The 55,172-nt window shown below is 65.1% G+C and carries 59 protein-coding genes (1 of these 59 running past the window's edge); 19 read left to right on the top strand and 40 right to left on the bottom strand.

What is annotated here, in order from left to right:
• The 4 genes in view from CWO91_RS12940 to CWO91_RS12925 are tightly spaced (at most 9 nt apart) and all read right to left on the bottom strand, a layout consistent with a single transcriptional unit that may run on beyond the window.
• On the bottom strand, nt 1-400 hold the start of the coding sequence (locus CWO91_RS12940) for a xanthine dehydrogenase family Fe-S subunit (protein WP_130213795.1). Its footprint begins 797 nt before the window's first position; only the first 400 of its 1,197 coding nucleotides appear in the window; it begins with the start codon at nt 398-400; its stop codon lies off the left edge, out of view.
• Nucleotides 397-1,233, bottom strand: a complete 837-nt coding sequence (locus CWO91_RS12935; protein ID WP_130213794.1) for an FAD binding domain-containing protein — start codon at nt 1,231-1,233, stop codon at nt 397-399. The genes CWO91_RS12940 and CWO91_RS12935 overlap by 4 nt, the downstream gene beginning before the upstream one ends.
• Complete coding sequence (locus CWO91_RS12930; protein WP_130213793.1) at nt 1,230-3,623, bottom strand: xanthine dehydrogenase family protein molybdopterin-binding subunit; 2,394 nt, start codon at nt 3,621-3,623, stop codon at nt 1,230-1,232. Before CWO91_RS12930 ends, CWO91_RS12935 begins: the two co-directional genes overlap by 4 nt.
• Before the next feature lie 9 nt (nt 3,624-3,632).
• A complete protein-coding gene (locus CWO91_RS12925; RefSeq protein ID WP_130213792.1) occupies nt 3,633-4,910 on the bottom strand; it encodes an amidohydrolase/deacetylase family metallohydrolase in 1,278 nt (425 codons plus the stop codon).
• Between the two features lie 159 nt (nt 4,911-5,069).
• Between CWO91_RS12925 and CWO91_RS12920 the strand changes: the two genes are divergently transcribed.
• From CWO91_RS12920 to CWO91_RS12910, 3 genes are all read left to right on the top strand, one after another.
• On the top strand, nt 5,070-5,564 hold the full coding sequence (locus CWO91_RS12920; RefSeq protein WP_245471231.1) for a MarR family winged helix-turn-helix transcriptional regulator: 495 nt from the start codon (nt 5,070-5,072) through the stop codon (nt 5,562-5,564).
• A 290-nt stretch (nt 5,565-5,854) separates the two neighbouring features.
• A complete protein-coding gene (locus CWO91_RS12915) occupies nt 5,855-7,273 on the top strand; it encodes a cytosine permease (RefSeq protein ID WP_165405401.1) in 1,419 nt (472 codons plus the stop codon).
• Nucleotides 7,274-7,277: 4 nt separating this feature from the next.
• Nucleotides 7,278-8,216 carry an acetamidase/formamidase family protein gene (locus CWO91_RS12910; protein ID WP_130213791.1) on the top strand — a complete coding sequence of 313 codons (939 nt, stop codon included), beginning with the start codon at nt 7,278-7,280 and terminating at the stop codon, nt 8,214-8,216.
• A gap of 41 nt (nt 8,217-8,257) precedes the next feature.
• Here the strand turns inward: CWO91_RS12910 and hydA are convergent, their stop codons facing one another.
• The 5 genes from hydA to CWO91_RS12885 are packed head-to-tail and all read right to left on the bottom strand — an operon-like array spanning nt 8,258 to nt 13,036.
• Nucleotides 8,258-9,718: a dihydropyrimidinase gene (gene hydA, locus CWO91_RS12905; protein WP_130213790.1), complete on the bottom strand. Its 1,461-nt coding sequence runs from the start codon at nt 9,716-9,718 to the stop codon at nt 8,258-8,260.
• Nucleotides 9,679-10,410: a maleate cis-trans isomerase family protein gene (locus CWO91_RS12900; RefSeq protein ID WP_130213789.1), complete on the bottom strand. Its 732-nt coding sequence runs from the start codon at nt 10,408-10,410 to the stop codon at nt 9,679-9,681. The genes hydA and CWO91_RS12900 overlap by 40 nt, the downstream gene beginning before the upstream one ends.
• 10 nt (nt 10,411-10,420) lie before the next feature.
• Nucleotides 10,421-11,197 (bottom strand): ABC transporter ATP-binding protein, encoded by a 777-nt coding sequence (locus CWO91_RS12895; RefSeq protein ID WP_130213788.1) that lies wholly within the window; start codon nt 11,195-11,197, stop codon nt 10,421-10,423.
• Nucleotides 11,197-12,048, bottom strand: coding sequence for an ABC transporter permease (locus CWO91_RS12890; RefSeq protein WP_130213787.1), 852 nt, complete (start codon nt 12,046-12,048; stop codon nt 11,197-11,199). Before CWO91_RS12890 ends, CWO91_RS12895 begins: the two co-directional genes overlap by 1 nt.
• Nucleotides 12,032-13,036, bottom strand: coding sequence for an ABC transporter substrate-binding protein (locus CWO91_RS12885; protein ID WP_130213786.1), 1,005 nt, complete (start codon nt 13,034-13,036; stop codon nt 12,032-12,034). Before CWO91_RS12885 ends, CWO91_RS12890 begins: the two co-directional genes overlap by 17 nt.
• Nucleotides 13,037-13,234: 198 nt before the next feature.
• Here CWO91_RS12885 and CWO91_RS12880 point away from each other — a divergent pair, with 198 nt between their 5' ends.
• Together CWO91_RS12880 and CWO91_RS12875 are read left to right on the top strand one after the other, a co-directional pair.
• Complete coding sequence (locus CWO91_RS12880; protein ID WP_165405399.1) at nt 13,235-13,942, top strand: GntR family transcriptional regulator; 708 nt, start codon at nt 13,235-13,237, stop codon at nt 13,940-13,942.
• 2 nt (nt 13,943-13,944) lie between these two features.
• A complete protein-coding gene (locus CWO91_RS12875) occupies nt 13,945-14,694 on the top strand; it encodes an aspartate/glutamate racemase family protein (RefSeq protein WP_165405411.1) in 750 nt (249 codons plus the stop codon).
• Here the strand turns inward: CWO91_RS12875 and CWO91_RS12870 are convergent, their stop codons facing one another.
• Nucleotides 14,695-16,083: an amidase gene (locus CWO91_RS12870; protein WP_130213784.1), complete on the bottom strand. Its 1,389-nt coding sequence runs from the start codon at nt 16,081-16,083 to the stop codon at nt 14,695-14,697.
• An 88-nt stretch (nt 16,084-16,171) separates the two neighbouring features.
• Here CWO91_RS12870 and CWO91_RS12865 point away from each other — a divergent pair, with 88 nt between their 5' ends.
• Genes CWO91_RS12865 through CWO91_RS12850 form a run of 4 tightly spaced genes read left to right on the top strand, consistent with a single transcriptional unit; the run spans nt 16,172 to nt 20,037 of the window.
• Nucleotides 16,172-17,263 carry an ABC transporter ATP-binding protein gene (locus CWO91_RS12865; protein WP_130213783.1) on the top strand — a complete coding sequence of 364 codons (1,092 nt, stop codon included), beginning with the start codon at nt 16,172-16,174 and terminating at the stop codon, nt 17,261-17,263.
• Nucleotides 17,264-17,292: 29 nt separating this feature from the next.
• Complete coding sequence (locus CWO91_RS12860; protein WP_130213782.1) at nt 17,293-18,339, top strand: ABC transporter substrate-binding protein; 1,047 nt, start codon at nt 17,293-17,295, stop codon at nt 18,337-18,339.
• A 19-nt stretch (nt 18,340-18,358) separates the two neighbouring features.
• Nucleotides 18,359-19,222 (top strand): ABC transporter permease, encoded by an 864-nt coding sequence (locus CWO91_RS12855; protein WP_130213781.1) that lies wholly within the window; start codon nt 18,359-18,361, stop codon nt 19,220-19,222.
• Entirely contained in the window at nt 19,222-20,037 is an 816-nt protein-coding gene (locus CWO91_RS12850) for an ABC transporter permease (protein ID WP_130213780.1), read from the top strand. Before CWO91_RS12855 ends, CWO91_RS12850 begins: the two co-directional genes overlap by 1 nt.
• Here the strand turns inward: CWO91_RS12850 and CWO91_RS12845 are convergent, their stop codons facing one another.
• Complete coding sequence (locus tag CWO91_RS12845; protein WP_165405410.1) at nt 20,038-20,373, bottom strand: hydroxyisourate hydrolase; 336 nt, start codon at nt 20,371-20,373, stop codon at nt 20,038-20,040.
• A 26-nt stretch (nt 20,374-20,399) separates the two neighbouring features.
• On the opposite strand from CWO91_RS12845, the gene CWO91_RS12840 reads away from it, so the two are divergent.
• A complete protein-coding gene (locus CWO91_RS12840; RefSeq protein WP_130213778.1) occupies nt 20,400-21,596 on the top strand; it encodes an MFS transporter in 1,197 nt (398 codons plus the stop codon).
• The gene (locus CWO91_RS12835) at nt 21,577-22,944 is read left to right on the top strand and encodes an amidase (protein WP_130213777.1); all 1,368 of its coding nucleotides are present in this window, start codon (nt 21,577-21,579) and stop codon (nt 22,942-22,944) included. The genes CWO91_RS12840 and CWO91_RS12835 overlap by 20 nt, the downstream gene beginning before the upstream one ends.
• Nucleotides 22,945-23,014: 70 nt before the next feature.
• Here CWO91_RS12835 and dhaK read toward each other — a convergent pair whose 3' ends face one another.
• The 18 genes from dhaK to CWO91_RS12745 all read right to left on the bottom strand — a co-directional run bounded on the left by dhaK (nt 23,015) and on the right by CWO91_RS12745 (nt 38,886).
• On the bottom strand, nt 23,015-24,004 hold the full coding sequence (gene dhaK, locus CWO91_RS12830) for a dihydroxyacetone kinase subunit DhaK (protein WP_130213776.1): 990 nt from the start codon (nt 24,002-24,004) through the stop codon (nt 23,015-23,017).
• A gap of 39 nt (nt 24,005-24,043) precedes the next feature.
• The gene (locus tag CWO91_RS12825; RefSeq protein ID WP_130213775.1) at nt 24,044-24,475 is read right to left on the bottom strand and encodes a hypothetical protein; all 432 of its coding nucleotides are present in this window, start codon (nt 24,473-24,475) and stop codon (nt 24,044-24,046) included.
• Nucleotides 24,472-26,097 (bottom strand): phosphoenolpyruvate--protein phosphotransferase, encoded by a 1,626-nt coding sequence (ptsP, locus tag CWO91_RS12820; protein ID WP_165405398.1) that lies wholly within the window; start codon nt 26,095-26,097, stop codon nt 24,472-24,474. The genes CWO91_RS12825 and ptsP overlap by 4 nt, the downstream gene beginning before the upstream one ends.
• Complete coding sequence (locus CWO91_RS12815; RefSeq protein ID WP_130213774.1) at nt 26,075-26,389, bottom strand: HPr family phosphocarrier protein; 315 nt, start codon at nt 26,387-26,389, stop codon at nt 26,075-26,077. The genes ptsP and CWO91_RS12815 overlap by 23 nt, the downstream gene beginning before the upstream one ends.
• Nucleotides 26,382-26,768, bottom strand: a complete 387-nt coding sequence (dhaM, locus tag CWO91_RS12810) for a dihydroxyacetone kinase phosphoryl donor subunit DhaM (RefSeq protein WP_027557143.1) — start codon at nt 26,766-26,768, stop codon at nt 26,382-26,384. Before dhaM ends, CWO91_RS12815 begins: the two co-directional genes overlap by 8 nt.
• Entirely contained in the window at nt 26,765-27,379 is a 615-nt protein-coding gene (dhaL, locus tag CWO91_RS12805; protein WP_130213773.1) for a dihydroxyacetone kinase subunit DhaL, read from the bottom strand. The genes dhaM and dhaL overlap by 4 nt, the downstream gene beginning before the upstream one ends.
• Nucleotides 27,376-28,383: an ABC transporter ATP-binding protein gene (locus tag CWO91_RS12800; protein ID WP_130213811.1), complete on the bottom strand. Its 1,008-nt coding sequence runs from the start codon at nt 28,381-28,383 to the stop codon at nt 27,376-27,378. The genes dhaL and CWO91_RS12800 overlap by 4 nt, the downstream gene beginning before the upstream one ends.
• Nucleotides 28,376-29,473, bottom strand: a complete 1,098-nt coding sequence (locus tag CWO91_RS12795) for an ABC transporter ATP-binding protein (RefSeq protein WP_130213772.1) — start codon at nt 29,471-29,473, stop codon at nt 28,376-28,378. Before CWO91_RS12795 ends, CWO91_RS12800 begins: the two co-directional genes overlap by 8 nt.
• A gap of 5 nt (nt 29,474-29,478) precedes the next feature.
• Nucleotides 29,479-29,691, bottom strand: a complete 213-nt coding sequence (locus CWO91_RS12790) for a hypothetical protein (RefSeq protein WP_130213771.1) — start codon at nt 29,689-29,691, stop codon at nt 29,479-29,481.
• On the bottom strand, nt 29,688-30,641 hold the full coding sequence (locus CWO91_RS12785; RefSeq protein ID WP_130213770.1) for a carbohydrate ABC transporter permease: 954 nt from the start codon (nt 30,639-30,641) through the stop codon (nt 29,688-29,690). Before CWO91_RS12785 ends, CWO91_RS12790 begins: the two co-directional genes overlap by 4 nt.
• Nucleotides 30,638-31,597: a carbohydrate ABC transporter permease gene (locus CWO91_RS12780; protein ID WP_130213769.1), complete on the bottom strand. Its 960-nt coding sequence runs from the start codon at nt 31,595-31,597 to the stop codon at nt 30,638-30,640. The genes CWO91_RS12785 and CWO91_RS12780 overlap by 4 nt, the downstream gene beginning before the upstream one ends.
• Nucleotides 31,598-31,699: 102 nt before the next feature.
• Nucleotides 31,700-33,046, bottom strand: a complete 1,347-nt coding sequence (locus CWO91_RS12775) for an ABC transporter substrate-binding protein (RefSeq protein ID WP_130213768.1) — start codon at nt 33,044-33,046, stop codon at nt 31,700-31,702.
• Nucleotides 33,047-33,519: 473 nt separating this feature from the next.
• On the bottom strand, nt 33,520-34,050 hold the full coding sequence (locus tag CWO91_RS12770) for a flavin reductase (protein WP_165405397.1): 531 nt from the start codon (nt 34,048-34,050) through the stop codon (nt 33,520-33,522).
• An 8-nt stretch (nt 34,051-34,058) separates the two neighbouring features.
• Nucleotides 34,059-35,312: a Zn-dependent hydrolase gene (locus CWO91_RS12765; RefSeq protein WP_130213766.1), complete on the bottom strand. Its 1,254-nt coding sequence runs from the start codon at nt 35,310-35,312 to the stop codon at nt 34,059-34,061.
• Nucleotides 35,313-35,315: 3 nt separating this feature from the next.
• Nucleotides 35,316-36,197, bottom strand: coding sequence for an alpha/beta fold hydrolase (locus CWO91_RS12760; protein WP_165405396.1), 882 nt, complete (start codon nt 36,195-36,197; stop codon nt 35,316-35,318).
• 11 nt (nt 36,198-36,208) lie between these two features.
• Nucleotides 36,209-37,354 carry a pyridoxal phosphate-dependent aminotransferase gene (locus CWO91_RS12755; RefSeq protein WP_130213765.1) on the bottom strand — a complete coding sequence of 382 codons (1,146 nt, stop codon included), beginning with the start codon at nt 37,352-37,354 and terminating at the stop codon, nt 36,209-36,211.
• A gap of 7 nt (nt 37,355-37,361) precedes the next feature.
• Nucleotides 37,362-38,141, bottom strand: coding sequence for an SDR family oxidoreductase (locus CWO91_RS12750; protein WP_130213764.1), 780 nt, complete (start codon nt 38,139-38,141; stop codon nt 37,362-37,364).
• A gap of 67 nt (nt 38,142-38,208) precedes the next feature.
• On the bottom strand, nt 38,209-38,886 hold the full coding sequence (locus CWO91_RS12745; RefSeq protein WP_208753017.1) for a GntR family transcriptional regulator: 678 nt from the start codon (nt 38,884-38,886) through the stop codon (nt 38,209-38,211).
• Nucleotides 38,887-39,150: 264 nt separating this feature from the next.
• On the opposite strand from CWO91_RS12745, the gene CWO91_RS12740 reads away from it, so the two are divergent.
• The 6 genes from CWO91_RS12740 to CWO91_RS12715 are packed head-to-tail and all read left to right on the top strand — an operon-like array spanning nt 39,151 to nt 44,718.
• Nucleotides 39,151-40,014, top strand: coding sequence for an ABC transporter ATP-binding protein (locus tag CWO91_RS12740; protein ID WP_130213763.1), 864 nt, complete (start codon nt 39,151-39,153; stop codon nt 40,012-40,014).
• Nucleotides 40,011-40,802, top strand: coding sequence for a class II aldolase/adducin family protein (locus CWO91_RS12735; RefSeq protein ID WP_130213762.1), 792 nt, complete (start codon nt 40,011-40,013; stop codon nt 40,800-40,802). The genes CWO91_RS12740 and CWO91_RS12735 overlap by 4 nt, the downstream gene beginning before the upstream one ends.
• Nucleotides 40,803-40,825: 23 nt before the next feature.
• Entirely contained in the window at nt 40,826-41,842 is a 1,017-nt protein-coding gene (locus tag CWO91_RS12730) for an ABC transporter substrate-binding protein (protein WP_130213761.1), read from the top strand.
• A gap of 50 nt (nt 41,843-41,892) precedes the next feature.
• Nucleotides 41,893-42,654 carry an ABC transporter permease gene (locus CWO91_RS12725; RefSeq protein ID WP_245471230.1) on the top strand — a complete coding sequence of 254 codons (762 nt, stop codon included), beginning with the start codon at nt 41,893-41,895 and terminating at the stop codon, nt 42,652-42,654.
• Nucleotides 42,651-43,409 (top strand): ABC transporter permease, encoded by a 759-nt coding sequence (locus CWO91_RS12720; RefSeq protein WP_130213759.1) that lies wholly within the window; start codon nt 42,651-42,653, stop codon nt 43,407-43,409. The genes CWO91_RS12725 and CWO91_RS12720 overlap by 4 nt, the downstream gene beginning before the upstream one ends.
• A 4-nt stretch (nt 43,410-43,413) precedes the next feature.
• Nucleotides 43,414-44,718, top strand: coding sequence for an LLM class flavin-dependent oxidoreductase (locus tag CWO91_RS12715; protein WP_130213758.1), 1,305 nt, complete (start codon nt 43,414-43,416; stop codon nt 44,716-44,718).
• A gap of 98 nt (nt 44,719-44,816) precedes the next feature.
• On the opposite strand, the gene CWO91_RS12710 is transcribed toward CWO91_RS12715, so the two are convergent.
• From CWO91_RS12710 to dapA, 11 genes are all read right to left on the bottom strand, one after another.
• Complete coding sequence (locus CWO91_RS12710; protein ID WP_245471229.1) at nt 44,817-45,746, bottom strand: dihydrodipicolinate synthase family protein; 930 nt, start codon at nt 45,744-45,746, stop codon at nt 44,817-44,819.
• Nucleotides 45,747-45,764: 18 nt separating this feature from the next.
• The gene (locus tag CWO91_RS12705; protein ID WP_130213757.1) at nt 45,765-46,556 is read right to left on the bottom strand and encodes an amino acid ABC transporter ATP-binding protein; all 792 of its coding nucleotides are present in this window, start codon (nt 46,554-46,556) and stop codon (nt 45,765-45,767) included.
• Complete coding sequence (locus tag CWO91_RS12700) at nt 46,553-47,284, bottom strand: amino acid ABC transporter permease (protein ID WP_130213756.1); 732 nt, start codon at nt 47,282-47,284, stop codon at nt 46,553-46,555. The genes CWO91_RS12705 and CWO91_RS12700 overlap by 4 nt, the downstream gene beginning before the upstream one ends.
• A 19-nt stretch (nt 47,285-47,303) precedes the next feature.
• On the bottom strand, nt 47,304-48,140 hold the full coding sequence (locus CWO91_RS12695; RefSeq protein ID WP_091883617.1) for an ABC transporter substrate-binding protein: 837 nt from the start codon (nt 48,138-48,140) through the stop codon (nt 47,304-47,306).
• Nucleotides 48,141-48,262: 122 nt separating this feature from the next.
• Complete coding sequence (locus CWO91_RS12690) at nt 48,263-48,565, bottom strand: DUF4286 family protein (RefSeq protein WP_245471228.1); 303 nt, start codon at nt 48,563-48,565, stop codon at nt 48,263-48,265.
• 11 nt (nt 48,566-48,576) lie between these two features.
• Nucleotides 48,577-49,530 carry a dihydrodipicolinate synthase family protein gene (locus tag CWO91_RS12685; protein ID WP_130213754.1) on the bottom strand — a complete coding sequence of 318 codons (954 nt, stop codon included), beginning with the start codon at nt 49,528-49,530 and terminating at the stop codon, nt 48,577-48,579.
• Nucleotides 49,527-49,958 carry a MaoC family dehydratase gene (locus CWO91_RS12680; protein ID WP_130213753.1) on the bottom strand — a complete coding sequence of 144 codons (432 nt, stop codon included), beginning with the start codon at nt 49,956-49,958 and terminating at the stop codon, nt 49,527-49,529. The genes CWO91_RS12685 and CWO91_RS12680 overlap by 4 nt, the downstream gene beginning before the upstream one ends.
• A 3-nt stretch (nt 49,959-49,961) precedes the next feature.
• Nucleotides 49,962-50,369: a MaoC/PaaZ C-terminal domain-containing protein gene (locus CWO91_RS12675; protein WP_130213752.1), complete on the bottom strand. Its 408-nt coding sequence runs from the start codon at nt 50,367-50,369 to the stop codon at nt 49,962-49,964.
• 11 nt (nt 50,370-50,380) lie between these two features.
• Entirely contained in the window at nt 50,381-51,544 is a 1,164-nt protein-coding gene (locus CWO91_RS12670) for an acyl-CoA dehydrogenase family protein (protein WP_130213751.1), read from the bottom strand.
• On the bottom strand, nt 51,541-52,731 hold the full coding sequence (locus tag CWO91_RS12665) for a CaiB/BaiF CoA transferase family protein (protein WP_130213750.1): 1,191 nt from the start codon (nt 52,729-52,731) through the stop codon (nt 51,541-51,543). The genes CWO91_RS12670 and CWO91_RS12665 overlap by 4 nt, the downstream gene beginning before the upstream one ends.
• Before the next feature lie 16 nt (nt 52,732-52,747).
• The gene (gene dapA / locus CWO91_RS12660; protein ID WP_130213749.1) at nt 52,748-53,653 is read right to left on the bottom strand and encodes a 4-hydroxy-tetrahydrodipicolinate synthase; all 906 of its coding nucleotides are present in this window, start codon (nt 53,651-53,653) and stop codon (nt 52,748-52,750) included.
• Nucleotides 53,654-53,840: 187 nt separating this feature from the next.
• On the opposite strand from dapA, the gene CWO91_RS12655 reads away from it, so the two are divergent.
• A complete protein-coding gene (locus tag CWO91_RS12655) occupies nt 53,841-54,926 on the top strand; it encodes a LacI family DNA-binding transcriptional regulator (RefSeq protein WP_130213748.1) in 1,086 nt (361 codons plus the stop codon).
• A 3-nt stretch (nt 54,927-54,929) separates the two neighbouring features.
• A partial coding sequence (locus tag CWO91_RS12650) for a tautomerase family protein (RefSeq protein WP_130213747.1) occupies nt 54,930-55,172 on the top strand: 243 nt, incomplete at its 3' end.

The following is a 55,172-nucleotide window of genomic DNA, read 5'->3' as shown; positions in this document are numbered from 1 at the left end:
AGAGATTGCCGCTGAGGCCGACGCGAATGCTCCGCTCGTCGGCGTCGGGCAGACGCTGGACAAGATCGCGCGCCGACACCAGCAAGCCGGGCGTGCAATAGCCGCATTGAAGCGCGTGTTCGCGAGTGAAGGCCGCGCGCAGCTCGATCGTGACCTCGTCCTCGTCGAGGCCTTCGATCGTGGTGACATCGGCGCCCGCGCAAGCCACCGCATAGGTGATGCAGGAGCGCGCCGGCACACCGTCGAGCAGCACGGTGCAGGCCCCGCAGACGCCGTGCTCGCAGCCGAGATGGGTGCCGGTCAGATCGAGCCTGTCGCGGACGAAATCGGCAAGGCTGGTGCGCGGCTCGGCCGACAGCTCCACCGCGCGGCGATTGACGTTGAGCGCGATCGTGGTCATGCCGCGGCCTCCAGGACGGCGCGCTTCAACACGCTGACATGAATATGGCGCTGCGCGGCATCGTCGACGCCGGCCCTGGCGAGAAGCGCGTCGGCGACGCGGGCATCGAAACGCTGCTTGTAGTCGGCGGCGATCCGTCCGCCGAACAGGTCCGCCGCGTCGGTCACGACGATCGGCGCCGTGTCGATCGCACCGATCACGACGCGCGCCGAGCCGGCTGCGGGATCGACCAGCACCGCGCCGATGGCGTGGGCGAATTCGCCGGTCTTGCGGCAGCTCTTGGCATAGCCCCAATGCGCCAACGTTGCGCGCGCCGGCACATGGATCGCTTCCACGATCTCACCGGCCTGCAGCGCGGATTCCAGCGCACCAACCACAAACGCTTCGACGGCCATCGATCGCGCACCGGCAAGGCTGCGCAGCGTCACCCGCGCGCCTAGCGCCGCCAACGCCGAGATCCAGTCCGCGGCGGGATCGGCATGGCTGAGCGAGCCGCCGATGGTGCCGCGGTTGCGCACGGCGCGATAGGCGATGTTGGCCGCAACGCCGCGCATGGCGCCGCGGGTCACGTCGGCGGTGCGGCCGTCTTCGATATCGGCATGGGTGACCAGGGCGCCGAGCACAAGCTCGCTGCCGGACATCTCGGCACGCCTGAGCTCGACAAGGCCGGAGATGTCGACGATCAGTTCCGGCTGCACCAGCCGCAGATTGAGCATTGGTCCGAGCGACTGGCCGCCGGCGATGATTTTTGCCGATCCGCCGCTTGCAGCCAGCATCGAGAGCGCGGCATCGAGGTCGCGCGGGCGTTCGTAAGCGAAGGGCGCCGGCTTCATGCCGCGCTCCTTTCGGCCGCGCGCGCGGCGAGCACCGCCGCGACGATCCGATGCGGCGTGATCGGCGATTGCATCAGCTCGACGCCGAGCGGCCGCAGCGCGTCGTTGACGGCGTTGGCGATCGCGGCAGGCGGCGCGATCGCGCCGCCCTCGCCGATGCCCTTCACGCCGAACTGCGTGTAGGGCGACGGCGTCTCCATATGGTCGAGGCGCGCCGCCGGAACCTCGGTGGGGCCGGGCAGCAGATAGTCGGCGAGCGTCGTCGCCAGCGGCTGGCCGGAGGCGTCGAACGGCATCTCCTCGTAGAGCGCGGTGCCGATGCCTTGCGCAAGGCCGCCATAGATCTGACCGTCGACCACGAGTGGATTGACCAGCACGCCGCCGTCTTCGACAATCACGTAGTCGAGAATTTCCACCTCCCCGAGATCGGGATCGACGGCGACCACGGCGGCGTGCGCGGCATAGCTGAACGTCCCGCTGTCGCGCACGGGCTTGTAGCCCTGCGTCACCTCCAGTCCGCCGGGATCGACGTCGGCGGGCAGATCCTGCGGGCGGCGATACCAGGTGTAGGCGATCGCGTTCAGTCCGACGCTGCCGTTGACCCCGCGCACCTCGCCATTCTGCAGCACCACCGAGGCGGGATCGTGCTGCAACAGCTTTGCGCCGATGCGCCTTGCACGTTCGCCGAGCTCGCGGCAGGCGGTCGCCACCGCCCCGCCCGCCATCACCATCGAGCGCGAGCCCCAGGTGCCGGTCGAATACGGCGTCATCGCGGTGTCGCCGAGGATGATGCGGATCTTCGCGACATCGACGCCGAGGATCTCATGGGCGACCTGGGCGAGCGTCGTCTCCATGCCCTGCCCGTGCGAATGCACGCCGACGCGCAATTCGAGACCGCCGTCCGGCGTCAGGCGTGCCGAGGCCTGCTCGTGCCCCGGCACCATCGGGATGCCCCAGCCGGAATAGACCGAGGTGCCGTGCGCGGCCTGCTCGCAATAGATGGAGACGCCGACGCCGATGCGGCGGCCATCGGTCTCGCCCTGCTTTTGCTTCGCGCGAATGGAATCAATGTCGATGGCGGCGAGCGCGCGGCGCATCGCTTCCGGATAATCGCCGCTGTCAAAATGCTTCTTCGTGATGTTGTCGAACGGCATCTGCTCCGGCAGCACCAGATTGCGCAGCCGCACCTCGCCCGGCTCGATGCCGGCTTCGGCTGCCACGAGATCGAGCATTAGCTCCAGCGCAAAGCAGACGCCGGTACGTGCCACGCCGCGATACGGCAGGATCGGGCATTTGTTGGTGGCGACCGAGAAGGTGCGGCAGCGATAGGCCGGCATCTTGTAGGGGCCGGGCAAGATGCTCGCGACCTGCGCGGCTTCGAGACAAGCCGAGAACGGATAGGACGAGTAGGCGCCGGAATCCACGGTCGCCTCGCAATCGATGCCGCGCAGCATGCCGTCGCGATCGGCATAGACCGTGATCTTGTAATGGTGCTCGCGGCAATTGGAGCTGGCGACGAGATGCTCGCGGCGGTCCTCGGTCCAGCGCACGGGATGGCCGCAGCGCATGGTCAGCCAGGACAGGCAGACCTCCTCGGGCAGCAAGATCCCCTTGTGGCCGAAACCGCCGCCGACATCCGGCGAGATGACGCGGATTTGGCCCTCCTCCATGCCGAGACATTCGGCAAGGCCGCTGCGCGTGATGTGCGGCATTTGCGCGGCCGAATGCAGCGTGAGCTGGTCGAGCCGGGGATCGAAGGTCGCAACCACTCCGCGGCCTTCCAGCGGGGACATGCATTGCCGCGCGGTCGATATCTCGCGCGTCACCTTGATCGGCGCATCCAGCGCGGCGGAGATGTCGACCTCGTAATTGGTCTCCAGGAAGACGTTGTCGCCCCAATGCTCGTGCACCAGTGCCGAGCCCGGCTCGCGCGCTTTCAGCATGTCGTAGATTGCCGGCTGCTCCTCCAGATCCAGCGTCACGGAGGCCGCGATGTCTTCCGCCTCGGCGCGCGTCGGCGCGAGGCACATCGCGACGAGTTCGCCGACCTGCCGCACCTTGCCAGTGGCGAGCACCGGCTGCTCGGATATCTTGAAGCCCGGAAGTCCTGACACCGCGCGGATCGGCTTGACGCCGACGAGATCGGCAGCCGTGAACACTCTGCCACGATAACGTTCAGGCACGTGGATGCCGCGGATCCGCGCATGCGCCAGTGGGCTGCGCACGAAGGCTACATCCTGTAGGCCGGCGAGGCGGATATCCGCGACGTACTGGCCGCGGCCACGCATCAGGCGATCGTCTTCCTTCCGCGGCAGCCGTGCACCGACGCCCTGCCCGGATTTGCCAGCAGGAAACTCTCGCTCGTTACGCACGCCAGCGTCCTCCTTCACCGCCCGGCCTTATGCCGCGACAGCTTGCGGCAAGATCGGCGCGACCGCCTCGAAGCGCGTGCCGGCGCGCAGGCAGAAGGCCGGCTGCAGCAGGCGCTCGGCGATCACCTCGTTCTTCTCGTTGTCCTTGAGGACGAAACGGCCGTTCCGCTCCGTGAGCACGGAGACGTCCGCGTCCATGCCGACCTTGAGCGCGCCGATCTCCTCGCTGCGACCGAGCATTTTTGCGGGATTGGCGGTGACCATCGGCACCACTTGCTCCAGCGTCAGGCCGAGCGCCATCATCGAGCTCATCGCCTGGACCAGGCTGAACTTGGCCTGTCCGGCGAATGGATGGTTCTCCTCGTCCTCATGCTGGTCGGGCGTTCCGGCCGGCGCAGGCACATGGGTGTTGTAGCCGTGGATGTCGGCGCCCAGCGTGGTCGGGATGATGCCGGCGGCGATCGCCTTCTTGGCGAGCCGATACGAGAAATGGCTGCCGTGGCCGACATCAACCTTGAGGCCGCGGTCGAGCGCGGCCTGGATCACCGGATGCACCTCGCCCTCGCGATTGACGAAGCCGCCGGGGTGGCGCGTGAAGGGATGAGCGAGGATATCGCCCTCGCGCAGCAGCGGGATCACGCGCGTGAGGATGGTGTCGGCATCCTCGCCGTTGGCGCCGCTTTCGGGCAGGCCCCATAGCTGGCCGAAATGCACATAGACCGGCAGATCGGCGCGCTTGCCGATCTCCGCCGCCATTTCGATGACGTGAATGCCCCAGCGCGCGAAACCACCGATCTCGGCATGCGCCTTGATGCCGCGCACAATGTCGAGATTGGCCGTCGCCGCCTTGACCGTGGCGTCGATGTCGACGCCATCGGGACTGTAGAGCTGCGGATAGAAGTGCCCTTCGAGGCCGCCGACGAGATAGGCGGACAGAAAGGCATAGACGCGCGAGGCCGAGGCTTCCGCGATGAAATGACGAAAGCCGGGCAACGTCATGCAGGACGGCCCGCCCTGATCGACCAGCGTCGTCACGCCCGATTGCACACCGACCATGTCGGGATTCATGCCGAAGCGGCCGGAGACATATTGATAGACATGTGCATGGGTGTCGATCAGCCCGGGCAGCACCAGCTTGCCGCTGACGTCGACGACCTCCTTCGCACTGGTCGGCAGGATGTCCGCCGCGACCGCCGCGATCTTGCCGCCCCGGATGGCGACGTCCCTGACGCCGTCCACGCCCGAGGCCGGACAGATCACGCGACCGCCTCGCAGCAGAAGGTCGAAGCTGGCAGTAACGGACATGGCGCTCTCCTTGGATCTTACGCAGGCGGCTGCCTCGCTCTCGAATTACGAAGCATGCTTCGCATTTGACAAAAGCAAGCTTCGTGCCATGATCTCGTTGTGGCGAACCCGATCGAATCGAGCTATGCGCGACGGAGTTTTGGGTTGGGAGAGCGTGCATTGCGGCGAGCCAGGAAAAGTCGCAGCGGGGACAAGCATCGCCCCTGGCCATTGTCGCAACGGCCCGGCTATCTGATCCGGCGGCTGCACCAGATTCACGTCGCGCTGTTTCAGGACGCCTGCGGCGAATTCGAGGTCACACCGCTGCAATACAGCCTGCTCTCGGCGCTGGCGGTGCGCGAAACAAACGATCAGACCACTTTGGCGGCCGATATCGCCCTCGATCGGACCACCACGACCGGCGCGTTGAAGCGTCTCGCCGCGCGGAATCTGGTCGAGCGCGCCGTCAACAAGGACGATCGCCGCGCCCGGCTGTGTCGTCTGACGCCCGCCGGCGCTGCCCTCTTGGTCAAGATCGAGGGCGCCGCGAGGCAGGCGCATCGCGCGACGCTCGGCGATCTCAGCGAGCGCGAACAGGCGTTGTTCATCGAGATGATGCAGCGCATCGTGGCCGGCAACCCCAGTCGCGACAGTGCCGCTGCCCTATTCGACTAGCGGCACCTGCTGCCGCTTTGAATTGGGCTGCTCAATTTATCATCGTACCGCTGCCCGGCCGTGCAACGTCCTCCGCCTCGTGGCGGCAGGCCTGAGCAGAGCAATGCTGCCGCGAACGCGGCGCGGCGGGCCGGCGCGCGAAGTGGTCTGCACACTTGAAAACTCAACAGCAATCGGCGCGAGCGACGCTGCATCTGATGTGCGCGCACGCCCTGTTCCAGCAGCACGGCAACCCATGGCACGATTTATGCTGCGATGATGCGAAGTGTGCTTCGTATTTGGGGGATGTCATGACGGATTCCGAACTTCGCGCTGATATTCACAGCATCGAGCCAATTCCCGATGCGGACCGGGACTCAACCGGTCCGCAGCAGATGTGGATCTGGGCCGGCGCCAACATCGCGCCGGTGAACTGGGCGCTCGGCGGGCTCGGCATCATCCTCAAGCTCGGCCTGATGGAGACGATCGCAGTCATCGTGCTCGGCAACATCGTCGGCTGCGCGATCTTCGCGACCTTCACGGTGATGGGGCACAAGACCGGCGTCAACCAGATGGTGCTGAGCCGGTCCGCGTTCGGGGTCCGCGGCGCCTACCTGCCGAGCATCCTGATGTTCCTGATGACGCTGGGCTGGATCGGCGTGAACACCTACTTCCCGGTCAAGGTTTCGATGGGCATCCTTGGCCAGTTCGGCGTTCCCGACACCTGGTTCATCGAGATCGTCGTCATCACGCTGGTGATGGCCGTGCAGGTCCTGATCGGAATCTACGGCTTCTACGCGATACGCACCTTCGAGAAGTACACAGTGCCGCCGACCATCGCCATCATGGTGCTGATGAGCGTGCTGGCCTGGACGCGCCCCGGCGTCGTCAACTGGAACCTGACGACCTCGCTGCCTCCGGGTGCACATCTGGCGATGCTGACGCTGCTGATGACCGCGATCGGGGTCGGCTGGGGCATTTCCTGGGTGACCTGGGCCTCCGACTATTCGCGCTTCGTGCCCAGAAGCGTGCCGTCGAAATCCGTATTCTGGTACAGCTATGTCGGCATGTTCGTGCCGACGGTCTGGCTCGGCATCCTCGGCGCGACCATCGCCTCGACAACGCTGGACACCGATCCCGCAAAAATGGTCAGCGCCGTGTTCGGCGGGCCGGTCAGCATCCTCGTCTTGCTGATGGTGCTGCACGGTCCGATCGCCACCAACATCCTCAACGTCTATTCGGCGACATTGGCAGCGCTGAGCGCCGGGCTGAAATTCTCGCGCTTCTGGCTCACCGTCATCGTCGGCGTCGCCGGCTATCTGGTCACGCTCTACTTCATCTTCGCGCCGTCCTTTGCGAAAGCGTTCGACAACTGGATGATCAGCCTGTTGCTTTGGATGAGCCCGTGGGCGGGCGTGGTGCTCGCCGACTTCTTCATCAAGCGCAAGGGCAAGATCGACATCGCCGAGCTCTACCGCTCGCCCGATACCAGCGCCTATGGCGACATCAACTGGGCCGGCACGATCGCCTTCTTCGCGGGCCTCGTTGCCGGATGGCTGGTTGAAGACGGCCTCGTCGGCGCGCTGCAGGGGCCGATCTCGATCAACCTGCTCGGCGGCGCCGACCTCAGCTGGCTGTTCGGAATTGGCGTGGCGGGCCTCGTCTATCTCGGGCTCGGCAAGTTCGCGACCTCACCCTCCTCGATCGTTGCGAGCAGCGCAGGCAGTTAGCGGCATGGACCACGTCCTGCGATCCACACCCGGAAACGTCCAGTGGGGACTCTGGGACGGACGACTGAAGCCGGTGCTCCGGATCGCATCCGGAGACCGGGTGACCATCGAGGCACTCTCGGGCGAGCCGGACGACCTGCCCGATCCGTCGCTCGGCTATGAGGTCGTGCCCGGACATGCGGAGGTGCTGGCAAGCGCCTTCCGCGGTCCCGGTCCGCACCTTCTCACAGGGCCGATCCATGTCGAAGGCGCCGAGCCCGGCGACGTGCTGGAAGTGCGCGTCTTGAATATCGAGCTGCGCTGCAATTGGGGCTGGAATCTGCACGTGCCGACGCTCGGCACCCTGCCGGAGGATTTTCCCGAGTTCCGCCGCATCCACATTCCGCTGGACCGTGCGCGCAACGTCGCAAAGCTTCCCTGGGGCCAGGAGCTGCCGCTCTCTCCCTTCTTCGGCAATTTCGGCGTGGCGCCGCCGCCGTCATGGGGACGACTGTCCTCGAAGGAGCCGCGCGCCTTCGGCGGCAACATGGATAACAAGGAGCTTGGGGCCGGCAGCACGCTGTATTTTCCGGTGTTCGTGCCGGGCGCGCTGTTCTCCGCGGGCGACGGCCACGCGTTGCAGGGCGACGGCGAGGTCTGCCTGACCGCGATCGAGGCGGCGCTCACCGGCACCTTCGAATTCCACATCCGGCGCGATCTTCGCCTCGCCTCCCCGCGCGCGGAAACCGCGGTCGACTGGATCACGATGGGATTCGATGAAGACCTCGATGATGCGGCCAAGGCGGCGCTGCGCGACATGATCACGCTGATCCGCGAGAGGAGCAGCCTCAGCGCGCAGGACGCCTATACGCTTTGCTCGATCGCCGCCGACCTCAGGGTTACGCAGATGGTCGACGGCAACAAGGGCGTCCACTGCGTCCTGGCAAAATCCCGCATGCCCTGACCGCGTCCTCGCCAGACTGGACGCCGCGCGACTGCGCCTGGTCAGATCAGGCTCGACTTGCCGCGGCTCAGCACCTCACCCGCGCCTTTGCCGCCGACGATCTCGCCCTGTTCGTATACGACCCGGCCGCGGGCAATTGTGGTGACGGGCCAACCGGTGACATCAAAGCCTTCCCAGGGCGTATAGTCCGAGCCGTGGTGCAGATCGGCCTGCCGGATCGGCTTTGTCAGCTTCGGATCCCACAGCACGATGTCGGCATCGAAGCCGATTCCAATCGAGCCCTTGCGCGGATAGAGGCCGTAGATCCGCGCATGGTTGGTCGCGGTCAGCTCGACGAACTTTTGCAGACTGATCCGCCCCTTCGAGACGCCTTCGGAGAACAGGATCGGCAGTCGCGTCTCGACACCCGGAATGCCGTTCGGCACCCAACGGAATGACGTGCGGGAATTCGGTGTCAGCTTGCCCTTGGGATCGTCATAGCGAAACGGGCAGTGGTCGGAGGAGAAGGTCTGGAACACGCCTGTCGTGATGCCCTCCCAGATCGCCTGCTGGCTTTCGGCATCGCGCGGCGGCGGCGAGCAGACGTACTTTGCGCCCGTGATGTCCATGTTGAGGCCCTTCATGTCGTCGGCCGTCAGCGTCATGTATTGCGGACAGGTCTCGGCATGAACAGGCAGTCCGCGCTGCTGGGCCCAGCGCACCTGCTCCATCGCCTCGCGGCCCGAGACGTGCACGATCATGATGGGAACGCCGATCACCTCGGCATGGCTGATGGCGCGATGCGTCGCCTCGCGTTCGACCGCCTGGGGCCGCGAGGTGCCGTGATAATAGGGCGCGATGTGGCCCTCGCGCTCGAGCTTGCTGGTGAGAAAGCGGATGGCGTCGTAGCCCTCGCAATGGACCATCACCAGCGCCTCCTCGCGGCGCGCCACCTCGAAGACCTCGAGCAGCTGCTTGTCGCTGAGCACGAGATCGTCATAGGTCATGAACACCTTGAACGAGGTGTAGCCGTCCTTGACGAGGGCCGGCAGCTCCTGCCCGAGCACGACCGCGGTTGGATCGGAGATGATGAGGTGGAAGGCCGTATCGATATAGCACTCGCCCTCGGCGAGCTTGCGGTAGTTCTCGACGCAGGTCCGCAGCGAGATGCCCTTCTCCTGCAGCGCGAAGGGCAGCACCATGGTGTTGCCGCCGGCGGCGGCCGCGCGCGTCGCTGACGCAAAATCGTCGGCCATCACTACGTCGGGGCCGGAGGGCTGCGAGATATGAACGTGGCTGTCGATCCCGCCCGGCAGCGCGAGCAGCCCTGTCGCGTCGATCTCGCGCGCCGCGCCCTCGATGCGCTCGGCGATGCTGACGATGCGACCGTCGCGAATGCCGATATCGGCGCGGAACTCGTCGCTGGCGGTCACGATGGTGCCGCCGCGAATGGCGAGATCGAGCTGAGTCACAGAGGTCTCCGTCACTTGATGGCTGGCATGGTCTGAAATATGCGGCCCCATCGCGCAAGGGCCGTGACGTCGCCGCCGGCGAGGCCGAGCGTCCGCCACAGCGTGACCGCGACCGAGTCGAGCACGGTGATATCTAATTCCCGTTCGAGCGAGGCGGCCAGCGCGGCGCCGTCAAGATTGGTGCAGAGGATGACGATGGCGTCTGCGCCGTCTGCCGCGACCGCGCGGATCATCTCCGCGATCGTCGCGGACGTGACCTCGCCAAAGGAAAAGTTGTCGCGCAAGCCGAGATGCCGCTCCGCATGCGAGGCAATCCCCTCCTCGGCCCAGACGTCGGCGATACGCCGCTGCACGTCGTCGGTGTAGGGCGAGACCAGGCCGACGCGCTTTGCACCGAGCGTGCGGGCGGCATCGATGCAGGCGAGCGTCGACGTCGTCGCCGGCACGCCCGTGCGTGCCGTGATCGCCTCGCAAAGGCCCCGGTCGCGGCCGATGCCGAGCCAGCTCGCCGACGTGCCGTTCCAGGCGATCGCGTCGACCTTGGCATCGGCCAGCAGATCCGCGGCCGGAAGCATGGCGGAAGCATCGAACTGGCTCAACGCAGCGGCATCGAGCGCGATCTCGGTGACGCGGAAGCGCGAGAAATGTGCGGTGACGCCGGGGGCGCCATGCAGCATGGCGCTGGTGACGGGCTCGAGCACCGAGTTGGAGGACGGCGTGATCATGCCGAGGCGTTTGCGCATGGCCTTAACCTTACGACGCCTGCGCAAGGCGCGTCGACTCCTCCCGGATCAGAGCCAGGATGTGGCGCTTGGCGTCGTTGAACCCGGGGCTGGTGATGTCGCGCGGGCGCGGCAGGTCGAAATTGACGGCCTCGCGGATCCGGCCCGGCCGCTTCGTCATCACCACGATCTTGTTGCCGAGCACCAGCGCCTCGTCGACGCTGTGGGTGACGAACACGATGGTGCAGCGGCGCTTCTGCCAGATCGCGACCAGCTCCTCCTGCATTTCGAGCTTGGTCTGGGCATCCAGCGCCGCGAACGGCTCGTCCATCAGGATCACGCTCGGGTTCATCAGCAGCGCGCGGGCGATGCCGACGCGCTGATTCATACCGCCGGACATCTCGGAGGGATGGTGGTGCTCGAAACCGCGCAGGCCGACGAGATCGATGAACTCCATGGCGCGGTCGTAGCGCTCGGCCTTGGGGATACCCTTGAGCTTGAGGTGGAAGGCGATGTTGTCGATCGCCGTCAGCCACGGCATCAGGGTCGGCTGCTGGAACACCACGCCGCGGTCCGAGCCGGGCCGCTCGACCTGCTTGCCATCCACTAGCGTTCGGCCGGAGGTCGCCTGCTCGAAGCCGGCGATGATGTTCAGGAGTGTCGACTTGCCGCAGCCGGAGGGGCCGAGCAGGCAGACGAAGTCGTTGGCCTCGATGTCGAGATTGATGTTGTCCAGCGTCAGTAGGTCGCGGCCGCGCCTCTTGTCGGAGAACACCTTGACGATGTTGCGAAGCTCGATTGCCGCCATCAGCCCGCCCTACCCTGCACGGTGGTCGTCTGCTGCCAGCGCAGCGCGCGCGCCATGATCGCCTTGAGGCCAAGGTCGGAGAGATAGCCGAGCAGCCCGATCGAGATCATTGCCGCGAGCACGATGTCGTAGCGCAGAAAGTAATAGGAATCCCAGAGCACGTAGCCAAGGCCGCTCCTGACTGCGACCATCTCGGCCGTGACCGTCAGCATCCAGGCTGAGCCGACCGCGATGCGCAGGCCTGCGAAGATCGATGGCAGCGCCGCCGGCAGGACGATGTCGGTCAGCATCTGCCGTCCGTTCGCCCCCATCATCGCGCCGGCGCGCACGAGATTGTGGTCCACCGTCTTGACGCCATGGATGCTGTTCATCAGCACAGGAAAGAAGGCACCGAGGAAGACGAGGAAGATCGCCGGCTTGTCGGCAATGCCGAACCAGATGATCGCCAGCGGAATCCACGACACCGGCGGAATCGGCCGCAGCATCTGCAGCGTCGGCTCCAGCGTCTTCTCGAACAGGCGCGACCAGCCGATGGCGACGCCGGCGAGGATGCCGAGAAGGCTAGCCAGCGCAAAGCCGCCAAAGACGCGAACAGCACTCGCAAGCGCGTCGCGCAGCCAGTGGCCGGAATAGGTCTGCGTGGTCTCGTCGAAGCCGAATACCCAGTCGCCGAGCGCATGCAGCACCGCGCTCGGCGCCGGCAGCAGCGCGGGCGGAAGCATGCCGCTGCGGGCAAAGGCCTCCCAGCCTGCGATCAGCAGCGCGGGCACCACGAGGCGTTCGAGTCCCTGGAACGCCCGCGTCAGCCGGAACGCCGGCCTCGCGGGCGAGACGTCAGTAACCGAGGTCATTCTTGGCCTTTCCGGTGGTCCGCTCCAGGAACGAATAGTCCATGTTCTTCTCCGCTTCCGCGGAGACGTCCTTTGAGATGTATTTGAGGTCGCGCATCATCGCGGCTATCGCCAGCGTCTGCGAGCGATGGATCGCGGGATCGGGCGAGGCATTCTTCAGCGCCTCGGTCGCGACCGTCTTGTCGAGGCCGGTGAGCTTGTTGATGACCTCGACCCACGGTCCCTTGTCGGCGATCAGCTTGTTGTCGAGCTCGACCACGGCGCTGACGACGCCCTGGACGCCGGCGCGCTGGCTCGCGATCACGTCGGAACGGGTGACGATCAGATTCGTGAGATTTCCGGCAGCCTGCTCATACGGCAGCACAAAATGCTTGCCGGCACCGGCCAGCCGGATCTGCGAGGCAAACGGCTCGACCGAACAGATCATGTCGACCTCGCCGCGCTGGAGCGCCGCGAGATGGTCGGACGGATTGGGAATGTTGATGAACTGGATGTCCTTGTTGGGATCGACACCCTGCTTGAGGAACGCGCCGCGCATGTGGATGTCCTGCGCATTGCCGCGAGACGCCGCGACCTTGAGCGGCTGACCGTCGCTCTTCGCCCTCGCAACGGTCGTCTTGAAGGTGGCCCAGTCCTCGGGGGGCAGGTTCAGCTTCGCGGAGGAGAGACATTCCGAGCCGCCGTTGATCTGGCCGGATACGGCGACGACGTCAAAACCTTTGTCGAGTGCGGTGATGTAGTGGAGATAGGTCACCTGCGCGACGTCGATGCTCTTCGACACCAGGGCAGTGAGCACGTCATTGCCCGAGTTGAAGCCGGTGGCCTCGACCTCGACGTTCTTCGCCATGCCCGGGATCAACGACATCGGCAGGCAGTGCGCGCATTTGGCGTAGCCGAGCTTGATCTTCGGAGCTTGCGCGGAGGCGATCCCGCTGCCGCCAAGCACCGCCGCCATCACCACGAGGCCCAATCGCAAACTCGTCCGCATCGCTTACTCCATTTCAAAGGCGCGGGATCTCGCGCGTCGGAAACGATCATCCGCCGGCCTTCGCCGCCGCGCAATCCGGTTTTTGCATGCTGCATACAATTTACGCACTATGCTATTGTTTTCAGCGACATACGTCGGTATTTTTGGCAAACAAGAAGGCCGGAAACGGCTAAGATCAACGTGAGAAGTGAGGCACGCGTGCAGCCAAAATCGGAAGCGCCAAAGGGACGAAAGTCGCCCAAACTCAAGCGGATGGGCCTGCATGAGCGCGCCGCCGCGCGGATGCGGACGATGATCATTCGCGGCGAGCTGCCGCCGGGCTCGCAGACCCAGGAGACGAAGCTGTCGAAGGAGCTCGGCGTGTCGCGCACCCCCTTGCGCGAGGCGATGAAGGTGCTGGCGGCGGAAGGGTTGATCGAGTTGCGGCCGAACCGCAGCCCGCGCATCGCTGACATCGCGGTCGACGACATCTCGGAATTGTTCGAGGCGCTCGCCGGCATCGAGCGGCTCGCCGCCGAGCTCGCCGCGGAGCGCGCCACCGAGCGCGATCTCGCCCGCTTGCGCACGCTTCAGACCCGGATGGAAGGTCATCATCGCAACGGCAAGCTCGACGATTATTTTGCGATCAACGGCGAGATCCACAACACCATCGTCCGCATGGCCCGCAACACGCCGCTGCGCGAGGCCCACGAGACGCTGATCTCCCGCGCTGAACGCGCGCGTTATCTCGCGCTCGGCGCCGACAAGCGCTGGAGCAATTCGGTGAACGAGCATGCCGATATCCTCGCAGCCCTCGAGGCGCGCGACAGCGAAGCCGCCGGACGCCTGCTCGGGGCCCATGTCAGACAGACCGGCACCGCGCTGCTCGAGACTCTTGCTCCCAAGCCCAAGCTGACGGCGGCATGACCATGAAGCTGCTGCTGCTCAACCCTAACACCAGCACCTCGGTCACCCAGTTGATGACCGATGTCGGGCAGCGCGCCGCCGCGCCCGGCACCGAGATCGTCCCCTGCACCGCCTCGCGCGGCGTGCCCTATATCGCGACGCGCACCGAGGCGCAGATCGGCGGCGCCATCGCGCTGGAGATGCTGGCCGAGCAGCACACCAAGGTCGATGCCGCGATCATCGCCGCCTTCGGCGATCCCGGCCTGTTTGCCGCGCGCGAGACGTTCGACATTCCCGTGATCGGCCTTGCCGAAGCTGCGATGCTCACCGCCTGCATGGCCGGTCGCCGCTTCGCCATCGTCACTTTCGCGCAAGCGCTGGGCCCCTGGTACGAGGAGTGCGTCCGCGACCACGGGCTGCGAGAACGCTGCGCCGGCATCCGCATGCTCGACACGCCGTTCAAGGCGATTTCGGATGTCGGCACCGAGAAGGAGGATTTGCTCGTCGAACTCGCGCAGCGCGCCATTGTCGAGGACGAGGCCGATGTCCTGATCTTTGCGGGCGCGCCGCTTTCGGGTCTTGCCGAACGCGTCGCCGACCGGATCCACGTCCCCGTCGTCGATCAGGTCGTCGCCGCCGTGAAGCAGGCGGAGGCGCTGGTGGCGCTCCGCCTGCGCAAGGCGACCGCAGGCACGTACCGCCGGCCCGCCGCCAAACCCACCACTGGTCTTGCCGACGCGCTCGCCGCGCGGCTCGAGCATCGCGACAGCTGATCAGAGAGGCGGCCGGAGATGCGAAAAGCCCAATTCGTTTTCGATGGCACGGCCAAAGGCAAACAGACGGGATTCGCAGCGCGGTGGCGCGATGATCTGGATACCGAAGGGCAGCTCGTCTTCTTCCCGACGCACCGGCAAGGTCAGAACGGGGAAGCCGACCAACGAGACAATGAAAGTGACGGCGAGATAATCGATGGGCGTCTCCAGCGCCGTGCCGTCGATCGCGGTGACATCGCTGATCTCGTTCGGCCAGGGAAAGACCGACGCCGCCGGCGCAACCAGGAGATCGGCGCGCGTGAACAGCTCGCGAAAGCTGCGATAGATCGCGGTGCGGCGCCGCTCGGCGTTGAGGTAATCCTCGGCAGAGAGTTTTGTGCCCGCCTCGATGTTCCAGATCACGGTGGGCGTGAGCTCGGCGCGACGCGTCCGCAGCAGCTCGCCATAGCTGTTGGCGATGTGCGCGGCGCGCAGCGTACGGAAGGTCTCGATCGCACCGCTGCAATCGAGCCAGGACGGCATGACATCGGCAATTCTAGCAAGCGCATCGCAGGCGGTAGCAAAACGCTCGCGGACATCGCGCGCAACCGTCGCGACACCGAAATCGGGCGTGACAGCGATCCGCGGACGTCCCGCGAGCGACCGATCGTCATTGATAACACCGGCCGAGAGCGGATCATTCGCATCTCCCCCAGCACATACCGACAACGCCAGTTCGAGATCATCGACGCCGCGGGCGAGAAAACCGTGGGTGGCGAGCATATCCCAGCCGAGCGGTCGGCGCGGCGACGGGATGCGGCCGGGTGTCGGCCGGATCGAGGCGACATCGCAAAAACTTGCGGGCGTGCGCACCGAGCCGCCGAAATCGGTGCCGTGCGCGAGCGGCACCATGCCGGCCGCGACCGCGACGGCGGAGCCGCCGGACGATCCGCCGGATGTGAGCGCGGGATCGAATGGATTGCGCGTCGGCCCGCACAATTTATTGGTGCAGACCGCACCGAAGCCGAATTCCGGCGTGTTGGTCTTTCCCAAAATGATCGCGCCGGCACGTCGCAGCCGCGCGACCACGAGATCGTCCTCTGCGGGCACATGATCACGAAACAGCACCGATCCATAGGTGGTCGCAAGCCCCGCGGTGTCGGTGAGGTCCTTAATCCCGACGGGCACGCCGTGCAGCGGACCGACCGGCGCGGGCGCGGCATCGCAGATTTGCGCAGCGCGGCGGGCGCCCTCGGCATCGACGGTTATGAACGCCGCCAATTGCGGATCCTGTTCCGCGATCCGCACCAGATGCGCCTCGACGGCGTCACGCGAAGAGAACTCACCCGTCACGATGGCGCCCGCAAGGGTTTTGGCAGTGAGGTCGCAGATCGATGGCTTCGGCGTCATCGCCGCACCATGCCAAACCTCGCATCGAAAGGCGAGCGCGGCGGGCACGAGACTTGCTTTCTTCCTCGGAAGAACCGGAGGCAACACCATGGCTGAAGAAGGCGGGCGTTCGCTCGTCGTCGACGCGATCACCCACCGCTATCCCAGCGGCGCGCTCGCCGTCGAGAACATCAATCTCGACATCAAGGGCGGCGAGATCATTGCCCTGCTCGGCCCGTCCGGCTGCGGCAAGACCACACTACTGCGCATCATCGCCGGCTTCATCGCGCAGACGCAGGGGCGCATCATCATCGGCGACGACATCGTCGATGCGCTGCCGCCGAACAAGCGCGCGGTCGGCATCGTGTTCCAGAATTACGCGCTGTTCCCGCATCTATCGATTAGCGAGAACGTCGGTTACGGGCTCGCCGCCCGCGGCATCGACAAGGCGACACGCCAGCGCGAGGCGCAGCGCCTGCTCGAGCTGGTGCAATTGCCGTCGATGGCCGAGCGGCTGCCGCGGCAGCTCTCCGGCGGCCAGCAGCAGCGCGTCGCGCTGGCCCGTGCGCTCGCGATCAAGCCGTCGATCCTGCTGCTCGACGAGCCCTTTGCCGCGCTCGACAAGAATCTGCGGCTCGACATGCAGATCGAGGTCAAGCGGCTGCAGCGCGTCTCCGGCATCACCACGCTGATCGTGACCCACGACCAGGAAGAGGCGCTGTCGATGGCCGACCGCGTCGCCGTGCTGAGCCACGGCAAGCTCGAGCAGTTCGGCACGCCGTCCGACGTCTACGACCGGCCGCAGACCCTGTTCGTGAACACCTTTGTCGGTTCGACCAACCGCATGCCCGGCGTCGTGGTCTCCGCGGACCGCACGGCCGCGAAAGTACGGCTCGACGCCGGCGCGGAGATCATCGCGCGGCCGGCGGCAGGCAGCCTCACCGAAGGCGGCCGCGTCACCGTGTGCATCCGGCCCGAGCATCTGCAATTTGTCGGCGACGAAACCGGCTTTGCCGGCGTGGTCGGCATGTCGCTGCCGTTAGGCGCCACCGTCGTCCACGAGGTCACCACCGCCGATGGCTCCGGCGTAAAAGTCTCCCAGGCGCGCATCGGCGAGACGCGCGCGCTGGAGAGCGGCGCGGCCGTGCGCCTCGCCCCGCTCGCCCCCTCGCTCGCCAACGCCTTTCCCGCAACGCTTTAGTTCCAGTCATAGTCCACACGGAGTTCGACATGATCCTCAACCGCCGAAGCCTGATGACGACCGCCCTCACCCTCGGGGCCATGAAGGCGTTTCCCGGACTGAGCTTTGCCCAGGCTCGCCCGCTGGTGTTCGCGACCTTCACCGGAAGCTGGGAGGAAGCGCACAAGGCCGTGCTGGTGCCGGCCTTCCGCAAGGCCAACGCCGATGCGGCGATGGTGCTCGACCCCATGCTCTCGGTCGACCAGATCGCGAAGGTCAACGCCGCGAAAGCCAATCCGCCGATCGACGTCATGTTGCACGATCCGGGTCCGGCGCTGGTCGCGATCGGCCAGGACCTCGTCGAACCCTATCCGGTCGAGAAGAGCGCCTACTACAAGGACCTGATCGCCGAGGCGCAGGAGCCGATGGGCCCCGCCCCGTTCTTCCAGGTCGTCGGCCTCACCTACAATCCGGAAGCCGTCAAGACGCCGCCGACCTCATGGGCCGATCTCTGGAAGCCGGAGTTCAAGGGCCGCGTCGGCATCACCAACCTCAACTCGACGCTCGGCACCGGATGGCTGGTCGAGATCGCCAAGATGCGCGGCGGCTCCGAGGCCAATGTCGATCCCGGCTTCAAGGCGCTGGAGGAGCTCAAGCCCAATCTCGCGGCCGTTGCCGCCAATCCCGGCGCGCTCGCGACCCTGTTCCAGCAGGGCCAGATCGACATCTCGCCCGGCAATTTTAACGCCATCCAGATCCTGAAAGCGCGCGGCGTGCCGGTCGAGTTCGTGGCGCCGAAGGAAGGCGCCATCGCCTTCAAGACTACGATCCACATCGTCAAGAGCTCGCCCAACCGCGAGCTTGCCTTTAAGCTGATCGAGGCCGCGCTGACGCCTGAGGTCCAGACCACGTTGATGAACCCGCCCTATCTGATCGTTCCAACCAATTCCAAGGTGACGATGGGCGGCGAGATCGCGCGCGTGCTCGCCAAGGACACCGCCGAGCTAAAGCAAAAATTCGTGTTCCAGGACTGGAAGAAGATCAACGAGCAGCGCTCGGCCTGGATCGAGCGCTTCAACCGCGAGATCAAGATCTAAGACCTTGAAGGTTTAAGTCATGGGCGCAGCACCAGCATCACGGGACGTGACGTCCTACGGAATGGGATTAGCAGCGCCTCTGGCGCTGTTCTTCCTGGTCTTCTTCGTCGCGCCGCTGCTGCAACTGTTCTGGCTCTCGCTGCACAACGACACGGCCGGGCTCCATTGGGGGCCCGGCCAGTACTTGCACTTCCTCACCGATCCCTTCAGCCTCGGCGTGCTCGGCTCGACGCTGCTGCTCGGCGCCGAGGTGACGGCCGTCTGCCTCGTGCTCGGCTTTCCCATCGCCTGGCTCTACCAGCGGGTCGGGCCAAAGCTTCAGACCGTCATCATCCTGATCGTGCTGCTGCCGCTGCTCACCAGCGTGGTAGTGAGGACCTTCGCCTGGATCGTCATCCTGGGTCGCCAGGGCATCATCAACGCGACGCTGCAATCGCTCGGCATCATCGATACGCCCCTCAGGCTGCTCTACACCCAGTTCGGCGTGGTGATCGCGCTGGCGCAGGTGCAGATGCCGCTGATGACGCTGCCGCTGATCACTGCGCTCGGCCGCATCGATCCCAATCTCGACGATGCCTCCTGCTCGCTCGGCGCCGGGAGCTGGCGCACCTTCTTCAGGATCGTGCTCCCGCTGTCGCTGCCGGGCGTCATCGCCGGCTGCACGCTGACCTATGCCGCCGCGATCACCGCCTTCATCACCCAGTCGCTGGTCGGCGGCGGGCAGATGCTGTTCATGCCGATGTATCTCTATCAGCAGGCTTCGACCCTGCAGAACTGGCCTTTCGCAGCCGCGATCTCGATCATCTTCCTGCTCGCCGTGCTCGCGGTCGTCTCCGTCTTCACCACGCTCGGCCGCTTGTCGCGCGGCTATGGAGGGGCGTAATGAGCGGACGCAAGCGCACTTTGGAAGCTCTGAGCTTCGAGCTCGTCATGACCGTGATCGCGGTGATCGCGCTAGTCATCATCATCGCGCCCTCACTGGTGGTGCTGATCGTCTCCTTCACCAGCGGTTTCTCGCTGCGGTTCCCGCCGCCCGGCTATTCGCTGCGCTGGTACGCCGAGCTGTGGAATGCCTGGCAACTGCATTTCGCGGCGAAGAACAGCCTGATCGTGGCGCTGTGGGCGACCGGCCTGTCCGTCGCCCTCGGCGTCGCCGCGGCGCTCGCGATCTCGCGATCGCGGACACTGTCGGCGCGGCTGCTCGATTCCCTGTTCATGTCGCCGCTGGTGCTGCCGGCGCTCGCCTTCGGTCTCGCCGCCCTGATGCTGTTCTCGCTGGTCGGCCTGCCGGTGTCGCCGCTGACGCTGGTAATCGGTCACACCGTGGTCTGCGTGCCCTATGTCGTGCGCAACACGGTCGCAGCGTTGGCCCAACTCGAGCCGACCCTGCTCGAAAGCTCCGCGGTTCTTGGCGCGAGCCGCCTCTACACGTTCCGGCGCATCGTGCTGCCGCTGATCCGGCCGGGCGTCATCGCGGGTGCCTTCATCGCCTTCATGTCGTCGTTCGACAATGTGCCGGTCTCGCTGTTCCTGCGCGATGCCGCAACCGACATGCTGCCGATCCGGATGTGGCAGGACCTCGAGGGCAAGCTCGATGCGACCATCGCCGCGCTGTCGGGCGTGCTGATCATCGCCACCGTCGCGCTGGTGGCGGTGATGGAACGCGTCACCGGCCTGTCGCGGCGGCTGACGAACTGATCAGGCACCGCGGAACAGCGAATGGCCCCAGCGCGTGAATTTCAGCGGCAGATGAAAATGCTCGTCAACGTTCTTGATGCGGAAGCGGAACGGCGTCACGGTCAGGAAACCGTCGCTGTCGCCGAAGAATTCACCGAGATGAAACAGGACCTCGTACTCGCCCGCCGTCACGCCCTCGCCTTGCGCGACGGCATGGTCGAGCACGCCATTGGCGCCGAGCCGTCCGTCGGCGATACGCAGCGAGTCCGGATCGATCCGCCAGATCTCGACGCGCAGCCCCTGTGCCGGGCGTCCGCTCGCCACATCGACAGCGTGAATGGAAATACCGCCTGCCACCATGTTCCTCCCGTGAGCGCCGCGCCATGGTAGACGCAAACACGCACCTTCGGCCAGCGCCTGCGCTGCTGCCGGCCCTGGGAGCGATGACCTCGCTCCAGGCGCTGGTGGCACTGGCCCTGTTCGCGCCGGGCGTGGTCGCGCCCCGCACCCAGATCGAGGTCTGGCAGCTCTCGATGTTCTCGTGCGCGGCGTTCGCTGTCGGCATCCCCGCCTCGTTCTGGGGAGGCGGTTTCAGCGCGCGCCTCGGCTCGCTGCGGATCGCGAGCCTGTGCGCGGCGGCGATCGTCGTCAGCATGGCGCTGGCCTCGCTCGGCTCGACGGCGGCCCTGCTCGCTGCGGGCCTCTGCCTTGGCCTTGCGTTCGGGCCGGAGACGCCGGCAAGCGCGGCGCTGCTGGCGCGGCTCGTGACGGCCGAACGCCGTGCCTTCGTGTTCTCGGTCCGCCAGACCGGCAACCAGATCGGCGCCGTCTGCGGCTCGCTGGTTCTGCCGGCGATCGCGATCTCGCTGGGACCTGCCTGGTGCTATGCGGCGGTGAGCGCCTGTGCTCTTCTGGGAATCCTGCTGTTCGAGCGACTGCGGCCGGCCTATGCCGGCAAGGTCCTCCTTCCTCCGGTGCTCGGTCTCCGTGCACGACTGGCGCTGGTCACCGCGGATCGGCGCATCGCGGTGCTGGCGCTGGCCTCGATGCCGTTCAGCGCGATGCAGGTCTCGCTCAACACGGTCTTTGTCACGCTCGGTACCCGCGAGCTCGGCCTCAGCCATATCGGGGCCGGCATGGCGCTCGCCTGCGCGCAAGCCGGCGGCCTCGTCGGCCGTCTCGGCTGGGGCTATGTCGCCATGCGCCTCAATGCCTCCCGCGCGGTTCTCGTCGTCATCGGCCTCGGCATGGCCCTCTGCGCGGCGCTGCTTGGCCTCGATGGCGCATCGCTCGGTCGCACCGGCCAGTTCGCGATTGCTGCCCTGTTCGGCCTGACCGCGTCGGGCTGGAACGGCGTTTTCGTCGCGGAGATTGCCCGCCTCGCCCCGCCGGACAGGATCGGCGAGACCACCGGAGCGGTCCTGACCGCTTCCTATGCGGGCCTGCTGGCCGCGCCGGCCCTGGTCTCGATCCTGGATGGCGTAGCCAGCCTCGGCGCGGCCTTCTTCGCCTTGGCGTGCCTCGCGCTGTGCGGCACATTGGCTCTGATTTGGGGAGGCCATGACAAAGCCGGTCAATAGCGCGCGCGAGATTGCGGCCGACGTTACGGCCGGGCGGACGAGCGCGGTCGAAACCGCCAGGGCCGCCCTCGGCCGCATCGAGGCTGCGAAGAGCCTGAACGCTGTGGTCACGATAGATCCCTCGCGCACGCTAGCCGATGCCGCCGCCGTCGACGATCGCCTGCGCGCGGGCGAAGCGATGCCGCTGGCCGGCGTCCCCATTGTGGTCAAGGACAACATCTGGACCGGCGGCTGGCGCGTGACACAGGGCTCGCGCCTGTTTGCCGATTTCGTCGCGCCGCAGGATGCAATCGCGATCGAGCGGCTGCGCAAGGCCGGAGCCATCGTTGTCGGCATCGGGGCAACCTCCGAGTTCGCGAGCAAAGGCGTGACGACCTCGCCGCTGTTCGGGCCGACGCGGCACCCGCTCGATCGCGCGTTGACTCCCGGTGGCTCATCAGGTGGTCCGGCTGCCGCCGTCGCAGCCGGCCTCGTGCCGCTCGCGATTGGGACCGATGCGGGCGGCTCCAGTCGCAGGCCGCCGGCCCATGTCGGTGTCGCCGGCTTCAAGCCGTCCTACGGCGCAATCCCTTATGGACCTGGCTTCGCCGAGCCGTTCTTCGGTCTCTCCGTCATCGCGCCGATCGCCACCGACGTCGCCGACATCGCGCTGGCGTTCAAGACCATGGCCGGCGTCGATCGGCGCGATCCGGATTCGGCGAGCATTGCGCAAGAGACCGCCGACATCGCCGGTCTGCGCGTCGCATTCTCGCCTCGCCTCGGTCTCGATGTCGCCGTTGATGATGCCGTCGCGAACGGGCTCGTTTCTGCCGTCGAGCGTCTCTCGGCCGCAGGATTGCACATCGTGCAAGACGATCCCGTCTGGCCGGCTGGCGCGACGGAAGACGCCGTCATGCCGCTCCAGCATGCCAGCCTTGCTGCGCTCTATGGCGAGCCCTTCCGCAAGGAGCCGACCGTCTTCGATCCTGATATCGCCAAGCAGATCGAGCGGGGGCTGTCGTGGTCAGGCGCCGAGGTGGCCGGAGCGCTGGTCGCAAGCGCTGCAATCGCCAAGGCCTTTGCGGCGTTCTTTGGCGAGATCGACCTGCTGCTGGCGCCAACCGTCCCATGTGTCGCATGGCCGCTGGCGCAGCTCGGCCCTGACACGATCGGCGGAAAAGCCGCAAGCCCACGTGCCCACGCGGTCTTCACGCCTTTTGTCAATCATGCCCGCCTGCCGGCGATTTCGATTCCGTGCGGAGCGGATCGGTGCGGACTTCCATTCGGCCTTCAGATCATCGCCGCGCGCGGACAAGACCGTACGCTGCTTGAAGCAGCGCAAGAGATCGAAGCCATATTGCGAACGTAAATTCTGCCGTCACACATAGCGGGCCCCTCGGGGGATCTCTTTGTCGTTCATTGTTCTTCGTTCCCGTCCATCAGATACCCCAGCGTATCGCTGCGGTATGCACCGGGGCGTCCCAAAATTCCTTTGACCGGCTGTCGAGCACCGAGACGGTGATCGAGGCGCCGGCCATGTCGAGCGACGTGACATAAGAACCCGTCAGGAAACGTGTCGCCGTGATGCCCGCCCCGTCCAGAATGCGCTTGGCGCTATTGACCATCAGATAGAGTTCGATCAGTGGCGTTGCGCCGAACCCGTTAACCAGAAGCAGGACTTCGCTGCCCCTGCTTGGTGCGAGGTCATCCAGGATCGCATTGAGCATCTCGGCAGCGATGTCATCGGCGGACGCCAGCGGCACCCTGCGGCGACCTGGCTCGCCGTGAATACCGACACCCATTTCCATTTCGCTATCAGCCAGGGTGAAATTCGGCCGGCCTGCTGCCGGAACGGTACACGGCAGCAGCGCCACGCCCATTGAGCGAGTGCGCTGATTGACACCATCGCCGAGCGTCTTGAGCGCGGCGAGCGGCATGCCCTTTTCGGCGGCGGCGCCGACCATCTTTTCCACGATCAGCGTTCCCGCGACGCCGCGACGGCCGGTCGTGTAGGTGGATTTCTCGACCGCGACGTCGTCATTGGCCACCACGCTCGCGACCTCACGTCCGGCCATCTCGGCGGCCATGGTGAAGTTCATCACATCGCCTTCGTAATTCTTGACGATGAAGAGCACGCCTGCCCCGGTATCGACCGCCTCCGCTGCCTCGATCATCTGATCCGGCGTCGGCGAGGTGAAGACCTGGCCCGGGCAGGCGGCATCGAGCATGCCCACGCCGACAAAACCCGCATGGAGCGGCTCGTGGCCGGAGCCGCCGCCCGAAATCAGCGCGACCTTGCCCGGTTTCAGGGTGCGGCGGCGCACGAACTTCCTGTCGGCACCGAGCAGCAGGATATCGGCATGAGCTGCCGCCAACCCGTCGAGACTCTCTTCGAGCACCGTGTCGGCGCTGTTGATCAGCTTCTTCATGGCGTCCCTCCCGGTTATCTTTCTTGCGTTCTGAATTCGTCAGCCGATGCTTTCGGCATAGCGCGCGAGCTGAGCAGCAAAGTCGACGATGAGTTGCTCGAGCGCGCGATTCTTCTTGTCGTCACCAAGATCGGGCACCGTCACGGTAACCACGCGGGTGCGTGCTTCGCGATGGGCGCCGCGCAGCCGTCCCGGGTGCGCGCGCCCATAGGCCTCGAGGAACGCCGCGCGCTCGGCACCCGAGAGATGGCAGACCTCAAAGATGATCGCGACATGCTTCGCCGGGATCGGCACCAGATAGGCCGGATTGGTAATCTGGCTGACGAAGGAGCGGTTCTTGCCGAGCGCCGCCGCGAGCTTCAATCGCGTTCCGGATGGCCGGTTGTCGAGGGCCCGCCGCAGTATCAGCTTGTAGTCCGCGACATTGTTGTCGCCCGGCCGGCTTGCGTCTTCGCCTGCTTCGTCGCTCATGCGGTCACCCCGGCGATGGCTGCCTTGACGCGGGCCACCGCATTCGGCGAGACCGAGAGGGTGGTCAGGCCCGTCGCCAGCAGCGCCCTCATCAATCGAGTGTCGGCTGCGGCGTCGCCGCAGAGCGAGACCTCGACGCCGCGCTCGCGCCCGGCCTCCACCGTCCGCGCGATCAGCGCCAGCACCGCCGGATGGCCGGCATCGTTGAGGTCGGCGACGGCGCTGATATCGCGCGCCGCGGCCATCGTGTATTGGGTCAGGTCGTTCGAACCGATGGAATAGAACGCCGCGCCGAACTCCTCGGCGCACAGCGCTGCCGCCGGGACCTCGACCATGATGCCGATCGGCGGCCGCGCGCAGGCGATGCCCTCTGCCGTCAGGGCTGCGAATTCCGCGTCCAGAATGGCGTTGGCACGATCGAGTTCCGAGGGGATCGCGATCATCGGCAACATCACCTTCAACGTCCCGTGCATGGCAGCACGGCATAATGCACGCAACTGCACACGAAACACCTCGGGCCGCGCAAGCGAGAGGCGGATCCCGCGTAAGCCCAGGAATGGATTTCGCTCGTTATCGATCGTTAGACCGGCGATCGGCTTGTCACCACCGGCATCGAGGGTGCGGATCGTCACCGGTCGTCCTGCAGCCCACTCGAGAATACGTCGATAGACCGCATATTGCGCATCCTCGCCCGGCAGGCCCCTCGATCCCTCGAACAGAAACTCGGTTCGCACGAGTCCAATGCCGTCGCAGATTGCGGGATCGAGGCCCGCGAGGTCTTCGGGCGCAGCGACGTTGAGAACGACAGCGATACGCCGACCATCGGCCGTCAGCGCCGGCTTGAAGCGGTTGGCGTCGGCAACGATTCGCGCGGCATTCGCTGCCGCCATGCGGTGCTCGAAGAGGCGGCGTGTCTCGGGTTTGGGATCAAAGATCACGGTGCCGGTATCACCGTCGACTAGGGCCAATGACGGCGGCTCTCCGTTCCATGGCAATGAACCTAGTCCAACCACCATGGGAGCCCCGCGCGACCGCGCGAGCATAGCGACATGCGACGACGGCGATCCGCTAGCGAGCGCGATGGCACCGCCGCGGCTCCAGTCAAGGGCGAGAAACGTCGACGGCGAAATATCCTCACCCGTGACGACGGAATCGCCGGAGATTTTTGCGATCGCATCCACACCAATTAACCCTGCGAGCACGCGATCGCGAATGTCGACCAGGTCCGCAGCACGGGCTCGAAAATATTCCTCATTCGCCGCGCGATAGCCGGCAATCTCCACATCGAGTGCCGCGCGCCAGGCATCATCGGCGGCCGTACCGGTGGCAATGGCTTCATAGGCACTTTCCGCAAGCGCGTCGTCGCCCAGCATCGCCACCTGGAACTCAAGGATCTCCGCGGCTTCCCCATGAACCGTCGCGATCAGTTCGGCGAGCTGTGCTGCTGCCGCCTCGATCGCCGCCTTCAGCGCTGCGGCCTCCTGAACCGGATCGCCCTTCGCCGCCCTGCTCGCCATTGCACTCGTCAGCACTGCGACCGGGCCGATCGCGAGACCTGGCGAGGCGGGATGGCCGGTGAGATGGATCTCGCCCACGATCTCAGGCCTCACCGAAACCGTCATGCACCAGTGCCAGCATGGCCGCGAGCGCCGCTTCGCCATCGGGACCGTTGACGCGGAAATACAGCGTTGCGCCCTGCGGCGCCTTCACACGCATCACCTTCACCGGGCTCTTGGCATCGGTCCAGGGTCCGTCGGCAGCAAGCGCGATTTCGATCTTCGCGGCAAAGCCTTTCGCGCATTGCGTAAGTTTCACCGATGGTCGCGCGTGCAGGCCGACCGGATTGACCAGGACCGCGGAGGCGGTCAGCGGCGCAAATGTCTGGGCCGCCCGGTGAGCGTTAACATCATGCATAGAATTCCTCCGCACTGCGCTTGACGGCGGCAAGCGACGAGCCGCCCGAAGACTCGGTCGCAGCGATCACAGCCCCCTCGACCACCGGGGCATTGCAGACCAGGACGCGCGCGCGACGATCTTCGGGTAGCATCTCGACCGCCATCTCCGAATTTGTCTCGGCGCCGCCGAGATCGACAAGGATCGCGACGCCTGCCGGTGACCAGGCCGTCTCGATCGCCTCGAGGATTCCCGCAACGTTCGTGCCGAGTCCGCCATCGACATCGCCACCAGTCCAGGCCAGCGGCACCGCGTCTCCGACCATCTGGCGCACCATATCGGCTGCACCTTCCGCGATCTTCGGCGAATGCGACACGATGACAATTCCGACATTGCTCATGTATTGACCTCGAACTCCAGTGTCTCAACTGCTGCGCCGATCAGAAGGGACGCCGAGCGCGAGCCCGGGTCCATGTGACCGATGGAACGTTCGCCAAGAAAGGACGCGCGGCCGCGGATCGCCAGCATGGGTGTAGTACGATCGGCCGCCTGCGTCGCCTCGATCGCGATCGCCTTGGCATCGCCGCCTCCCGCCAGAACGGCGTGCACCGGCACCAGGACATCCAGCAGCGTTTTCTGCCCCGCTTCGGAACGGCCGCGCGCCTTGACGGCATCGATCGCCTTCTCCGTCGCCGCGACGAGATCGGCCCGGCTCGGCTGCTCAGGAAGTGCCTTGCCCAGCTCCATGAAGAAAGTCCCGACCAGCGGCCCCGATGCACCGCCGACCTTCATCACCAGGGTCATTCCGATCGCTTTGAGCATTTCCGGGAGCGACTTGTCGGCAAGGGCCGGCAGTGCCGCGAGCACAGCCTCGAAACCGCGCTTCATGTTCAGCCCATGATCCCCATCGCCAATCGCTTGGTCGAGGCTCGTCAGTTCGTCCGCATGTTCGATCACTGACCCAGCCAGCGCCCGCGCCAATCTCTCCCTGGCTACCCGATCAAGGCTCATGCCGCCACCCTCCAGCCTTTCGCATCGAAAAACAGCGGTTTGTTCAGACGGAGCGACACCACATCCCCGGCGCTGAAGCCCGCCTCGGGATCTGCCAAGGTCACAACCGGCCGGCCGGCGAGGTCGAGATGGAGATGGCTTTGGTCGCCGAGGTGTTCGATCCGCTTGACGGTTGCCGATACATCGCCGCCGCCGCGCGCAATCGTCAGATGCTCGGTCCTCGCGCCGATCGTCTCGGCGCTGGCTGGCGCACCGGCGAATAGAGCCGCCGGCAGCAGATTGATCGTCGGTTGGCCCAACCGCGCCGCGACATGAGCGTTGATGGGGTTCTCGTAGATCTCGCGCGGCGAGCCGATCTGCATCAGCCGCCCGCCCTCAATCACGCCGATGCGCGAAGCCATCGTCATCGCCTCCGTCTGATCGTGAGTGACATACAGGATCGTCGCACCGAGATCGACCTGGATCCGCTTGAGCTCGAGGCGCAGTTCACCACGCAGCTTGGCATCCAGCGATGAAAGCGGCTCGTCCATCAGATAGATCGCGGGCGAACGGACCAAAGCCCGGCCGATCGCAACGCGCTGCATCTGGCCGCCCGACAGCTGCGTCGCTTTGTTGTCCAGCTTGGTCTCGATATGAAGCAGACGCGCAACCTCCTGCACCTTCGCACGGATATCGGCTGCGGGGACGCGGCGAGCCGGCGCGCGCAACGCGAAGGCCATGTTCTCGAACACGGTCAGGTGCGGATACAGCGAATATTGCTGGAAGACGAAGGCAACATCTCGGTCCGCGGGCGCATCGCCGGTCACGTCGCGTCCATCGATCCGGATCGAACCGCAGTCCGGCCTCTCCAATCCCGCGATCAAACGCAGCGCCGTGGTCTTTCCGGCCCCCGTCGGTCCGAGCAACGCGACGAACTCGCCGTCGCTGACGGTCAGCGACAGATCGCTCAGGGCTTGAGTCTTGCCGAAGGCCTTTGAGACGGCATTGATCTCAACTTCAGCCATGCGCGCCTCCTTCATGCAGCGCGGTGCGAATCGCCCGGCCGGATGCCTTGTCGAAGATCGACAGCGTATCGGGCCGGAAGTCGAGCCCGACAGTCTCGCCGGTTCGAAACGATCGGCTGCTGGGTGAGCGGGCCTTGAGCGCGCCGTAGTGCGTCGTCACGGTCACGATCTGCGTCGTGCCCAGATATTCCGTGCCATAGACTTCGCCGCGCACCATGCCGCGATCGGTGAACCGCACATGCTCGGGCCGGACCCCGAGCACGAGTTCGCTCTCCGCCATCGCTTCGCGCGCAGCGGGAATGGCGACATCACGCTCGCCGATCCGGATCGTCTCTGCACCGGTCTGCAAGCCGCCGCGGAATGGCAGGAAGTTCATGGGCGGCGAGCCGATGAAGTCCGCAACGAACAGCGAAGCCGGGCGGTCATAGATGTCGCGCGGACTGGCGACCTGCTCGACAACACCATTGTTCATCACCGCGATCCTGTCGGCCATCGCCATGGCCTCGAGCTGATCATGCGTGACATAGACGGTCGTCGCGCCCAGCCGATCGTGCAGGGAACGCAGTTCATGAATCATGGCCTCGCGCATCTCCGTATCGAGTGCGCCGAGCGGCTCGTCCATCAGGAAGCATTTTGGCTTGCGCACAATCGCCCGCCCCAGCGCAACACGCTGCCGGTCGCCGCCGGCAAGGCCGGAGACGGAGCGGTCGAGAAGGTGCGAGATCCGCAGGATGCGCGCAGCCTCGACGACCCGACGGTCGCGCTCGGCCGCACCGATGGCCTCGCATTTCAGGGGAAAGCCGATGTTGCGCCGGACATTCATGTGCGGATAGAGCGCGAAGAGCTGGAACACGAAAGCGATGTCGCGCGCCGATGCACGGTTCATCGTCACGTCCTCGCCGTCGAGCCGGATGGTGCCCGCCGTCGGCAGCTCCAGGCCGGCGATCATGCGGAGCGTCGTGGTCTTGCCGCAGCCGGACGGTCCGAGCAGGCAAAGGAACTGGCCGTCCTCCACCGTGAAGCTGGCGGACTTGACCGCATGAAACGCACCGAAGGATTTGTCGAGCGCCTCGACCTTGATCTGTGCCATCGCGCCTACTCCCGGACCTTGGACACGATGGTGAACATCACCGTGCCGAACAGGATCGTCGCAAACGACCAGGAATACAGTGTCAGAGACAATGGCTGCATCAGCATCACGACACCGGCGGCGATGATCGTCGTCGCGATGGCTTCGAGCGGACCACGCCGAAGGACGCGGTCAGCGAGTCCACGACGTGCGATGGATGGCGCGGCATCGGGACTCATTTGCGGACAGCTCCAAAGGTGATGCCGCGCAGCAGATGCTTGCGAAGCAAGACCGTGAACACCACGATCGGCACCAGAAACAGCGTCGTGCCGGCGGCCACCGCGGGCCAGTCCTGCCCGCCCTCGCCGATGATGATCGGGATGAACGGCGGCGCCGTCTGCGCGTTGCCTGAGGTGAGAAGCACCGCGAAGGCGTATTCGTTCCAGGCGAAGATCAGGCAGAAGATCGCCGTCGCCGCGATTCCCGTCGTGGCCTGCGGCAGCACCACTTTCACGAACGCCTGAAAGCGGGTGTATCCGTCGATCATCGCTGCCTCTTCGTACTCGCGCGGGATTTCGTCGATGAAACCCTTGAGCAGCCAGACCGCGAGCGAGACATTGACCGAAGTGTAGAGCAGGATCATCCCGAGCCTTGTGTCCGACAAGCCGATGGTGCGATACATCAGATAGATCGGGATCGCGACCGCGATCGGCGGCATCATCCTGGTCGACAGGATGAAGAACAGCAAATCGTCCTTCAGGGGCACGCGGAACCGAGAGAAACCGTAGGCCGACAAGGTGCCGAGCGCGACGGCGAGCACGGTCGAGCCGAACGCAATGATCAGCGAATTGACGAAGCGCGGCACATAATTCGAGGGACCCGCGACCACCATGTTGCGTTCGCGCGCGATGCTGTCGCAAAGCCCCTGCGGCGGCCCCAGCGAGCGAATGAACTCCGGCGTCTGGCGCGAGCGCGTCGTGAAGAGGTTGCAGAAGCCTTCGAGCGACGGCTTGAACATCACCTTCGGCGGATAGGAGATCGCGTCGTCAGGCGACTTGAACGCGGTGAGCATGATCCACGCCAGCGGGATCATGGTGACGATCGCATAGAGCACGACCAGCGAGCCGGCAAAACGCCGCGTCGTGGCCGACGGTTCAACGACTGAATGGGCTGTAGTGGCTGAGGTCATCGGCTTTTCACCTTGTTCAGCGCTTTCACATAGATGTTGGCGAGACCAAAGACCGCCACGAACAGGATGATCGCGAAGGCCGAGGAATAGCCGGTGCGCCAGCTCTCGAACGCCGACCGCTTTAGCGTGATCGAGGCAACCTCCGTGGTCGATCCCGGCCCGCCGCCGGTGAGCAGATTGACCATGTCGAACATCTTGAAATTCTCGATGCCGCGGAACAGTACCGCCAGCATGATGAACGGCAGCGCCATCGGCAGCGTGATCGACCAGAACTGCCGCCATTTCGACGCGCGGTCGACCTCCGCCGCCTCGTAGATGTAGTCCGGGATCGAACGTAGGCCGGCGAGACAGATCAGCATTACATAGGGCGTCCACATCCAAGCATCGACGATGACGATGGCCCAGGGGCTCAGCGTGACGTCGCCCAGCATCTGGAAAGACGAGGCCGCGCGGCCGGTGAAGAAGGCAACGACATAGTTGAACAGTCCGATCTGGGGTTGGTACAGGAACGTCCAGAAGTTGCCGACGACGGCCGGCGACAGCATCATCGGCAGCAGGATGATCGTGGTCCACATCCCGTGCCCGCGGAATTTCTTGTCGATGAGATAGGCAAGACCAAATCCAAGAACGGTCTCGATCACCACCGTCCAGATCACGAAATGCGCGGTGACCTGCATCGCGGCCCAGATGTCCGGATCGGTCAGGATCGACTGATACCAGTCGGCCCCGAGCCAGATCGTCGGCACGTTGGCCCGGTTGGCGCGGTAGTTCGTGAACGACAGATAGATCGTCCAGAGCAGCGGGAAGATATTGATCGCCAGCAACAGCACGATCGTCGGCGTGATGAAGAGCCACGCGAGCGTCTTGTCCGACAAGCCCCGGATACGACGCGCCACGCCTGGCCGGACCATGACGGCCCGATAGGTGATCCGCGAAGAGGCGCTCAGTTCATTCATTGCATCGACCGATCCTGACACCGGGGTCGTCGACCATGCGACAAATTCCGGTCATCTCGAAAGGAGCCCGGAGCACGTTCGCACGTGCTCCGGGCAGCTATCTCAGAACTTTTTGCCTTCTTCCTTGAAGATGGCCTTCCAGTCCTTCACCAGACCGTCGAGTGCTTCCTGTGCGGTGCCCTTGTCGGCCACCACATAGTCATGCACGCGCTTCTGCTCGGCTTGCAGCAACTGGGCGTACGAAGGCTCAGCCCAGAAGTCGGCGACCATTCCCATCGATTGCAGGAATTCCTTGGCGAAGGGCGCGCTGGTCGGGAAGCTCGGATCGTTCAGCACGGACTTGGCGCAGGAATAGCCGCCGAGCGCCCACCACTTCTTCTGGACGTCGCCGCCGGAGAACCACTTGATGTATTGCAGCGCCTCGGCCTGGTTCTTGGAGTAGGAGACCACCGAGATGCCCTGTCCGCCGAGCTGCGTCGCCTGCGCGGCGGGACCTGCCGGATTGACGAAGAAGCCGATCTTGTCGCCGCCGACATTCGGGTCCTTGTAGAGGCCCGGGAAGAAAGCGAAGAAGTTCATCTGTAGCGCGACCTGGCCGGACTTGAACGCATCAAGGCCCTCCGACATGTAGGAGTTGGAGGCGCCGGGCGGCGTGCAGCACTTGTAGAGCTCCTTGTAGGCCTCGAGGCCCTTCACGGCACCGGCCGAGTTCACGAACCCGTCCATCGCATAGGGCTTCTTCGGATCGTCGTATTTGAAGCCGTAGTCGTACAGGTAGTTCGAGACGCCCATGGTGATGCCTTCCGAGCCACGCTCGGTATAGATCGAAGCGCCATAGACCTTCTTGCCGTCGATCTCGCGGCCCTGGAAGAACTGCGCGACGTCTCGGAGCTCATCGAGGGTCTTCGGCACGCCGATATCGCGGCCGTACTTGGCCTTGAAGTCCTTCTGCACGTCCGGCCGCGCGAACCAGTCCTTGCGATAGGTCCAGCCCACCGCATCGCCCATCGCCGGCAGCGCCCAATAGTTTGGCGTGTTCTTCGGCCACTCGGAATAACCGACCACTGTTGCCGGCATGTAGTCGTCCATGCTGATTCCTTCCTTCTTGAAGAAATCGTTGAGCTTGACGTACTGGCCGTTCTCCGCCGCGCCGCCAATCCATTGTGAATCGCCGATGATGAGGTCGCACAAGGAACCGTGCGAATTGAGTTCGTTAAGAAATCGATCGGCGTAGTTGGTCCACGGCACGAATTCGAACTTCATACCAATGCCCGACTTGGCGGTGAAGTCCTTCGACAATTCGACCAGCGCATTGGCCGGATCCCATGCGGCCCAGCACAGCGTGATCGATTTGCCTTGCGCCTGCGCCGGCGCGGTCCCCGCACCAACACCGAACGCGGCGGCAACAGCCCCGCATGCCACAACAAGCGTCTTCGTTGTCCGTTTCATTACACGTTCCCTCCGAGTGGGCCGGCCATCGACATGGCGCGGCTTTCCTACCCGCTCGAATGCTTCGAGCAGAGCGACACAGTCCATGACGAGCCGAATAACTAAACTGACGTTTCCTCGCGCCACCCGGATTCTATAGGCCCGGCAGGCTCGATTTGTTTAGTAATGCACGGCTTACTAAACATTGCAAGCGCAGTTTGGCTGGCCGTCCGCTCGGCCGACTGCAATTTTGTTTTCGTCACGAGCTGATCGCTGTTGCAGACAACGGAGTATCGATGGAGCAAGGGTGATCACCAGGTCCAGGTGATAGTGAGCTTGATAGCTTTAGATGAATGACATCAACCAGTGAGCAACGTGCTGGAGCAAACGCTTGACTTGGGTGTGGCTGCGCTACGCGCACAGTTGCGTAGGTGACGGATCTCTGTCCATGACACAGAGGCTGCTGGAACGGCTGCCGATAGCCGCCGGCCCCATCAGGATGGGCCAGAAGCGGATTCGGGTCCAGCCTCGGTTGCAGTGGCCGTCCCGACCGTGTGGTAGGCGCGACCGAAATAGATCAGATTGTCGGTGCAACCGGATCTTTGCAGCGCGACCACCCGGCAGAACAGCACATCATGGGTGCCGACATTGATGACATCGGCAATCCGGCAGTCGAACGCGGCGGCACAGTCGGCCAGCACCGGCGCGCCGGTCGCGAGTGTCGACCACGCGGCGGCGGCAAAGCGTTCCTCGGCGGGCACCTTGCCGCCGAACAGGCGGGACAGTTGCTCGTGACGCGCCGAGAGCACGTTGACGCACGCCACCTTGTTGCGGGTCACGCTGGCATAGGCGGAGGAGACGCGGTTGATGCAGACCAGAAGCGTCGGCGGATCATCGGTGACGCTGCAGATCGCGGATGCCGTAAATCCGGCGCGGCCCGCAGCCCCGTCGGTCGTGACGATGTTGACCGCTGCGCCGAGACAGGCCATCGCGTCACGGTAGTCCCGAGGAGCCACATCCTGCATCGATGTCCTCACGCCTCGATGGCAGGCGCGAACGCGAGCTCGCGCAACACCTGTGCCAGCACGGATGCTCCCGCGGCGACATGATCGGGCTCGGCCCATTCATGCTCGACATGGCTCACCCCGTCGCGGCAGGGGATGAAGATCATCGCAGCCGGACAAACCTTGGCGAGATGACGCGCATCGTGACCGGCAGCGGAGAGGATCGCCATGGCGGAATGTCCCTGCTCACGCGCGGCCTTCGCGATGCTCGCGCGCAGGCGCGGATCGAAGACGTTCGACGGCGCATCCACGAGCGGGCTCACGGTAACCGAGCACGGCGGGGCATTCTCCCGGCAAAGATCCTTGATGCGCGCGCTTGCCGCATCGAGCACGGCATTGTCAGGATGACGCAGATCGATGCTGAAGCTGACGCGCGACGGCACCACTGACGGCGCGTTCGGCACGACGGCAACCCGGCCGATGGTGAACTTGATGTCGGCATCGACTGCGCCGACCTCGGCATGGAGCGCAGCCGCCACACGGGCAAAGGCCGCGAGCGCATCGCGCCGCTCCGACTGCGCCAGCGTGCCGGCGTGACCTTCCGCGCCCTCGATCACGACCTGAAAGGTGTTCTTGCCCTGAATGCCGGTGACCACACCGATGGTGCAGGCGGCTGCTTCCAGCAGCGGTCCCTGCTCGATGTGCAATTCGAGATAGGCCCCGGCAGCAAAGCCGAGCGGCCGGTGCGGCATGTCAGGGAAAGCCTGGAGGAGGCGGTCGAGCGCCTCACCGACGCTGATGCCGTCCGCATCGCGCGCTGCGCGGATCGCGTCCATGTCGCGCTCGCCGGTAAAGGCCTCCGAGCCCATCATGCCCGGGACGAAGCGCGAGCCTTCCTCGTTCATCCAGGCGACGACGATGACGTCGCGCGTGGGTTTGTCACCTTGCTCCGCAAGTGAAATCGCTGCCTCCAACGCGGCCATGACACCGGCGGCGCCGTCGAACTTCCCGCCGGTCGGCTGGCTGTCGAGATGACTGCCGAGCAGCAGCGGCGGCGCGGCGCGATCACGGCCCGCCAGCGTCAGGAACAGGTTTCCCGCAGCATCCGTCGACGGTGTCAATCCCCCTTCGAGCGCCCAGCCGATGACGCGGCGCCAGGCGGCTATCTCACCGTCGCTCAGCGCCTGACGGTTGACCCCGCCGGCCGGCGTTGCGCCGATCCCGGCGAGCGCCATCAGGCGGGTCCAGAGCCGGTCGGCGTTGATCAGGGGCGAGCTCGTCATCGGCTATTTCGTGCGCATGATCTGGCCCGGCCGCGCGCGGGGATCGCGTGGCAGCCAGTGTCCGGCCTCGACCTGGGCGATGAACTCGGCAAGCAGCGCGTTGAACGCGGCAGGCTCTTCGAGATTGAGCGTATGGCCGGTCCTGGGGAAGACCGAGAGGCCGCAGGCTGGAATGGTCTTCTTCAGGAAGATCCCGGGCTGGAGACAGTGGTCGTCCTCGTCGCCGACGATAACCAGTGTCGGCACCATCATCTTCTTCAAACCGTCCTCGAGGTCATAGAATGACGGCCGCCGCGCCTGCACGCCCCGCATGGTGTTGGCGGCGCCGCGATCGGAATGCGTGGCGAGACGGTCGGCGAATTCCTTCCAGCCGCGCGGATCCTTGTTCTGGAACTGCACCCGGCTCGCGCCGAGCGCATAAATCTTCGAAAACTCCTTAGCGCCCCGCTTCTCGAAATTGTCGGCGACTTCGAGCGAGACGCCGCGGAAATAGTCCTCGAACTCCTTCTCGCAGCCATAGCCAGCGCCGGCCACGGTGAGCGACAGCGCGCGCTCTGGCGTGCGCAAGCCGAAATGGACCGTGCAGAACCCGCCCATCGACAGCCCGACGATGTGCGCCTTGTCGATTCCGAGCCCGTCGAGCACGGCGACCGCATCGTCTGCGGCAATCGCCTGCGAATAGGCCTCCAAGCTGTCAGGCACGTCCGATGGCGGATAGCCGCGCGCGGCGTAGGTAGTGCAGCGATGGCGCCGGCTGAAATAACGCAGCTGCGGCTCCCAGCTGTCGTGATTGCCGCCGAATTCATGGATGAAGAGGATCGGCGTGCCCTCGCCGGCCTCTTCCACATGGAGCTTCATGCCGTCTTTTGCTGTGATCATTGTCATCGGCATCGTCCCTAGAATTGCGGCGGCAGATCGTTGAGCGTGCGCGCCTGCGCGACCATCTCCGGCAGCAATGTGCAAAGCTTTTCGACCCAGGTTTGCGGAACGGAGGTGCTGATCTTCACGAAACGGTCGCCGAAGCGCTGGGTGTGATAGGTGCCCTGGCGGATCATGATGCCGTGGCGGCGGTAGCATTCGACCAGCGCCTCCGGGCGGATGCCCGCCGCGATGGTTTCGAGCACCAGGAAGTTGCCGTGCGAGGGCATGATCGGCAGCGCCAACCCGTCGATCACGCCTGCCGCCTCCTGGATCATCGCCTTGTTGGCGCGGTCGATGCTGCGGACTTTCTTCATCCACTCGGCCTTGACGGACAGCCCCGCCTGCGCCGCGCGCTGCGCGATGACGCTTGCGCCAAGCACGCTGGTGGAGGTCTGCGCCAGTTCCTCGAACAGATCAGGCGCTGCGACGAGCGCCCCGATCCGCAGGCCCGCGAGCCCAAGCCATTTGGAAAAGCTGGTCGAGACGACGGAGCCTTTCGGAGCCACGTGAAGCGCCGGCGTGTGGCCGTCGGCGAAATCGCGATAGGTGCAATCGTGCACCAGCAGCGCGCCGCAATCGCGCGCGATCGCGGCAAAACTTTCGATCTCCTCGCGGGTGTAGCGGATGCCGAGCGGATTGTTAGGGTCGACGAGATAGATAATCGCGGTGCGCTCATCGACATTCGCCTTCAACGCCTCAGGCGTCAGGCGATAGTTACAGGCGGGATCGTAGATCGGAATCTCGATCACCTCGGCACCCTGCTGGCGCGCGAACAGGCACGGCCATTTCCAGGTCGGATCGGTCGTCACCAGCGTGGTGCCCGGCTTGCAGCGCGCGCGGCAGATCATCGCCAGCGCGTTGACGCCGCCCTCGGTCACCAGCGCTTCTGCGCCCGGCGTGCCGAGATCGGCGACGATGGCGGCACGCAGCGCCTCGAAGCCGAGCGGCGGGGCGTAGGCGTTGAACTCGCCCGCCTCGATCGAGCGCAGCATCGACTCGCGCACGGCGGGATGGCTCTCGATATGGTTGGTGTTCTGGCCGAGCCAGAAGAGCCCCGGCGTCGCCGAGAGCTCGTCGAAATAGCGATTGCGGACCAGCGCCGCGGATTGAGACCCCGACATCGACGCCTCAGATCACCGAGCCGCGCGCGGCAATGCCGCCGTCGATCGTCACCACGGTGCCGGTGATGTAGCCCGACCGCGGCGAGGACAGGAAGGCGACGAGATCGGCGACCTCTTCCGATGTCGCGGGCCGCTTGCCCGGATATTTGTCGAACAGCTCCTCCCAGCGGCTTTCGTCGCCGAGCATGTCGATCGCCTTGCGCTTCATGATCTTCAGCATGCGGTCGGTGGCCACCGGCCCCGGATTGACCGCGACGACGCGCACGCCGTGATCGAGGCTGCGGCCGCCGAGCGCCTTGGTGAAGGACATCAGCGCCGCATTACCGGTGGAGCCTGCGATGTAGCTCGCGTCCCAGTTCTCACCGGAATTGCCGATGATGTTGATGATGACGCCGGCCTTGCCCTTCATCCGCGGATAATAAAGACGCGACAGCGTGATGTAGCCGAACACCTTGAGATCGAAGCCGCGCCGCCAGGCGGCGTCGTCGAGGATCTCCAGCGAGCCGGCCGGGATGTCGCCGGCATTGTTGATGAGGATGTCGATGTCGCCGACCTCGACCGCGAGCTTCTCCATCGCAGAAGTGCTCGACAGATCGAGCGCATGGATCGTGATCTTTACGCCATGGCGAGCTTCGAGCTGCTTCTTGGCCTGGAGCATCGCCTCGCCGTTGCGGGCGGCGAGATGCAGATGGCACCCCTCCGTGGCGAAGAGCTCGGCCACCGCAAGTCCAATTCCTTTCGACGCGCCGGTAATCAGGGCGGTCTTGTTCGTCAGCTTCAGGTCCACTCCGGATCTCCAGGATGCAAGCTAGATATACAAGGTCTAGCAATTTGCATACCAAGAGACCGGAAGATCATTCGAAGGCGGCGAGGAAGTCCAAAAGATTGTCGCCGAGCAGATTGACGTGGTCGCGCATGGCGCTGTGAGCCCGCTCGGGATCGTGCGCCAGGATCGCCTGCATGATCGCCTCGTGCTCACGGACAGTGTCGGCAATCCGGTTCGGCATGCGCGTGACCCGGCGGCGATAGGCCGCCACCTGATTGCGCAGCTTGCGGGTTTGCTCGGCGAGGAAAGTATTGCGCGAGGCCTCGTAGATCGCTTCGTGGAACTCCTGGTTGATGTCATAGAAGACGTCGATGTCGCCGGTTTTGCCCGCAGCGAAAAGCCGCTGATGAATCTCGTCTATTTCAGCTCCCCAGGCCTGAGAGACGCGCCTTGCGGCAAGTCGCGCGCAGAGCCCCTCCAGCTCCGCCATGACCTGAAACATCTCGATCAGCGCCTGCGCCTTGATGCTGCGGACCGTCGCCCCCTGCCGGCCGCGCAGCTCGACCAGATTATTCGCCGCCATCAGGCGGAACGCCTCCCGTACCGGCGTGCGGGAGACGCCAAAGCGCTGTGCAATCTCCTGTTCGTCGAGCCGGCTGCCCGGCTCCAGATGACCGGCTGCAATCGCACCCTCGAGCCTCTGGCGCAGGCTTTCGGCGAGCGTCATGCCGGGGCTTGCGGCGAGGGTTTCGTGCCCATTTTTCACACGCCTGCCTCCGCTATGTGCACCAATATCCGCCATCATGTTTCTCCGATATCAGCACAAGTATACAAAAAGGCGCTCATCTTCTAGCGAAAGGACTGATTTTCGCGCAGAGACACGCGCTGCTCCGGGCAAGTTCGCCGCAGATCTCGCAAGTCTTATGCCTGATTTGCCGGGAAATCGCACTGGCACACGAGTTGCTAAGAGATTTCAACGCGGTCCGCTTTCGTATGCGAATGGCCGCTACCATTATACAAGGACATCACGGTGCAGGCTGCCCGCCTCCCCCATCCCGGACCCACCGTCGAAGCCCCGCAGGCTCACCCGACGCCTGAGCCGCTGCTCGAGCTGCGCGCGATCAACAAGACTTTCGGCGCCGTTGCGGCACTCTCGGGACTTCAGGCGAACGTCGCCCCCGGCGAGTTCGTCACCGTCGTCGGCCCGAGCGGCTGTGGCAAGAGCACCCTCTTCAACATCGTCGCTGGTCTCGAAGAGCCCGATGCCGGCGGCATCCTGCGCTTCGAAGGCAAGAGCTGCCATGCCGCCGACCTGCTCGGCCGCGTCTCCTTCATGCCGCAGCGCGACCTGCTGTTCCCCTGGCGCAACGTGGTGGACAACGCCATCCTCGCGCTCGAGGTCGAGGGCATGCCGCGCGACCAGGCCCGCGCCAAAGCGCTCAAGATGCTGCCCGAGTTCGGCCTCGCCGGTTTCGAGAAGCAATTTCCCAATCAATTGTCCGGCGGCATGCGCCAGCGCGTCGCCTTGATGCGCACCTTCCTGTTCGAGCGCGACCTGATGCTGCTGGACGAGCCGTTCGGCGCACTCGACGCGCTGACGCGGGCGATGATGCAGCGCTGGCTGCTCGATGTTTGGCAGAAATACCGCCGCACCATCCTCTTCATCACCCACGACGTCGACGAGGCGATCTTCCTCGGCGACCGCGTGCTGGTCATGACCGCGCGTCCCGGCTCGGTGAAGCTCGAACAGGTCATCGATCTTCCGCGGCCGCGCCGGCCCGAGATCGTCACCTCTCCCGAATTCGTGCGCCTCAAGCGCACGCTGCTCGATGCGATCGAGGAGGAAAGCATGAAGTCGTTCCAGTCCTCCATCGCGCAGGAGAAACGGCAGTGAACGCGATGTCAGCGAGAGAACCGCAAGCCGCGCCGCGCGGCATTGAACCTGCCGAATGGGATGCCCGCATCAAGCTCGCGGCCTGCTATCGCATGGTCGCCAAGCTCGGGATGGACGATCTGATCTACAACCACATCTCCCTGCGTGTCCCCGGCCACGAGGATCAGTTCCTGATCAATCCCTACGGGCTGCTGTTCGACGAGATCACGGCATCGAGCCTCGTCAAGATCGACACCAAAGGCAACAAGCTCGACGACACGCCGCAGGCCGTCAACGTCGCGGCCTTCGTCATCCATGCCGCGATCCACATCTCGAACCACGACGCGGCCTGCGTGCTGCACACTCATTCCGACGCGAGCGTTGCGGTGTCCGGACAGGAGAGGGGCCTGCTTCCGCTCAGCCAGTTCGCGATGCGTTTCTACGAGCGCCAGGCCTTCCACGATTACGAAGGCGTTGCCATCGATCTCGACGAGCAGGCGCGCCTCGTGCGCGATCTCGGCCCGCACAAGGTGATGCTGATGCGCAACCACGGCATCCTCACCGTTGGCCGGACCCCGGGCGAGGCCTTCATGCTGCTCTATTATTTCGAGCGCGCCGCACGGATCCAGCTTCAGATGCAGGCGGCCGCCGCGTCCGGCGCCACGCTGGTGATGCCGCCGCACGAGGTCTGCGAGAAGGCCGCCTGCCAGTTCTGGGAATTGCAAGGCGACATCCTCGTGCCCGGCGAACGTGAGTGGCCCGCGCTGATGCGCCAACTCGACCGCACCGATCCATCCTATCGCAATTGATTTTCACCGCCTGGAGCATGACCATGTTGAGCCGACGCCACGCTTTCTCCGTCCTCTCCGCCATCGCACTGGCGACCGGCTCGCTTGTCACGGCTGCGCCCGCCGCCGAATTGCAGAAGGCGAGCCTGCGCCTGAAATGGCTGCCGCAGGCCCAGTTCGCCGGCTTCTACGTCGCAGCCGCCAAGGGCTACTACAAGGCCGAGGGCATCGACCTCACCATCAATCCCGGCGGGCCTAACCTGCTGACCGAAAACCTGGTCGCAACCGGCGCCGACACGTTCGGCCTCTCCGGCGGCACCGACAGCGTGTTCGCGGCCCGCGACAAGGGGCTGCCGATCGTCTGCATCGGCGTGTCGCACCAGATCACGCCGTTCATCTTCGTCACCCGCAAGGACGGGCCGGTGAAGACGATCCAGGATTTCAAGGGCAAGACCGTCACCACCTGGTTCACCGGCGCCAACCACGTACTGAACGGCATGCTCGCCAAGGAAGGCATCAAGCCAGATGAGCTGAAAATCCAACCGCAGCAGGTGTCGGTGACGCCCTTCGTGGACGGCAGCGTCGATGTGGTCACGGCGACCTATTACAACGAGTTCTACACCATCCAGTCCCGCATGCCGAAGGACAACCTGAAGACCTTCGTCGCCGAGGACTACGGCATCACCTTCCCGCGCGACACGCTGATCGTGGCCGAGGCGACCACCAAGGAGAAGCCTGAGCTGGTCAAGGCGTTTTTGCGCGCCTCGCTGAAGGGCTGGAAGGATGCCTTCTCCGATCCCAAGGGTGCCGTCGACACCGTGATGGCGGCAGCTCCGACGCTCGACCGCGCGCAGCAGGAGTTCATGCTGACCGAAGTCAAGCGCCTGATGACGGCAGGCGCGGCGGCCAAGAACGGCATGTTCTGGATCGATAACGAGGCGGTCAAGACCGCGCATGATTTCTTCCTGAAGTATGGCGTGATCTCCAAGCCGGTCGATCTCGCGGCAGCCTATGACGCCAGCTTCATCCAAAGCGTCCCGGCGGCGGACCGGCTGCCGTGAGCAGCCCTGCCACGACATCGCGGGGTGAAGGCCGAGCGGCTGTGCGGCCCATGCCCATGCCGGATTCGCTGCGCAAGCTGATCCGGCTCTTGCTCGGCCTCGCCATCGCGGCGGTGATCTGGGAAGGCGCGGTGCTGCTGTTCGGCATCCGGCCCTATTACTTGCCGCGCCTCAGCACGATCCTGTTGACCATGGCGGCCACGCCCCGCGCCTATGTCGACGGTTTCCTGCGGACCCTCGCCGAGACGCTGATCGGCTTCGCCTCCGGCGGCACGTTCGGTGTGCTCATGGGCGTCGTGTTCTTCCGCGTCCGCGCGCTGCGCGAGATGATCTTCCCGATCTTCGTTGTGTCGCAGACCATTCCGGTCATCGCCTTCGGCGCCCTGGTCGTGCTCTGGTTCGGCAATACGCTGCTCGCCAAGGCGATCATCGCATTCTACCTGACCTTCTTTCCCGTGACGGTGAACACGCTGCTGGGCCTGGAGACCGTCGATCCCAAGCAGGTCGCCTTGATGCGCAGCTTTGGCGCCTCCAACCGCCAGCTCCTGCTGCGCCTGCAGCTTCCGACCGCGCTGCCGCAGATCTTCGTGGCGCTGCGGCTCGCGGCATCGCTGAGCCTCGTCGGCGCGATCGTCGGCGAATGGTTCGGCGACACCACCGGGCTCGGCGTGCTGCTGCTCCAGGCCATGTTCACCGAGAACGTCGTTGCGATCTGGGCCGCCCTGCTCGCCGCGGCCCTGCTCGGCACCGGGTTCTATGCGGTGGTCGCCGCGGTTGAACGTCACCTCGTGTTCTGGAGCGCCGAGCAATGAGCCGCGCGCTCGCCTCCCCCTCGCTCGCCGTCCAGCGCGGCATTCTCGGCGCCGTCCTCCTGATCGCGTGCTGGGAAGGCACGGCGCGCGGACTGCATCTGCCGGCCTATGTGCTCCCCGCCGTCAGCGACATCCTCGTCGGCTTCTGGTCCAAGCGTGCAACACTCATCGACGCCGCCGGCTACACCCTGCTCGAGGCATTGGCCGGCTACGGACTCGGCTGCCTGATCGGCATCGCCCTTGCCGTCTCCATCGCCCTGGTGCCGGCGCTTCGCTCTGCGATCCTGCCGCTCGCGACCGCGATCAATTCGGTGCCAGTGGTCGGCTATTCGCCGCTGATCCTGCTCTGGTTCGGCATCGGCGTCAGCTCGAAGATCGTGATGGTGGCGATGGCGGTGAGCTTCACCATCCTGCTGTCGATGCTGGCCGGGCTCGACCGGGTCGATCGCCGCGCCGTCGACCTCATGAAGAGTTTTGGCGCGAGCCGCTTCAGCGTGCTGTGGCGCCTGCGCTTGCCGACCGCGTTACCGCTGCTGCTCGCCGGCATGCGCGTCTCCACGGTGCGCAGCGTGATCGTGGCGATCGTCACCGAAATGCTCGGCGCCCATGGCGGGCTCGGCTGGGTGATCTACCAGGCCGTGCTCCAGATCGACTTCGTCCAGGTCTGGTCGGCGATCTTCGTGGCGTCCGCCGCCAGCCTCGCCTTTTTCGGCCTGATCGGCTTCCTCGAGCGAAAAATCCTGTTCTGGACATGACGCCATGAAACGAAAGATGCATCTCGGCCTGTTCATCCTCGGCACCGGCAGCCATGTCGCGGGCTGGCGCTATCCCGGCGCGGTCGACAGCTTCCAGGATTTTGCGGCAATCCAGGAGATCGGCCGCACCGCCGAGCGCGGCAAGTTCGACCTGATCTTCATGGGCGACAATCTCTATGCCGATGCCGCCGCCCATCCCTCCTACACGCTGCGGCTGGAGCCGCTGACGATGCTGGCCGCGCTCGCGACCTCGACCAGCCACATCGGCCTCGGCGCCACCGTCTCCACCACCTACAGCGATCCGTTCTCGGTCGCGCGCGTGTTTGCTTCCCTCGATCATATCTCCAAGGGGCGCGCCGCATGGAACGCTGTGACGACGGCCAATCCGGCAACAGCGGCGAATTTCGGCACCACGCATCCCGACCACGCCCGCCGCTATGAGATGGCCGGCGAATTCCTCGACGTGGTCAAGGGCCTGTGGGACGGCTGGGCGGACGACGCCATCGTCGCCGACCGCGCCAGCGGCGTCTACATCGATCCGGCAAAGCTCCGCTCGGTCGACCATGACGGCGCGTTCTTCAAGGTGAAGGGCCCGCTCAACATCGGCCGCAGCCCGCAAGGCCGGCCCGTCGTGCTCCAAGCCGGCGGCTCCGAGGCCGGACAGGCGCTCGCCGCGCGCACGGCCGACATCGTATTCTCCGTGGTGCAGGACATCGAGGAAGCCAAGGCCGGCTACGCCTCGCTGAAGACGCGCCTGCCGGCGTTCGGACGCAGGCCGGAGGACGTCACGGTGCTGCCGGGCGTGATGCCCGTGGTCGGCCGCACCGACAAGGAGGCGTTTGAGAAGCTCAACACACTCCAGAGCTTTGTCAGCGGCAGCAATGCGCTCGCCATCCTGTCCGACCGGTTCGGGCGCAACATGTCGGCCTATGATCTCGACGGGCCGATCCCCGACATCGCACCGTCGGACAGCTATCACAGCTTCGCCAGCGTCATGCTCGCCAAAGGGCGCCGCGAGAACATGACGCTGCGCGATCTCTACAATCTCACCGCCGCCGCCCGCGGCCATTGGGTGCTGTGCGGCTCGGCCGAGCGCATCGCCGACACGCTCCAGCTCTGGTTCGAGGAGCATGCCGCCGACGGTTTCAACGTGATGCCGCCCTACTTCCATGAGGGTTTCGAGGACTTTGTCGAGCTTGTCGTGCCGATCCTGCAGGAGCGCGGGCTGTTCCGTGCGAACTATGAGGGCACAACGTTGCGCGATCATCTCGGCCTCGCACGGCCGGCCAATCCGTTCTTCGCGGCCTAGACGCATGATCCGGAAACGTGCGAAGCGGTTTTCCGGAAAGATCATGCGCAAACAACAACCTGAAGCGCGATGACGATTCATCCAAATCTCATTGCGCTTTAGAGCGCGCCGGCGGCCTGCAGTGCCTGCTCGAGCGCCTGCAACTCATCGCGTGTCGCCGCCGGCTGCGGCGGCCGCGCGGCGTCGCTTGAGAGGCGTCCGAGCAGCTTCAGGCAGGCTTTGAGCCGCACGGTCGCGCGTCCTCCCGGCGGGGCGCGATAGATCGCGGCCGCCAGCGGATAGAGCTTCTCATGCGCGGCGCGCGCCCGCTCCCAATCGCCGGCCTCGGCTGCAGTCCAGAGGCCGACCACAAGCTCCGGCACGACGCAGGCAAGGCTGACCTGGCTGCCGGTCGAGTCGATTAGATAGCTCGTCAGCAGATGCTCGTCGCCCGAGCCGAGCACGACGAAGTCCGGCCGCAGTTTCCGGATCAGCCTGAGATTCTGTTCGTAGGTCGCAACCTCCCAGCTACCTTCCTTCACCGCAACGAAACGGGTATCGGCGACAAGCCGCGTAAGCAGCGGCGGAGCGTAGACCATCGCGCCAGCGCCGACGGGCGCAGCGTAGAGCATCAGCGGCGCGGTCGTCGCATCACGGATGCGGCGGTGATGCTCGATCACGCAATCATCGGCATGGCCGAGCGCCCAGCTGTTGGGCGGAAACACCAGCAGCCCGTCCGCACCGGCCTGCTGCAACGCCGCCGCCTCGCTCGCGGCCTCCAGGCTCGATTCATGATTGACCCCGGAGACGATCAGGCAGTCCTTCGGCGCGTGCCGGCGCGCCAGCTCCACCACGCGCCGCTTCTCGGCCAGCGACAGCACAAAATTCTCGCCGGCGTGGCCGTTGACGAGGAGCCCATTGATGCCAGGCGTGGACGCAACCGATGCGAGATGGGCTGCGAGCTGCGCCTCGTCGATCTCGAAATCGGGAGTCATCGGCACGATGGTGGCGGCGTGAATGCCGCGCAGGCGATCGCTGAATCTCCGCATCCCGGCCGACATCGCCACCTAGTGAATGATCTGGTCGAGGAACGTCCGCGCCCGTTCGGACATTGGATGCTTGAAGAATTCCTCGGGCGCGGCCTGCTCAACCACCTTGCCCTCGTTCATGAACACGATACGGTCGGCGACCTCGCGGGCAAAGCCCATCTCGTGGGTCACGCACAGCATGGTCATGCCCTCTTCCGCCAGCTTCTTCATGGTCTCCAACACCTCCTTGACCATTTCCGGGTCGAGCGCGGAAGTCGGCTCGTCGAACAGCATGATCTTCGGCCGCATGCACAGCGCGCGTGCGATCGCGACGCGCTGCTGCTGGCCGCCGGAGAGCTGCCCGGGGAATTTTTCGGCCTGATCGGGAATCCGGACCTTGGTCAGGAAATGCATGGCGAGGTCCCTGGCCTCGGCCTCCGACATACCGTTCACGGTCATCGGCGCCAGGATGCAATTTTCCAGCACCGTCATGTGCGGAAACAGATTGAAGCTCTGGAACACCATGCCGGTGTCGCGCCTGACCGTGTCGATGTTCTTGCGCTGGCGATCGAGTTCGGTGCCGTTGACGTAGATCAGCCCCTCGTCGTGCTTCTCGATGTGATTGATGCAGCGGATCAGCGTCGACTTGCCGGAGCCCGAGGGACCGCAGATCACGATCTTCTCGCCCTTGGCGACCTTGAGATCGATCTGGTCGAGCGCGGTGAAATCGCCATAGTGCTTGTAGACCGCCTCCATGCGGACCGCCGGAACCTCACCGAGTTGCGGCTGCACTGTTGCACCTTCGGCCGAGGTCATCGATATCTCGCTCATGCGCGGGCCCCCACACTCGCCTGTGCGACCGGCGCGCTCACTGCGACGCGCCTGGTTTTCGCCGCGCTCGAGCGACCGAAATGCTTCTCAAGCCGGCGTTGAACCGCGTCCCAGACCGATGTGAGGATCAGGTAATACGCCGTTGCCGCCGCATAGACTTCCAAGATCTGGAAATGCTCCTGCATCAGCATGTCGCTGCGGCGCATGAGCTCCTCGACCGAGATCACGGAGGCGAGCGAGGTCGCCTTCAGTAGCGAGTTGATGGAGTTGCCGAGCGGCGGGATCATCAACCGGAACGCCTGCGGCAAGGTCACGCGGCGGAATGTGACCCAGGGCGACAGGCTGAGCGCCCAGGCGGCCTCGCGCTGTCCCGCCGACACCGCCATGAAGCCGCTGCGCACGATCTCGGCGAGATAGGCCGCCTCATTGAGGATCAGGCCGACGAGCGCGCAGGTGATCACGCTGAACTTGATGCCCAGCTGCGGCAAGCCGCTGTAGATCACCACCAGCTGGATCAGGAGCGGCGTGCCGCGGAAGAACCAGATGTAGAAGCGCGCCGCACCCGCGAGCACCGGATTGGACGACATGCGCAGCAACGCGATGCCCATGCCGAGGATCAATCCGCCGACGACCGCCGCCACCGTCAAGCCGATGGTGACGAGCACTCCTTTCATCAGGAAGTAATTGAAGAAATAGCTGACGGCGGCCGTCGGACTGAAATGGCTCATCGGCTCGTCTCCGTAAGAATCAGGCCGGACCGGGGCCGGCGATCGCAAGCGGCTGGTCGGCCGGCATGCTGGTCAGGCCGAACTTGTCGAACAGCGCCTGGTAGCTGCCGTCGGCCCGCATAGCGTTCAGCGCCTTGACGACGGCATCGACCACCGTCTTGTTGCGGAAGCCGAGCGTCGTGCGCGCCGTGCCGAGCCCGCTCAGCACTTCCTTGACGCGGCCCCGGCTGGTGAGGTCGCGCGCCACGCTATCGACGAGCAGGGCGTTGTCGACCTGTCCCGCTAGCAGCGCGCTGACGACGTTGGTGGCAGTGGGGAACGTCCGCATCTCGACGGCGGCTCCGCCTTTCGCGGCGCTGGCATCGCTGAGCTTCTTGAGCCAGTTCATCTGGTAACTGCTGACCTCAACGGCGGATGATTTTCCGATCAGATCGTTTTCGGTAGCAATTTTTGTGCCGCTGTCGGGAGCAACTACGACCGAAATGGCCTGAATCGCGTAAGGCACCATGTACATCAGCTTGGAACGTTCCTCGGTCCAGAACATGCCGGTGTCGATGCCGTCGATGCGGGCCGCGTTGAGCGCAGGGATCATCGCCGGAAAATCCATCCGGACGAGTTCGACCGGAAGACACAACCGCTTGCCGAGCTCGGCGGCGAGCTCGACGTTGAGGCCCTGCAGCTGGCCGTCCTTGTCGACGAATTGCTGTGGCGGATTGGTCGGGTTGATGGAGAGCTGCAATTTGCCCGGCGCAATCAGATTGTCGTCGGTGATTGCGGGCGTACAGGCGGCATGCACCGCCGTGGATGCGAGAACGAGTGCGGCGGCCGCGCTCAAGCGAAGCAGTGTCGAGACCATGAATTCCTCCAGTAAGACGCCAATGACCGATGCAGTTCCTCGCCCGGGATTCCCCCTCGCCGTTTCTTGGATGCGGCCGGCCGGATCTCGCGACACGGCAGGCAGCATGATCTTCGATCTGCTCAGGCCGGTCCCGACATCGGCCTCAGCTGGATGCGCATGAAATTCTTCACCAGGGATTCGAACGGACCAAAACCCTTCACCTTCAGGAACTCCGGCGTCTCGAACGCCCATCGCCCCGCGACTTCGTACATGGCGGCATATTTCGGCCCGTCGCCGATGGAGACGAAGCGCTTTGCCGAGAGCCAGCCGGGACAGGCGAGCAGATCGGGAAAATGCCTCTGCTCGTACCAGGCGTTGAACGCAGCCTCGTGCTCGGGATCGATGTCGACCCGCACGATGTGGATGAAGGCTTCGTCCGGCATCGGCTCGCCCCTCATGCCAGACGGATGTCACCGGCCGCGCGCGCCGCGCCGACGGTGGTTGCAATGGCCTCGCACAGCGCGGGCAGAACCGGCAGCAGCGGCGGCCTTGGATCGGCGTTGCGGATCAGGCCGAGGGCCTTCAACCCGACCTTCATGCGCGTGTGCATGTCCATGATCGGCGCAGGCCCGTAGATCGCGCGGACGATCGGATAGAGCCGCTCGTTGACGGCGCGCATCGCCTTGAGATCGTCGGCAAGCGAGGCCTGCCAGAGCGCGACGAACAGATGCGGCGCGAGGCTGACGAGTCCGGAGAGAATGCCGTCGCCGCCGACCGCGAGCTGCGGCAGGAACCAGTTGAAATTCGACGGCAGGATCGCGACGGAAGGCGCGGCCTGCTTCACCGCCCGCCGGTTCTCATCATAGGCCAGCATAGTATCGCTGCCTTCCTTGATGGCGATGACGCTGTCGAGCGCCGCGATTGTCGCGAGGGTCTCCGGCGAATAGCCGAAGCCGGACGCCAGCGGATACTGGAAGATCGACACGGGAATTCCGATTGCGGAGCTGACCGCCTGCACGAAAGCCACCGGCGCGCGCGAGGTCGCCGAGGCGCCGCCGCCGAGCGGCGCGGGCGGGAACAGCACGGCGCAATCGGCGCCGGCCGATTCCGCGAGCTGGGCCTGATGGATCGCCTCGGCGGTGGAATGCGCAATGATGCCGGCCAGCAAGGGCTTGCTGCCGATCAGCCGGCGCGTCCGCGAGATCACCGCCTGACGCTCGTCGTCCGAGAGCGACCCGCCCTCGCCGGCATGGCCGTTGACGAACACCGCCGCGATTCCATCCGGGCAGGCGCAATGGTCCAGCACGCGGGCGTAGCCGTCCCAGTCGATCGAGCTGTCGTCCCTGAAGGGCAGCACGGTTGCGACCGTCACGCCGCGCAAATCCGTTTTCTTCGTCGCCTTGCTCATGACGGTTTGCGCCGCGGGAATTTCAAGCTTGCCCGTGCCTTCAGCACTTCGAGGCCACCCTCGTTGCGCGCGCTCGCCTCCCAGATGATGGTGCGGGTCTCATCGTGCTGCTGGGCGATCCAGACGTCGAAGGTAAGCGTGTCGCCGTAGAACACGGGCCCGGTGAACCAGAACCGATCCTCAACGGAGACGCCGATGGTGCCGACGAGTTCGCTGGTGAGGATGCTGGTGCAAAGACCCGCAACCATGATCCCCGGCGCCAGCCTGCGGCCGAAGCGGGTCGCGCCGGCATAGACCTCGTCGACATGAACGGGGCCGAAATCGCCGGTCGCGGCGATATAGAGCGCGCCATCCGCCTCGGTGATGGTCTTGCTCAGGCTGACCCTGTCATTCACCTTGAGATCGTCGAAGGATTTCGGCTCGTACATGGCTCAGGCCTTCATGAAGGGAACCAGGGTTGCGGTGCCGTCCACCACGGTCGTGCCCGAGGGCGACAGCGTGCAGGTGACACGGCAGACCGCATCATCGCCGGCGATCGAGACGATCTCCGCCCTGGCCTCGACGGACTCGCCGACGATCACCGGCGCGGCAAAGTTCAGCGCGATGCTGCCGATCCGCCGCGTCGGCCCGCCGAGCTGGCTGAGGCACGTCGTGGCAAGACCGCCGACGGCGAGCTCAAAGGCGACCATGTTGGAGGCGCCCGCCTTTCTGGCGCGGACGGCGTCGACATAGAGACCGCCGAGATTGCCGCTGATGCCGGTGAACATCGCCTGCTCGGCCACCGTCATGGTCTTGCGAAAGGCGAAGGCGGCGCCGGGCTTGAGAGGTGCGTGAGACATCGATCGCTTCCCTAGAGCTGCAAGCCGTTCTTGATGGTGCTGCGCGCAACCAGCATGCGGTGAATTTCGGAGGTGCCGTCGTAGATGCGGGTGACGCGGGCGTCGCGATACATGCGCTCCAGCGGCAGGTCCTTGCTGAAACCCATGCCGCCGAACACCTGGATGGCGCGGTCGACCACGCGGCCCTGCATCTCGGAGGCCGCGACCTTGATCATCGAGACCTTGTCGCGCGCATCCCTGCCCTGATCGATGTCCCAAGCGGCATTCATCACCATCATCTTGACGCCAAAGATCTCGGTGGCGGAATCGGCGATCAGCTTCTGCACCATCTGGAAGTCGCCGATCAGCTGGCCGAACTGACGCCGCTCGCCGGCATGCTTGCGCATCATCTCGAGCGCGCGCTGCGCCATGCCGACGGCGCGCGCGCCGATATGGGCGAGGCGGATCTGCAGCACGCTCTGCATGATCAGCTTGAAACCACCGCCGACCTCGCCGAGCACCGCGTCCTTAGGAATGCGGCAGTCCTCAAAACTCAGCTCGGCATGGCCGTAGCCGCGATGGCCCATCATCGGCTGGGTGCGCGCGACCTTGAAGCCGGGCGTACTCCGGTCGACCAGGAACAGGGTGATGCCGCCGCGGGCCCGCTTCGCCTTGTCGGTCAGCGCCATCAGGATCACATAGTCGGCGATGTCGCCGTCGCTGATGAAATGCTTGGTGCCGTTGAGGACCCACGTATCGCCATCGAGGTGCGCCGTGGTGCTGATCGACGCCGCGTCGGAACCGGCGCCCGGCTCCGTGATCGCCATGGCACAGATCTTGTCGCCCTTCACCGTCGGCAGCAGATAGCGCTCGACCTGGTCGCCCTGGCAGGCCATCAGCATCGGATAGACCTGGCCGAACACGCGGCGGATCAGCGCATCCGACGTCTTGCCGAACTCTTCCTCAACCAGGCAATGCTCGACGCAAGTTAGCCCGCCGCCGCCGACGTCCGCCGGCATATTCATGGCGTAGAGGCCGAGCTTCTGTGCCTTGGCCTTTGTGACCGCGAGCGCATCGGCCGGCACTTTGGCCGTCTGCTCCACGACGTCTTCGAGCGGCTGCACCTCCGTCTCGACGAAGCGCCGGACGGTGTCGACCAAGAGGCGCGTCTCTTCGGGGACAGAAAAATCGATCATCGCGCGACCCCGATAGCCTTGCCGGCGACCATCGCCTCGATCTCCGCGGCGCCGTAGCCGATCTCGCCGAGCACCTCGCGCGTCTGCGCACCGAGCCGCTGCGGCACCAGCCGCACTTCCGGGGTCTGGCCGTCATAGCGCGCGGGATGCGCGACCATGCGGATCGGCGCGCCCCCCGCACTCTCGGCGCTCTTGAACACGCCGAGATGCCTGAGCTGGGGATCGGACTCGAGGTCGCGATAATCCTGCACCGGCGCGTGCCAGACCCGTGCAGCTTCCAGCCCGGGCAGCCATTCCGCCGCCGACTTCTGCTTCAGCCGGGCTGCAACGATCCCGGTGATCTCCTCGCGCTTCGAAAAACTGTCGGTGTCGCCGAACTGCTTCAACTCCTCGCTCTCCAGCGCAACCGCGAGCGCCTTGGGCGAGGCCATGGAAATCGCGAGATGGCCGTCGGCCGTGGCGTGAATGCCGTAGGGACCGGGGCTGAACCACGCTGCGATGCCCGCCGGACCGCGCGACGTCGGCGACGGCGCGCCGTTGAGCCAGGCGGTCAGCGGCTCGACCTGGAGATCGAGCGCCGCCTGATAAAGGTTGACCTCGACCAGCTGCCCCTTGCCGGTTCTCGTTCGGGCAAACAGCGCCGCGAGGATGCTCATGGCATAGAGCGAGGCGGCATGCTGATCGACGATGACAGCGCCGACCGCCGTCGGTTCGCCGTCCGCCCGCCCGGTCCGCATCGCAAGGCCCGACATCGCCTGGAGCAGCAGGTCCTGGCCGGGACGATCCTTGTAAGGTCCCTCCGATCCGAAGCCGGTTGCGACCGCATAGATCAGGCCGGGATTGATTGCCTTGAGCGTGTCGTAACCAAGACCGAGCTTGGCCATGGTGCCGGGGCGGAAATTCTCCATCACGACGTCGGCGGTCGCGACCAGCTTCTTCACCGCGGCAATGCCGTCGGGATGCTTGAGATCGACAGCGAGGCTGCGCTTGTTACGTCCGGTCGCCAGATGATTGACGCTGTCGCCTGCGACGAAATGATTGGCGACCGCCCAGTTGCGCTGAAACGCTCCCTCGATCGGCTCGACCGCGATGACGTCCGCGCCGAGATCGGCGAGTGTCTGCGCGGCCAGGGGACCAGCGAGATAGTGATTGAAGCTGAGGATCTTGACGCCGTCGAGCAGGTTCATCCGTTCACACCTCACTTCAGGCAGCTGCAATTGGCGCGCTGCGCCACACGAGATCGAACGTCTTGACCAGGGCACGTGCGGCCGCATCCTGTGCAGCCGGCAGCGGCAGGCGCGGCGGACGCGGATGGCCGGCTGCAAAGCCCATATGGCCGAGCAGCGCCTTGCTGCCGGCGACATAGGCCTGGCCGCCGACGAATTCGATCACCGGCAGGTATTTGAGATAGAGCTCGCGTGCTTCCTTGATCGCACCGTGGTCGGCGACGAGGCTGAAGATGCGCGCCATCTCGGACGGCACGACATTGGAAGCCACGGCCACCCAGCCCTGCGCTCCCTCGACGAAGGATTCGAAGCCGAGGATGCCACCGAACACCGTCATCCTGTCGCCGCAGAGGCGGATGATATCGCGCACGCGCGTCACCTCCAGCGTCGACTCCTTGATATAGAGGCAGTTGTCGATCTCGGCGATGCGCTCCACGAGCTGCGGCTTGAGGTCGACGTTAGCGGTTGCCGGATTGTTGTAGACCATGATCGGCAGCGCGATCGCGTCGGCAACCGTCTTGTAGTGATGGACGAGTTCGTCGTCGGTCGGCGTCGAATAGAACGGCGGGATGATCATCACGCCGTCGGCGCCCAGTTTTTCGGCACGGCGGCTGAGGCGCACCACCTCACGCGTATCCTCTGCGCCGGTGCCGATCAGCACCGGCACGCGGCCCGCGGCCTGGCGAATGACGACCTCCGCAACCAGCGCCTTCTCGTCATCGTCCATGGACAGGAACTCACCGGTCGAGCCAAGCGGGATCAACCCATGAATACCCTGCGCGATCTGCCAGTCGACGAAGGCGCGCAAGGCCGCGACATCGACCGCCCCCGCTGCCGTGAACGGGGTGATCATTACGGTGTAGGTGCCGCGGAACGTCTTCATCGGGGAACTGCCGGATGCTCGGGTGAATTCAGGCGATGGATGAAGTCTGCGGAATATCCGCACACGCTATGCAATCGTTTGCATAAATGGCTCTGCATTGGGCAACACCATCCATTTTTTGAGCTTGATCCACGAAGAATAAGCTCATAGCGTTTCTGCAATCGTTTGCAGTCTATCGGCAGGTTTGATGAGCGTCACGCTCAAAGATGTGGCACAGGCGGCCCGCGTTTCAGTCAGCACTGCTTCCCGAGCGCTGACGGGAACCGGCCTGACCAGCGAGCGTACGCAGCAGCGCCTGGTGCGCATCGCGCGCGAGCTCGGCTATCGGCCGAACCCGATCGCGCGGGGCCTCAAAACCGGACAATCGCGGCTCGTGGCGCTTCTCGTCCACAATCTGACCAACGCCTCGTTCCAGGTGATGGCCGAAGTGGTGCAGGCGCGCCTGAAGGCGCTGGGTTATCAGATGCTTCTGTGCATCGGCGGCGACGATCCGGAGCAGGAGAGCGACACCCTCACCACGCTGGTCGACCACCGCATCGACGGGCTGATCGTGGTGCCGACAGGCAAGAACGGTGCCCAGCTCAAGACACTCTCGAAGGACGTGCCCATCGTCTGCCTGGTGCGGCGCGATGACGCGACCGATCTCGAGACCGTGCTCGCCGACGACCCGCAAGGCGCTTATCTGGGCACGCGCCACCTGATCGAGCTCGGGCACAAGCGCATCGGGCTGATCGTCGGCCGCCAGGACACCACGTCGGGCCGCGAACGGTTGTCCGGCTATGTCCGCGCCTTGCGCGAGGCCGGAATCGCCAGGGACGACACATTGATTCATGCCGGCCACTACGTGCCCGAGACCGGCGCGACGTGCGCCCGCAAGCTGCTCGACCTTCCTCGCCCGCCGAGCGCGATCTTCGTCGCCAATCACGAAGCTACGCTCGGCGTGCTGCGCGTGACGGCGGAACGGAACATCGCCATTCCAGATGATCTCTCGCTGCTCTGCTACGAGGACATGCCGTGGTTCGAATGGCATCGCCCGGCCATCAGCATCGTCGATAACGGCGCGCGGGATCTTGCCAATCTCGCCGTCGACCGGCTGCTGCATCGCATGGACGCGAGGGGCAACGGCAGCGAGCGTGTTCGCGAATATCGCGTCGGCGCCCGGCTGATCAAGCGCGACTCCTGCCGCCAGATCGACGCCCCGGCCCCTGCGAAATCCGCGAAGTCCAAATCGTCTTCATCCAAATCGTCTGCGACCAAGCCCGCGAAGGTCTGATCGATGCCCTATGTCGAAGTGCTCGCCCCGCAAGTCCCAAGGCAGCGCAAGGCCGCGCTGGCGAAGTCCGTAACCGACAGCCTGGTGACGGCATTCGGCGTGACCGCCGATACGATCACGCTCTATTTTCTCCCGATCTCACCCGACGACTACGCCCATGCGGGCGAATTCGGACCGCAGGGCGCCGGCCAGCGCATCCTGCTCAAGGTGCACGCCTTCCGCCGCAGCGAGGCCGAGCGGCGCGCC

Origin of the sequence: Bradyrhizobium genosp. SA-3 (assembly GCF_004212635.1) — a bacterium.
In the GTDB taxonomy this organism is placed as follows: Bacteria; Pseudomonadota; Alphaproteobacteria; order Rhizobiales; family Xanthobacteraceae; genus Bradyrhizobium.
Note: the sequence above shows the minus strand (reverse complement) of the source record. Positions and strands in the feature narration are given on the sequence as shown.

Excerpts from the sequence above, each read along its gene's own strand:
- CWO91_RS12935 (WP_130213794.1), bottom strand. The coding sequence starts at position 1,233 with ATGAAGCCGGCGCCCTTCGCTTACGAACGCCCGCGCGACCTCGATGCC.
- CWO91_RS12925 (WP_130213792.1), bottom strand. The coding sequence starts at position 4,910 with ATGTCCGTTACTGCCAGCTTCGACCTTCTGCTGCGAGGCGGTCGCGTG.
- CWO91_RS12915 (WP_165405401.1), top strand. The coding sequence starts at position 5,855 with ATGACGGATTCCGAACTTCGCGCTGATATTCACAGCATCGAGCCAATT.
- CWO91_RS12910 (WP_130213791.1), top strand. The coding sequence starts at position 7,278 with ATGGACCACGTCCTGCGATCCACACCCGGAAACGTCCAGTGGGGACTC.
- hydA (WP_130213790.1), bottom strand. The coding sequence starts at position 9,718 with ATGGGGCCGCATATTTCAGACCATGCCAGCCATCAAGTGACGGAGACC.
- CWO91_RS12900 (WP_130213789.1), bottom strand. The coding sequence starts at position 10,410 with ATGCGCAAACGCCTCGGCATGATCACGCCGTCCTCCAACTCGGTGCTC.
- CWO91_RS12895 (WP_130213788.1), bottom strand. The coding sequence starts at position 11,197 with ATGGCGGCAATCGAGCTTCGCAACATCGTCAAGGTGTTCTCCGACAAG.
- CWO91_RS12890 (WP_130213787.1), bottom strand. The coding sequence starts at position 12,048 with ATGACCTCGGTTACTGACGTCTCGCCCGCGAGGCCGGCGTTCCGGCTG.
- CWO91_RS12885 (WP_130213786.1), bottom strand. The coding sequence starts at position 13,036 with ATGCGGACGAGTTTGCGATTGGGCCTCGTGGTGATGGCGGCGGTGCTT.
- CWO91_RS12875 (WP_165405411.1), top strand. The coding sequence starts at position 13,945 with ATGAAGCTGCTGCTGCTCAACCCTAACACCAGCACCTCGGTCACCCAG.
- CWO91_RS12870 (WP_130213784.1), bottom strand. The coding sequence starts at position 16,083 with ATGACGCCGAAGCCATCGATCTGCGACCTCACTGCCAAAACCCTTGCG.
- CWO91_RS12865 (WP_130213783.1), top strand. The coding sequence starts at position 16,172 with ATGGCTGAAGAAGGCGGGCGTTCGCTCGTCGTCGACGCGATCACCCAC.
- CWO91_RS12860 (WP_130213782.1), top strand. The coding sequence starts at position 17,293 with ATGATCCTCAACCGCCGAAGCCTGATGACGACCGCCCTCACCCTCGGG.
- CWO91_RS12855 (WP_130213781.1), top strand. The coding sequence starts at position 18,359 with ATGGGCGCAGCACCAGCATCACGGGACGTGACGTCCTACGGAATGGGA.
- CWO91_RS12850 (WP_130213780.1), top strand. The coding sequence starts at position 19,222 with ATGAGCGGACGCAAGCGCACTTTGGAAGCTCTGAGCTTCGAGCTCGTC.
- CWO91_RS12840 (WP_130213778.1), top strand. The coding sequence starts at position 20,400 with ATGGTAGACGCAAACACGCACCTTCGGCCAGCGCCTGCGCTGCTGCCG.
- CWO91_RS12835 (WP_130213777.1), top strand. The coding sequence starts at position 21,577 with ATGACAAAGCCGGTCAATAGCGCGCGCGAGATTGCGGCCGACGTTACG.
- dhaK (WP_130213776.1), bottom strand. The coding sequence starts at position 24,004 with ATGAAGAAGCTGATCAACAGCGCCGACACGGTGCTCGAAGAGAGTCTC.
- CWO91_RS12825 (WP_130213775.1), bottom strand. The coding sequence starts at position 24,475 with ATGAGCGACGAAGCAGGCGAAGACGCAAGCCGGCCGGGCGACAACAAT.
- ptsP (WP_165405398.1), bottom strand. The coding sequence starts at position 26,097 with ATGACGGTTTCGGTGAGGCCTGAGATCGTGGGCGAGATCCATCTCACC.
- CWO91_RS12815 (WP_130213774.1), bottom strand. The coding sequence starts at position 26,389 with ATGCATGATGTTAACGCTCACCGGGCGGCCCAGACATTTGCGCCGCTG.
- dhaM (WP_027557143.1), bottom strand. The coding sequence starts at position 26,768 with ATGAGCAATGTCGGAATTGTCATCGTGTCGCATTCGCCGAAGATCGCG.
- dhaL (WP_130213773.1), bottom strand. The coding sequence starts at position 27,379 with ATGAGCCTTGATCGGGTAGCCAGGGAGAGATTGGCGCGGGCGCTGGCT.
- CWO91_RS12800 (WP_130213811.1), bottom strand. The coding sequence starts at position 28,383 with ATGGCTGAAGTTGAGATCAATGCCGTCTCAAAGGCCTTCGGCAAGACT.
- CWO91_RS12795 (WP_130213772.1), bottom strand. The coding sequence starts at position 29,473 with ATGGCACAGATCAAGGTCGAGGCGCTCGACAAATCCTTCGGTGCGTTT.
- CWO91_RS12790 (WP_130213771.1), bottom strand. The coding sequence starts at position 29,691 with ATGAGTCCCGATGCCGCGCCATCCATCGCACGTCGTGGACTCGCTGAC.
- CWO91_RS12785 (WP_130213770.1), bottom strand. The coding sequence starts at position 30,641 with ATGACCTCAGCCACTACAGCCCATTCAGTCGTTGAACCGTCGGCCACG.
- CWO91_RS12780 (WP_130213769.1), bottom strand. The coding sequence starts at position 31,597 with ATGAATGAACTGAGCGCCTCTTCGCGGATCACCTATCGGGCCGTCATG.
- CWO91_RS12775 (WP_130213768.1), bottom strand. The coding sequence starts at position 33,046 with ATGAAACGGACAACGAAGACGCTTGTTGTGGCATGCGGGGCTGTTGCC.
- CWO91_RS12770 (WP_165405397.1), bottom strand. The coding sequence starts at position 34,050 with ATGCAGGATGTGGCTCCTCGGGACTACCGTGACGCGATGGCCTGTCTC.
- CWO91_RS12765 (WP_130213766.1), bottom strand. The coding sequence starts at position 35,312 with ATGACGAGCTCGCCCCTGATCAACGCCGACCGGCTCTGGACCCGCCTG.
- CWO91_RS12760 (WP_165405396.1), bottom strand. The coding sequence starts at position 36,197 with ATGACAATGATCACAGCAAAAGACGGCATGAAGCTCCATGTGGAAGAG.
- CWO91_RS12755 (WP_130213765.1), bottom strand. The coding sequence starts at position 37,354 with ATGTCGGGGTCTCAATCCGCGGCGCTGGTCCGCAATCGCTATTTCGAC.
- CWO91_RS12730 (WP_130213761.1), top strand. The coding sequence starts at position 40,826 with ATGTTGAGCCGACGCCACGCTTTCTCCGTCCTCTCCGCCATCGCACTG.
- CWO91_RS12725 (WP_245471230.1), top strand. The coding sequence starts at position 41,893 with ATGCCCATGCCGGATTCGCTGCGCAAGCTGATCCGGCTCTTGCTCGGC.
- CWO91_RS12720 (WP_130213759.1), top strand. The coding sequence starts at position 42,651 with ATGAGCCGCGCGCTCGCCTCCCCCTCGCTCGCCGTCCAGCGCGGCATT.
- CWO91_RS12715 (WP_130213758.1), top strand. The coding sequence starts at position 43,414 with ATGAAACGAAAGATGCATCTCGGCCTGTTCATCCTCGGCACCGGCAGC.
- CWO91_RS12710 (WP_245471229.1), bottom strand. The coding sequence starts at position 45,746 with ATGCGGAGATTCAGCGATCGCCTGCGCGGCATTCACGCCGCCACCATC.
- CWO91_RS12705 (WP_130213757.1), bottom strand. The coding sequence starts at position 46,556 with ATGAGCGAGATATCGATGACCTCGGCCGAAGGTGCAACAGTGCAGCCG.
- CWO91_RS12700 (WP_130213756.1), bottom strand. The coding sequence starts at position 47,284 with ATGAGCCATTTCAGTCCGACGGCCGCCGTCAGCTATTTCTTCAATTAC.
- CWO91_RS12695 (WP_091883617.1), bottom strand. The coding sequence starts at position 48,140 with ATGGTCTCGACACTGCTTCGCTTGAGCGCGGCCGCCGCACTCGTTCTC.
- CWO91_RS12690 (WP_245471228.1), bottom strand. The coding sequence starts at position 48,565 with ATGCCGGACGAAGCCTTCATCCACATCGTGCGGGTCGACATCGATCCC.
- CWO91_RS12685 (WP_130213754.1), bottom strand. The coding sequence starts at position 49,530 with ATGAGCAAGGCGACGAAGAAAACGGATTTGCGCGGCGTGACGGTCGCA.
- CWO91_RS12680 (WP_130213753.1), bottom strand. The coding sequence starts at position 49,958 with ATGTACGAGCCGAAATCCTTCGACGATCTCAAGGTGAATGACAGGGTC.
- CWO91_RS12675 (WP_130213752.1), bottom strand. The coding sequence starts at position 50,369 with ATGTCTCACGCACCTCTCAAGCCCGGCGCCGCCTTCGCCTTTCGCAAG.
- CWO91_RS12670 (WP_130213751.1), bottom strand. The coding sequence starts at position 51,544 with ATGATCGATTTTTCTGTCCCCGAAGAGACGCGCCTCTTGGTCGACACC.
- CWO91_RS12665 (WP_130213750.1), bottom strand. The coding sequence starts at position 52,731 with ATGAACCTGCTCGACGGCGTCAAGATCCTCAGCTTCAATCACTATCTC.
- dapA (WP_130213749.1), bottom strand. The coding sequence starts at position 53,653 with ATGAAGACGTTCCGCGGCACCTACACCGTAATGATCACCCCGTTCACG.
- CWO91_RS12655 (WP_130213748.1), top strand. The coding sequence starts at position 53,841 with ATGAGCGTCACGCTCAAAGATGTGGCACAGGCGGCCCGCGTTTCAGTC.